The 52,222-nt window shown below is 58.2% G+C and carries 50 protein-coding genes (1 of these 50 only partly in view); 31 read left to right on the top strand and 19 right to left on the bottom strand.

Translation table 11 applies throughout. The features are described from left to right. From dacA to lipA, 5 genes are all read left to right on the top strand, one after another. Positions 1-318 carry the 3' end of a D-alanyl-D-alanine carboxypeptidase DacA gene (gene dacA, locus ABLU87_RS13660; RefSeq protein WP_014228398.1) on the top strand. Its footprint begins 882 nt before the window's first position, so the window shows 318 of its 1,200 coding nt (coding positions 883-1,200); its start codon lies off the left edge, out of view; the stop codon is at positions 316-318. Between the two features lie 106 nt (positions 319-424). Continuing rightward, on the top strand, positions 425-688 hold the full coding sequence (gene ybeD, locus ABLU87_RS13665; protein ID WP_004100153.1) for a DUF493 family protein YbeD: 264 nt from the start codon (positions 425-427) through the stop codon (positions 686-688). Between the two features lie 100 nt (positions 689-788). Next, positions 789-1,433 carry a lipoyl(octanoyl) transferase LipB gene (lipB, locus tag ABLU87_RS13670; protein WP_014228397.1) on the top strand — a complete coding sequence of 215 codons (645 nt, stop codon included), beginning with the start codon at positions 789-791 and terminating at the stop codon, positions 1,431-1,433. 137 nt (positions 1,434-1,570) lie between these two features. Continuing rightward, positions 1,571-2,524 (top strand): YbeF family transcriptional regulator, encoded by a 954-nt coding sequence (locus ABLU87_RS13675; protein ID WP_046876568.1) that lies wholly within the window; start codon positions 1,571-1,573, stop codon positions 2,522-2,524. A 187-nt stretch (positions 2,525-2,711) separates the two neighbouring features. Further along, positions 2,712-3,677, top strand: a complete 966-nt coding sequence (lipA, locus tag ABLU87_RS13680; RefSeq protein WP_004848774.1) for a lipoyl synthase — start codon at positions 2,712-2,714, stop codon at positions 3,675-3,677. Positions 3,678-3,903: 226 nt separating this feature from the next. Here the strand turns inward: lipA and tatE are convergent, their stop codons facing one another. Further along, positions 3,904-4,107 carry a twin-arginine translocase subunit TatE gene (gene tatE, locus ABLU87_RS13685; protein ID WP_004130411.1) on the bottom strand — a complete coding sequence of 68 codons (204 nt, stop codon included), beginning with the start codon at positions 4,105-4,107 and terminating at the stop codon, positions 3,904-3,906. 127 nt (positions 4,108-4,234) lie between these two features. Next, positions 4,235-5,023: a deaminated glutathione amidase gene (locus ABLU87_RS13690; RefSeq protein WP_046876569.1), complete on the bottom strand. Its 789-nt coding sequence runs from the start codon at positions 5,021-5,023 to the stop codon at positions 4,235-4,237. 91 nt (positions 5,024-5,114) lie between these two features. Here ABLU87_RS13690 and crcB point away from each other — a divergent pair, with 91 nt between their 5' ends. After that, the gene (gene crcB / locus ABLU87_RS13695; RefSeq protein ID WP_024358815.1) at positions 5,115-5,498 is read left to right on the top strand and encodes a fluoride efflux transporter CrcB; all 384 of its coding nucleotides are present in this window, start codon (positions 5,115-5,117) and stop codon (positions 5,496-5,498) included. 64 nt (positions 5,499-5,562) lie between these two features. On the opposite strand, the gene cspE is transcribed toward crcB, so the two are convergent. Both cspE and pagP read right to left on the bottom strand, forming a co-directional pair. Further along, a complete protein-coding gene (gene cspE, locus ABLU87_RS13700; protein WP_004100146.1) occupies positions 5,563-5,772 on the bottom strand; it encodes a transcription antiterminator/RNA stability regulator CspE in 210 nt (69 codons plus the stop codon). Positions 5,773-5,967: 195 nt separating this feature from the next. Further along, the gene (gene pagP / locus ABLU87_RS13705; protein WP_014228393.1) at positions 5,968-6,537 is read right to left on the bottom strand and encodes a lipid IV(A) palmitoyltransferase PagP; all 570 of its coding nucleotides are present in this window, start codon (positions 6,535-6,537) and stop codon (positions 5,968-5,970) included. Between the two features lie 296 nt (positions 6,538-6,833). On the opposite strand from pagP, the gene dcuC reads away from it, so the two are divergent. The 4 genes from dcuC (at position 6,834) to uspG (ending at position 10,288) form a co-directional block, all read left to right on the top strand. After that, entirely contained in the window at positions 6,834-8,207 is a 1,374-nt protein-coding gene (gene dcuC, locus ABLU87_RS13710; protein ID WP_014228392.1) for an anaerobic C4-dicarboxylate transporter DcuC, read from the top strand. Between the two features lie 92 nt (positions 8,208-8,299). Continuing rightward, positions 8,300-9,094 (top strand): ribonuclease I, encoded by a 795-nt coding sequence (rna, locus tag ABLU87_RS13715; protein WP_049084005.1) that lies wholly within the window; start codon positions 8,300-8,302, stop codon positions 9,092-9,094. Between the two features lie 155 nt (positions 9,095-9,249). After that, positions 9,250-9,660, top strand: coding sequence for a nucleoside diphosphate kinase regulator (rnk, locus tag ABLU87_RS13720; RefSeq protein WP_032748687.1), 411 nt, complete (start codon positions 9,250-9,252; stop codon positions 9,658-9,660). 199 nt (positions 9,661-9,859) lie between these two features. Then, the gene (gene uspG / locus ABLU87_RS13725) at positions 9,860-10,288 is read left to right on the top strand and encodes a universal stress protein UspG (RefSeq protein ID WP_004100140.1); all 429 of its coding nucleotides are present in this window, start codon (positions 9,860-9,862) and stop codon (positions 10,286-10,288) included. A gap of 76 nt (positions 10,289-10,364) precedes the next feature. Here uspG and ahpF read toward each other — a convergent pair whose 3' ends face one another. Continuing rightward, positions 10,365-11,930 (bottom strand): alkyl hydroperoxide reductase subunit F, encoded by a 1,566-nt coding sequence (gene ahpF, locus ABLU87_RS13730; protein ID WP_004848755.1) that lies wholly within the window; start codon positions 11,928-11,930, stop codon positions 10,365-10,367. 169 nt (positions 11,931-12,099) lie between these two features. Then, on the bottom strand, positions 12,100-12,663 hold the full coding sequence (ahpC, locus tag ABLU87_RS13735) for an alkyl hydroperoxide reductase subunit C (RefSeq protein ID WP_002894394.1): 564 nt from the start codon (positions 12,661-12,663) through the stop codon (positions 12,100-12,102). 869 nt (positions 12,664-13,532) lie between these two features. Between ahpC and ABLU87_RS13740 the strand changes: the two genes are divergently transcribed. From ABLU87_RS13740 to ABLU87_RS13750, 3 genes are all read left to right on the top strand, one after another. Continuing rightward, entirely contained in the window at positions 13,533-14,444 is a 912-nt protein-coding gene (locus ABLU87_RS13740) for a LysR family transcriptional regulator (protein ID WP_046876570.1), read from the top strand. 104 nt (positions 14,445-14,548) lie between these two features. Next, a complete protein-coding gene (locus tag ABLU87_RS13745; protein ID WP_122117885.1) occupies positions 14,549-15,772 on the top strand; it encodes a DUF3440 domain-containing protein in 1,224 nt (407 codons plus the stop codon). Continuing rightward, positions 15,757-16,386, top strand: coding sequence for a ParB/RepB/Spo0J family partition protein (locus tag ABLU87_RS13750; protein ID WP_032748682.1), 630 nt, complete (start codon positions 15,757-15,759; stop codon positions 16,384-16,386). The genes ABLU87_RS13745 and ABLU87_RS13750 overlap by 16 nt, the downstream gene beginning before the upstream one ends. Here the strand turns inward: ABLU87_RS13750 and ABLU87_RS13755 are convergent, their stop codons facing one another. Further along, on the bottom strand, positions 16,387-17,532 hold the full coding sequence (locus tag ABLU87_RS13755; RefSeq protein ID WP_162934460.1) for a pyridoxal phosphate-dependent aminotransferase: 1,146 nt from the start codon (positions 17,530-17,532) through the stop codon (positions 16,387-16,389). It lies immediately after the preceding gene. Positions 17,533-17,726: 194 nt separating this feature from the next. On the opposite strand from ABLU87_RS13755, the gene mtnC reads away from it, so the two are divergent. Both mtnC and ABLU87_RS13765 read left to right on the top strand, forming a co-directional pair. After that, positions 17,727-18,416, top strand: a complete 690-nt coding sequence (gene mtnC / locus ABLU87_RS13760; protein ID WP_014837800.1) for an acireductone synthase — start codon at positions 17,727-17,729, stop codon at positions 18,414-18,416. Beyond that, complete coding sequence (locus tag ABLU87_RS13765) at positions 18,413-18,955, top strand: acireductone dioxygenase (RefSeq protein ID WP_004848741.1); 543 nt, start codon at positions 18,413-18,415, stop codon at positions 18,953-18,955. Before mtnC ends, ABLU87_RS13765 begins: the two co-directional genes overlap by 4 nt. 156 nt (positions 18,956-19,111) lie before the next feature. Here the strand turns inward: ABLU87_RS13765 and ABLU87_RS13770 are convergent, their stop codons facing one another. Beyond that, the gene (locus ABLU87_RS13770) at positions 19,112-21,421 is read right to left on the bottom strand and encodes a molybdopterin-dependent oxidoreductase (RefSeq protein WP_122117884.1); all 2,310 of its coding nucleotides are present in this window, start codon (positions 21,419-21,421) and stop codon (positions 19,112-19,114) included. 538 nt (positions 21,422-21,959) lie between these two features. Here ABLU87_RS13770 and ABLU87_RS13775 point away from each other — a divergent pair. Genes ABLU87_RS13775 through ABLU87_RS13795 form a run of 5 tightly spaced genes read left to right on the top strand, consistent with a single transcriptional unit; the run spans position 21,960 to position 27,430 of the window. Beyond that, positions 21,960-22,940: a sugar ABC transporter substrate-binding protein gene (locus tag ABLU87_RS13775; RefSeq protein ID WP_004848735.1), complete on the top strand. Its 981-nt coding sequence runs from the start codon at positions 21,960-21,962 to the stop codon at positions 22,938-22,940. A 44-nt stretch (positions 22,941-22,984) separates the two neighbouring features. Beyond that, on the top strand, positions 22,985-24,490 hold the full coding sequence (locus tag ABLU87_RS13780; RefSeq protein WP_122117264.1) for a sugar ABC transporter ATP-binding protein: 1,506 nt from the start codon (positions 22,985-22,987) through the stop codon (positions 24,488-24,490). Next, positions 24,487-25,473 carry an ABC transporter permease gene (locus ABLU87_RS13785; protein ID WP_047724256.1) on the top strand — a complete coding sequence of 329 codons (987 nt, stop codon included), beginning with the start codon at positions 24,487-24,489 and terminating at the stop codon, positions 25,471-25,473. Before ABLU87_RS13780 ends, ABLU87_RS13785 begins: the two co-directional genes overlap by 4 nt. Next, the gene (locus tag ABLU87_RS13790) at positions 25,473-26,474 is read left to right on the top strand and encodes an ABC transporter permease (protein ID WP_122117258.1); all 1,002 of its coding nucleotides are present in this window, start codon (positions 25,473-25,475) and stop codon (positions 26,472-26,474) included. Before ABLU87_RS13785 ends, ABLU87_RS13790 begins: the two co-directional genes overlap by 1 nt. An 11-nt stretch (positions 26,475-26,485) precedes the next feature. After that, positions 26,486-27,430, top strand: a complete 945-nt coding sequence (locus tag ABLU87_RS13795; protein WP_122117259.1) for a sugar kinase — start codon at positions 26,486-26,488, stop codon at positions 27,428-27,430. A gap of 38 nt (positions 27,431-27,468) precedes the next feature. Here ABLU87_RS13795 and ABLU87_RS13800 read toward each other — a convergent pair whose 3' ends face one another. The 3 genes from ABLU87_RS13800 to ABLU87_RS13810 are packed head-to-tail and all read right to left on the bottom strand — an operon-like array spanning position 27,469 to position 30,626. Next, the gene (locus ABLU87_RS13800; protein WP_004848726.1) at positions 27,469-28,497 is read right to left on the bottom strand and encodes a 2-hydroxyacid dehydrogenase; all 1,029 of its coding nucleotides are present in this window, start codon (positions 28,495-28,497) and stop codon (positions 27,469-27,471) included. After that, on the bottom strand, positions 28,494-29,990 hold the full coding sequence (locus ABLU87_RS13805; RefSeq protein ID WP_032748674.1) for an FGGY-family carbohydrate kinase: 1,497 nt from the start codon (positions 29,988-29,990) through the stop codon (positions 28,494-28,496). Before ABLU87_RS13805 ends, ABLU87_RS13800 begins: the two co-directional genes overlap by 4 nt. Before the next feature lie 24 nt (positions 29,991-30,014). Continuing rightward, the gene (locus ABLU87_RS13810) at positions 30,015-30,626 is read right to left on the bottom strand and encodes a methylthioribulose 1-phosphate dehydratase (RefSeq protein WP_014837792.1); all 612 of its coding nucleotides are present in this window, start codon (positions 30,624-30,626) and stop codon (positions 30,015-30,017) included. Positions 30,627-31,132: 506 nt separating this feature from the next. Here ABLU87_RS13810 and codB point away from each other — a divergent pair. From codB to ABLU87_RS13845, 7 genes are all read left to right on the top strand, one after another. Next, entirely contained in the window at positions 31,133-32,395 is a 1,263-nt protein-coding gene (codB, locus tag ABLU87_RS13815; protein WP_014228377.1) for a cytosine permease, read from the top strand. Positions 32,396-32,397: 2 nt separating this feature from the next. Then, entirely contained in the window at positions 32,398-33,633 is a 1,236-nt protein-coding gene (locus ABLU87_RS13820) for a PucR family transcriptional regulator ligand-binding domain-containing protein (RefSeq protein ID WP_009653171.1), read from the top strand. Beyond that, positions 33,630-34,868: a cytosine deaminase gene (codA, locus tag ABLU87_RS13825; protein ID WP_122117260.1), complete on the top strand. Its 1,239-nt coding sequence runs from the start codon at positions 33,630-33,632 to the stop codon at positions 34,866-34,868. The genes ABLU87_RS13820 and codA overlap by 4 nt, the downstream gene beginning before the upstream one ends. A gap of 145 nt (positions 34,869-35,013) precedes the next feature. Beyond that, positions 35,014-36,003 carry a LacI family DNA-binding transcriptional regulator gene (locus ABLU87_RS13830; RefSeq protein WP_122117261.1) on the top strand — a complete coding sequence of 330 codons (990 nt, stop codon included), beginning with the start codon at positions 35,014-35,016 and terminating at the stop codon, positions 36,001-36,003. Positions 36,004-36,124: 121 nt separating this feature from the next. Next, on the top strand, positions 36,125-36,934 hold the full coding sequence (locus tag ABLU87_RS13835; protein WP_025106421.1) for an inositol monophosphatase: 810 nt from the start codon (positions 36,125-36,127) through the stop codon (positions 36,932-36,934). A gap of 300 nt (positions 36,935-37,234) precedes the next feature. Next, on the top strand, positions 37,235-38,596 hold the full coding sequence (locus ABLU87_RS13840; RefSeq protein ID WP_004848711.1) for an MFS transporter: 1,362 nt from the start codon (positions 37,235-37,237) through the stop codon (positions 38,594-38,596). 25 nt (positions 38,597-38,621) lie between these two features. Next, positions 38,622-39,890, top strand: coding sequence for a histidine-type phosphatase (locus ABLU87_RS13845; RefSeq protein WP_064379146.1), 1,269 nt, complete (start codon positions 38,622-38,624; stop codon positions 39,888-39,890). A gap of 46 nt (positions 39,891-39,936) precedes the next feature. Here the strand turns inward: ABLU87_RS13845 and mtnA are convergent, their stop codons facing one another. Further along, entirely contained in the window at positions 39,937-40,965 is a 1,029-nt protein-coding gene (mtnA, locus tag ABLU87_RS13850) for an S-methyl-5-thioribose-1-phosphate isomerase (RefSeq protein ID WP_122117262.1), read from the bottom strand. A 102-nt stretch (positions 40,966-41,067) separates the two neighbouring features. Between mtnA and mtnK the strand changes: the two genes are divergently transcribed. Continuing rightward, a complete protein-coding gene (mtnK, locus tag ABLU87_RS13855) occupies positions 41,068-42,267 on the top strand; it encodes an S-methyl-5-thioribose kinase (protein ID WP_048261252.1) in 1,200 nt (399 codons plus the stop codon). A 236-nt stretch (positions 42,268-42,503) separates the two neighbouring features. On the opposite strand, the gene ABLU87_RS13860 is transcribed toward mtnK, so the two are convergent. The 4 genes from ABLU87_RS13860 to ABLU87_RS13875 form a co-directional block, all read right to left on the bottom strand. Next, complete coding sequence (locus ABLU87_RS13860) at positions 42,504-43,745, bottom strand: LVIVD repeat-containing protein (RefSeq protein WP_064375577.1); 1,242 nt, start codon at positions 43,743-43,745, stop codon at positions 42,504-42,506. Next, complete coding sequence (locus tag ABLU87_RS13865) at positions 43,742-44,806, bottom strand: sugar ABC transporter substrate-binding protein (RefSeq protein ID WP_014228368.1); 1,065 nt, start codon at positions 44,804-44,806, stop codon at positions 43,742-43,744. The genes ABLU87_RS13860 and ABLU87_RS13865 overlap by 4 nt, the downstream gene beginning before the upstream one ends. A gap of 144 nt (positions 44,807-44,950) precedes the next feature. Continuing rightward, the gene (locus tag ABLU87_RS13870; protein WP_049071013.1) at positions 44,951-45,949 is read right to left on the bottom strand and encodes an ABC transporter permease; all 999 of its coding nucleotides are present in this window, start codon (positions 45,947-45,949) and stop codon (positions 44,951-44,953) included. After that, complete coding sequence (locus ABLU87_RS13875; protein ID WP_122117263.1) at positions 45,946-47,448, bottom strand: sugar ABC transporter ATP-binding protein; 1,503 nt, start codon at positions 47,446-47,448, stop codon at positions 45,946-45,948. The genes ABLU87_RS13870 and ABLU87_RS13875 overlap by 4 nt, the downstream gene beginning before the upstream one ends. Before the next feature lie 160 nt (positions 47,449-47,608). Here ABLU87_RS13875 and ABLU87_RS13880 point away from each other — a divergent pair, with 160 nt between their 5' ends. From ABLU87_RS13880 to ABLU87_RS13890, 3 genes are all read left to right on the top strand, one after another. Then, positions 47,609-48,697 carry an oxidoreductase gene (locus ABLU87_RS13880; protein WP_014228365.1) on the top strand — a complete coding sequence of 363 codons (1,089 nt, stop codon included), beginning with the start codon at positions 47,609-47,611 and terminating at the stop codon, positions 48,695-48,697. A 186-nt stretch (positions 48,698-48,883) separates the two neighbouring features. Beyond that, positions 48,884-49,177, top strand: a complete 294-nt coding sequence (locus tag ABLU87_RS13885; protein ID WP_072351809.1) for a type II toxin-antitoxin system RelE/ParE family toxin — start codon at positions 48,884-48,886, stop codon at positions 49,175-49,177. After that, positions 49,158-49,562, top strand: coding sequence for a helix-turn-helix domain-containing protein (locus ABLU87_RS13890; protein ID WP_004100084.1), 405 nt, complete (start codon positions 49,158-49,160; stop codon positions 49,560-49,562). Before ABLU87_RS13885 ends, ABLU87_RS13890 begins: the two co-directional genes overlap by 20 nt. Here ABLU87_RS13890 and ABLU87_RS13895 read toward each other — a convergent pair. The 3 genes from ABLU87_RS13895 to ABLU87_RS13905 all read right to left on the bottom strand — a co-directional run. Then, positions 49,559-49,756, bottom strand: a complete 198-nt coding sequence (locus tag ABLU87_RS13895; protein ID WP_004100083.1) for a YbdD/YjiX family protein — start codon at positions 49,754-49,756, stop codon at positions 49,559-49,561. The two genes, ABLU87_RS13890 and ABLU87_RS13895, sit on opposite strands and share 4 nt — an antisense overlap. A 55-nt stretch (positions 49,757-49,811) precedes the next feature. Then, on the bottom strand, positions 49,812-51,917 hold the full coding sequence (cstA, locus tag ABLU87_RS13900; RefSeq protein WP_014228363.1) for a pyruvate/proton symporter CstA: 2,106 nt from the start codon (positions 51,915-51,917) through the stop codon (positions 49,812-49,814). Between the two features lie 113 nt (positions 51,918-52,030). Next, a partial coding sequence (locus ABLU87_RS13905; RefSeq protein ID WP_348868968.1) for a hypothetical protein occupies positions 52,031-52,222 on the bottom strand: 192 nt, incomplete at its 5' end.

Consider the following 52,222-nt stretch of genomic DNA (forward strand, 5'->3'; position numbering starts at 1 on the left):
AAAGCCGGTAAAGAGTTCGCTTCTGAGCCCGCCTGGTTTGGCGATACCGATCGCGCCTCGCTCGGCGTGGATAAAGATGTTTATCTGACGATCCCGCGCGGTCGCATGAAAGATCTGAAAGCCAGCTACGTGCTGAATAACGCTGAGCTGCACGCGCCGCTGCAGAAAAATCAGGTGGTAGGCACCATTAACTTCCAGCTGGATGGCAAAACGATCGATCAGCGCCCGCTGGTCGTACTGCAGGAAATCCCGGAAGGCAATTTCTTCGGTAAAATCATTGATTACATTAAATTAATGTTCCATCACTGGTTTGGTTAAAAATCGACCACTTGAAAGTGTGATTTACATCCCCATATACTAGGTATCCTGATAACTCCCACACGTCGTGGGAGTTATTATTTTTTGTTGTAACACCGGAGCTGACATGAAAACCAAACTTAACGAACTGCTTGAATTCCCTACACCATTTACTTACAAAGTAATGGGACAGGCGTTGCCGGAGCTGGTTGACCAGGTGGTTGAAGTGGTACAGCGCCATGCACCAGGTGATTACTCTCCGACGGTAAAACCCAGCAGCAAAGGCAACTACCACTCTGTCTCTATTACCATCAATGCAACCCATATTGAGCAGGTAGAAACCCTCTACGAAGAGCTGGGCAATATTGAAATCGTTCGGATGGTGCTGTAAATCTCTTCCCCTGACCCGGCATCCACGCCGGGTCATTCTCGCTTTCTCGCTGTGATATACTGCCCCACTCAAATCATTCTCTCTCTGCGGAGACGTTGTTTTGCAGCACAATAAAATCCTCATCCGCCAACTCGGCCTGCAACCTTACGAACCTGTCTCGCAGGCAATGCATGAATTTACCGACACCCGCGACGATGCCACGCTGGATGAAATCTGGCTGGTAGAGCATTACCCGGTGTTCACACAGGGTCAGGCCGGAAAGGCCGAACATGTTCTGGTTCCCGGCGAGATCCCCGTTATTCAGAGCGATCGCGGCGGACAGGTCACCTATCATGGTCCCGGACAGCAGGTGATGTACGTTCTGCTGAACCTGAAACGGCGCAAGCTGGGCGTACGTGAGCTGGTTACGCTGTTAGAGCAAACCGTTGTGAATACCCTGGCGGAGTACGGTATTGAATCGCACCCGCGAGCCGACGCCCCCGGCGTCTACGTGGGCGATCGAAAAATCTGCTCCCTGGGCTTGCGCATTCGCAAAGGCTGCTCATTCCACGGCCTGGCGCTGAATATCAACATGGATCTGTCACCGTTCCTGAGGATTAACCCCTGCGGTTATGCCGGAATGGAGATGACCCAGATGCGCCAGTGGCTGCCCGATGCCCGTACGGAGACCGTGTCTCCACGCCTGGCCGCCAATCTGCTGGCGTTGCTCAACGATCCACCCGCGGAATATCTTCAAGGCCGCTAGCCATCACGTCCCGCGACCGCGGGACGTCACATTTATCCCTCAGGCGCGATTAAGCCTTTATTTTTGCAATCAATTATCACTAATAAAATAATTGTGGCCGCTATAATGGTGCTAATCATCACTAGCGGAAATACAGAGTGGAAGAAAATAACGCTCAGAGCGTACCAACCGAACGAGTTGACGATCGCTACGATCGGCAGATGTTTCGCATTTTGCGCAACATAGACCTCAATTTACTCACTATTTTTGAAGCGGTTTACGTCCATAACGGTATCGTCAACGCGGCAAAAATACTGAATATCACGCCGTCGGCGATTAGTCAGTCCCTGAACAAACTGCGCGCCCTCTTCCCTGACCCGCTCTTTATTCGCAAGGGCCAGGGCGTGACGCCAACGGCCTACGCCACGCATCTGCATAAGCATATCAGCCAGGGGATGGAGGCGTTTCTCAACGCCCTGGATTTAACCGGCAATACGCAGCGGGAACGGGTAATAACCGTTGCCACCTCCCCGGCTATCGGCGCGTTGATCATGCCGGTTATCACCAAAAAGCTGCGGAGCGTCTTTCCCCAGATTTTGCTGCACAACGTCGCCATTACCGACGCGGCCAGCCAGTTAAACCAGCGTCAGGTTGACCTGCTGGTCGATAGCTTCCCCCACAGCGGGCAGGCGATTACGCACCATGTGCTATTTCAGGATAGCGTACATATCTTCTGCCGGGCAGGGCATCCGGTCCTCGCGCTCCCCGCAAACTCAGCAAACCTGAGCCAATATGAATTCGCTCTCCTGCAGCCCGAAGGCCAGCGCTATACGACAATCCTGCGTCACCTGGAGGAGCATCTCGGCGAACGCCGCTATGGTTTCAGCAGCTACAATCTGTTAACTCAAGCAGCCCTGGTCAACGACAGCGATATGCTGGGGCTAATCACTTCCGGAATGTTTTCCCTGGTCGAGAAGATTTGGCCCTTAAAGATGCTCGATTTCCCGCCGCTGCGGGAAGAAAAAATTGATATTGCGCTGCACTATAACAAGCTCAGCGCGCAGGAGCCCTTGCTGAAAGAGATCGTAGAGACGATTCGTCAGGCTTTTTAGCCGATAAGGCACGAGAGGGAAAAGCATAAAACAACAACTATTTTACAATTTGCCCGGCCAGCAGGCTGCTTTATGCCCCGTATCAATGATATACTGCCTGCGTTTAATTCAAAAATAGTTGATAAATGCAACATTTACTTGAATTGATTCGCTTTCCTTCGTCACTCGCAACTGGAACACGCACGCTATGAGTAAACCCATTGTGATGGAACGCGGTGTAAAATACCGCGATGCCGATAAAATGGCCCTTATCCCGGTGAAAAACGTGGCAACTGAGCGTGAAGCTCTGCTCAGAAAACCGGAATGGATGAAAATCAAACTTCCGGCTGACTCGTCCCGTATCCAGGGGATCAAGGCAGCGATGCGTAAGAACGGCCTGCACTCCGTGTGCGAAGAAGCCTCTTGCCCTAACCTCGCGGAATGTTTTAACCACGGAACGGCAACCTTTATGATCCTGGGCGCCATCTGTACCCGTCGTTGCCCGTTCTGCGATGTTGCCCACGGTCGCCCGGTGACGCCGGACGCCAACGAACCGCAAAAGCTGGCGCAAACCATCGCCGATATGGCGCTGCGCTATGTGGTGGTGACTTCCGTGGATCGCGACGATCTGCGCGATGGCGGCGCTCAGCACTTTGCCGACTGCATCAGCGCGATTCGCGAAAAAAGCCCGACGATTAAAATTGAAACCCTGGTGCCGGACTTCCGCGGCCGTATGGATCGTGCGCTGGAAATCCTTCAGGCGACGCCGCCGGACGTGTTTAACCATAACCTGGAAAACGTGCCGCGCCTGTATCGCCAGGTCCGCCCGGGGGCCGACTACAACTGGTCCCTGAAGCTGCTGGAACGTTTTAAAGAAGCACACCCGGAGATCCCGACGAAATCGGGCCTGATGGTGGGTTTAGGCGAAACCAATGCTGAAATCGTAGAAGTGATGCGCGATCTGCGCCGCCACGGCGTCACCATGCTGACGTTAGGCCAGTATTTACAGCCGAGCCGCCACCACCTGCCGGTACAGCGCTACGTCAGCCCGGATGAGTTCGAAGAGATGAAAGCCGAAGCGATGGCCATGGGCTTTACCCATGCTGCCTGCGGGCCGTTCGTTCGTTCCTCCTATCATGCCGATCTACAGGCCAAAGGCATGGAAGTGAAGTAATCTCTGCCTCGACCGCGGCGTGATATTTTTAGCGCAGCGGTCCGTTCTGCCGATGCGTTTCGTTACCCGCTAAAAATCCCACCCCGGTAACAGTTGGTTGCATCTTTTTCGTCAAAACCCAGTGCAAATAACAAAAGAGGCCGCAGCGCTATCGCTGCAGCCTCTTTGCCGACGCGGTTTATCCCCGCCGGTAGCGAGCCCCCTCGTTCAGGAAACTCGTCGCGAATTACTCTTTATGAGAGAGCTTCTGTGCCGGCGCTTCTTCAGCACTGGTCTTTTTCGCACTGTCATCGTCATCGTTCATGGCTTTTTTAAAGCCTTTGATAGCCGAGCCCAGGTCTCCACCCAGCGTGCGTAACTTTTTGGTACCAAACACCAGGATAATCAGCGCTGCGACTACCAGCAGTTTGGTAATACTAATCTCACCCATAGCTAACCTTCTTCTCTAATACAAGCTGCGAATACGCCATCATACACGCATACAATTAACGGCTATTTGACGCGCGGACACAATAGCAATCTGTAACAAGGTGAATCAAGCCTTGTTTAAAAAAACGTCATAATAATTGCGGTGGCGCAAAGCGGCGATTCTGCAACACCGGCAGACGCTCGCGTACCTGCTGAATATAATCAGCTGAAAGTTCGGCAAAAATCAACTGCGGCCGCTCTCCTGCCCCGGCAAGCGTTGTTCCTAAGGGATCGACAATACGACTCTGGCCGATATTACGCGTCCCGCACTCCCCGGCGGCGACAATATAACAGGTAGTATCCAGGGCCCGCGCCGCCAATAGCGTCGCCCAGTGGTGCTCCTTCAGCGGCCCTTTTACCCACGCGGCGGGCAACACGATGAGCTGCGCACCGCTGAGCGCTAACGACAGCGCCAGCTCAGGGAAACGTAAATCGTAGCAGGTCATCAGCCCGACGCGCATCCCATCCACCTCGATAAGCAGCGGAATCTGCCGCCCGGCATCGACCAGCCGGGACTCCTGAATATTGAAAGCATCATACAGATGCAGTTTCTGATATTGCGCAATAATCTTGCCCTGACGTAGCGCCACCAGCGTATTCGCTGCCCGTCCTTCGCCGGAAGGAATATGCAGGGTCAGCACCGTCGTCAACGCGCTGTTTTCGCTCTCTGCCAGCAAGAGCCGTAGAAAGCCGCCATCAAGGCGCTGGGCGGATTTAACCGATAAGTCCGCATCGCTATCGTCTCGCGCCAGCAGCGCTTCCGGGAGAACCAGAAGCGCAGCCCCCCGCTCCGCGGCCTGACGCATCATGCTCACGCAGGTCTGCGCGTTTTCCGTCCAGTCCGGCGTTACGGCAAATTGTCCGGCAGCAACAAGCATCTTTTCTCTCCCGTCAGGTTAGTCATAGCCAGTGAGGTCTTTCGCGCGCTACACTCGAAGTTTAGTCTCGATCAATAAACAGGGAATGACCGTGTTGCAACTCCTTTTGGCTGTGTTTCTTGGCGGCGGCACCGGCAGCGTTTTGCGCTGGTGGCTGGGTATGAAGTTTAACCCCATGCATCATGCTATCCCCATTGGTACGCTCACCGCTAACCTGCTGGGCGCTTTTATTATCGGCGCAGGGCTGGCATGGTTTAACCGCCTGACGGATATCGATCCGATGTGGAAGCTGCTTATCACCACCGGCTTTTGCGGCGGGCTGACCACCTTCTCCACGTTTTCCGCCGAAGTGGTGTTTCTACTCCAGCAGGGGCGCTTTAGCTGGGCGTTACTCAACGTACTGGTCAACTTGTTAGGCTCATTTGCCATGACGGCCGCCGCGTTCTGGCTGTTTTCACATGCGGCCAGCCGCTAGCCCCTGACCGCAGGCAAAAAAAAACCCGCCATGAGCGGGTTTTTATATTCTACTGACGCGTTGCTTAGATAGGCATTACGTTTGCAGCAGAAGGGCCTTTGGCACCGTTAGTGATTTCGAACTCTACGCGCTGACCTTCAGCCAGAGTTTTGAAACCGTTGGACTGGATTGCAGAGAAATGTACGAATACATCTTTGCTGCCATCTTCCGGAGTAATGAAACCGAATCCTTTGGACTCATTAAACCACTTAACGTTACCTTTAATCTTAGACATCAAAATTACCTTTATATGAAAAAATCGACACTAATACTGTGTCGGGTATCAGTACACCAATTGTGGTACCTTTTGTCCAGCGCAACTTTGCTAAAAAGTGATAAAAGTCTCTATCTTTTTGCACCGGGCTCACGTTAGTCATTGTTTTTCAACAAGACAGTCCGCTTATCTCTTTTATTGCTATAAAAAATCGCATCAAAACTGAATGCGCGCCCAGGCAAAGTAAACGTTTCCGTTGTTATAGGTGCCCGGGATATAGGTCATCTGGAACGTGGCCGGGCCGTAACCGATAGAAGCCAGAGGCAGCACGACCGGAATCGGGATGTAGTTCCAGTTATCGCGCGCCGTCACGCCAAGCGTATAGCCTAAACCCAGATGGAAATTATCGTCTGCTAAGGGACGCCAGGTTTTCTCCCAGCCATAGCCGCCGATAGGCTCCCACTTATTATAAGAGTCTTTAAAGGCCATCAAATAGATGCCATGCCAGTTCCCTTTATCATCCCAGCGGGAGACGCCGAAGCCGGCGCCCCAGGGACGTTCGTTGTAGCGGTCCGTTTTCTCTTTGTCATAGGCGAAACGGGCGTGCCAGGTCACCGCGGGGATATAAAGATCATAGTGCTCAGGCTCATTCCAGGTCTGCGCGACGTTATCGCTCAGCGTATTGTAGCCGTCGCGAAGCGTCGAACTAAACGAAGCATTAGCGGAGGTGGATGATAGCAGCAGGCCCAGGCATCCCAGAAACAACCCTATAAATCGACGTCGCATTACACTTTTCTCTTACCAGTATCATTTTTAAAGCGGAGTAAGATAACAAAGATAATCTTAATACTACCTTAACGGTATTAGGCAAACTCTTGATTTATCCGGTGCAAAAAATCTGAAAATCTCTCGCGTCCAGGCTTTGACCGGGCGGGCATGTTACTGCCTGACAGGGATTCTCATCGATTTATTGATTTGCGTCAGCGAGTTTTGCCCGTTTTTTAGGCACATTCCCTCACTAAATTTTTTCTTCGCTTCATTTATTAGTAGATTCTTTGGGTTAATGGTTTAGGGGTAAAAGAATGCTTACGCTAGTAGAGATCCTGATTGGGATTGTGGTCATTGTGGGCGTCGCCCGCTATATCATTAAAGGCTATTCCGCCACCGGCGTGCTGTTCGTCGGTGGCTTAGTATTACTCATCGCCAGCGCGCTGATGGGGCATAAGGTTTTACCAGGCGACGCAAAGAGCACCGGTTACTCTGCAACCGATATCGTTGAATATATTAAGATACTGCTGATGAGCCGCGGCGGCGACCTCGGCATGATGATCATGATGCTCTGCGGTTTCGCGACTTATATGACGCACATCGGCGCCAATGACATGGTGGTGAAGCTGGCGTCAAAACCGCTGCGCTTCATTAACTCCCCCTATCTACTGATGATCGCCGCTTATTTCGTTGCCTGCCTGATGTCGCTGGCCGTCTCCTCCGCTACCGGTCTGGGAGTACTGCTGATGGCGACACTGTTCCCGGTGATGGTCAATGTGGGCATCAGCCGCGGCGCTGCCGCCGCTATCTGCGCTTCTCCGGCAGCGATTATTCTCTCCCCCACTTCCGGGGATGTCGTGCTGGCCGCCAAAGCCGCCGAAATGCCGCTGATTGACTTTGCCTTTAAAACCACGCTGCCTATTTCTATTGTGGCCATTATCAGCATGGCGATCGCTCACTTTTTCTGGCAGCGCTACCTGGATAAAAAAGAAAACGTCGCCCATGAAATGCTCGATGTAAACGAGATAACCACGACCGCCCCCGCTTTCTACGCCATTCTGCCGTTTACGCCGATAATCGGCGTACTGATTTTCGACGGCAAATGGGGCCCGGAGCTGCACATCATCACCATTCTTGTGCTCTGCATGCTGCTGGCGGCGGTTCTGGAATTCTGCCGCGGCTTTAACACTAAAAATGTGTTCAATGGCCTGGAAGCGGCGTATCGCGGCATGGCTGACGCGTTTGCCGGTGTGGTGATGCTGCTGGTGGCCGCCGGCGTCTTTGCTCAGGGGCTGAGTACCATTGGCTTTATTAACGGTCTGATCTCTATCGCCACGTCGTTCGGCTCCGCCAGTATCATTCTGATGCTGGTGCTGGTCATTCTGACCATGCTGGCGGCGATGACCACCGGTTCCGGTAACGCCCCCTTCTATGCTTTCGTTGAGATGATCCCGAAGCTGGCGCACTCTTCCGGCATCAATCCGGCTTATCTCTCGATCCCGATGCTGCAGGCATCTAACCTTGGCCGAACCATTTCTCCGGTCTCCGGCGTGGTGGTCGCCGTGGCCGGGATGGCAAAAATTTCGCCGTTCGAAGTGGTGAAACGGACCTCTGTCCCGGTGCTGGTTGGTTTGTTAGTGGTGATTATCGCCACCGAAGTTCTGGTTCCCGGCAGCGCAATCCGCTAACGCTGAAACCGTGTGAAAAGGCGCCTGTTGGCGCCTTTTTTATGCTTTAATAACTCAATGTTATCAATGACCATTTGTCATCAGGAATAAAAATGTTCAGGAAGGATTTCGTTGCCATTGCCCTTTTGCTCAGCGCCGCCCAGGTCAGCGCAGATCCGCTGATCGCCACGCAATACGGTGATTTTGACCGCTACGTGCTGGCTCTCTCCTGGCAAACGGGGTTCTGCCAAAGTATGCAAGACCGAAACCGCAGCGAACCGGAAGAGTGCCGCCTGCAGCAGGAACTCAGCAATAAAGCCGATTTTCTCACCGTTCACGGCCTGTGGCCGAGCCTGCCAAAATCTATTGCCGTGCGCGGGGTGGACGAGCGCCGCTGGATGCGCTTTGGCTGTGCGACCCGCCCTGTTCCCAATATGCCGGAAGCAAAAGCCGGGCAAAAATGTCGGGCGGCTGAAACCGGGCTCTCGCTGGAAATGGCCAATAAGCTTAACGGCGTGATGCCGGGTTCGGGCGGTAACTCATGTCTCGAACGTTATGAATACGCCAAGCATGGCGTTTGCTTTGGTTTCGATCCTGACAACTATTTCGGCACCATGGTGCGCCTGAACGGCGAGATCAAACAGAGCCATCTGGGCGCTTTCCTGGCCAGGCACTATGGGCAAACCGTTAGCCGGGATGACTTCAACGCCGCGGTTGCTGAAGCCTATGGAAAACAGAACGTCAGGGCTTTCAAGTTAACCTGCAACGGCAACCCCGCCTATCTGACTGAGATGCAAATCTCCATCAAAGCCGCGGCCATTAATGCCCCTCTCTCCGCTGATTCATTCTTACCCCAACCCCATCCGGGGAACTGCGGTAAGCAATTTCTGCTGGATAAAGCCGGCTAGATTTCATACAACTTCGCTATGGTTCGTTGATGAATGTGCGTTTAATCACTTCAAACCACCAGCAAGTCTCAGTATGATGAGAGGACATTAACCCTTGCCATTTTCGGTGAGGGTTTTCTTTTACGGACAGGTTCCTGGATAACATGGAGTATGAGATGACCAGACCCGCAATTATCATTAATGAACTGGATGCAGAACGCATCGACAGGCTGCTGGAACAACCGGCTTTCGCCAACTCACCGGTAGCGGACGCGCTGAATGACGAGCTCGACCGCGCGCAGATGCTGGCCCCGGAAGCCATGCCGCATGATGTTGTCAGCATGAATAGCCAGGTCAGATTTCGCGATTTAACCACCGGTGAAGAGCGCATCCGCACGCTGGTTTTCCCGGCGCAGGTCACGGATAGCGCCACCCAGCTTTCGGTGATGGCGCCGGTTGGCGCAGCCCTGCTGGGCCTCAAAGTCGGCAGCACCATTCACTGGGAATTACCGGGCGGCACCTCAACGCACCTTGAAGTGCTGGAATTGCTGTATCAGCCGGAGGCCGCTGGCGATTTCCACCGTTAATCTCCCCGCTGCCTGAAGCGTTTCGCGCTTTATCCAGAGGATGTGACTGCATCCTCTTTCTGCATCTTTCGCTCTTCTCCTCTCTTTTGACAAACTTTTACGCCACCCTCGTACCGTTCTGACAATTTTGCGACCTGAATGGCACAATACTTTCCTATAATGTGTTGATATAAAAGCAGACGAACAAGGAGGAATGCATATGTATAAAACCATCATTATGCCCGTTGATGTCTTTGAAATGGAGTTAAGCGATAAAGCCGTTCGCCATGCGGAGTTTTTAGCCCAGCAGGACGGGGTTATCCATCTTCTCCACGTACTGCCCGGTTCATCAAGCTTCACGATGAGTCGTTTTACCGCCGATCTGCGCCGCTTTGAAGAGCATTTGCAGCATGAAGCAGAAACGCGCCTGAAAACGATGGCCGGCCATTTCAGCATTGACCCGTCGCGAATCAAAATGCACGTCCGCTTTGGCAACGTGCGCGATATGGTCAATGAACTGGCCAATGAAATTAAAGCCGATGTGGTGGTGATAGGCTCCCGCAACCCTTCGATCAGCACCCATCTGCTGGGTTCCAACGCCTCAAGCGTGATTCGCCATGCGCATATTCCGGTGATGGTGGTCAGGTAGCGGCAGTAAGGTAAAAAAAGAGGCTACCCCAGGGTAGCCTCTTTGCTGTGCAGGTTTGGTCTTACTTTATTATGAATTATGCAGTCTTAGTGCGAATCAGGTAATCGAACGAGCTCAAGGACGCCTTCGCACCTTCGCCGGTGGCGATAATAATCTGTTTGTACGGAACGGTCGTGCAGTCGCCGGCAGCGAAAACGCCCTTCACGTTGGTTTCACATTTCGCATCAATGATGATTTCACCCATGCGGTTGCGCTCAATCGCGCCTTCCAGCCAGTTGGTATTCGGCAGCAGACCGATCTGCACGAAGATCCCCGACAGCGCCACGTGATGCTCATCGCCGCTCACGCGGTCGCGGTACTGCAGGCCAGTGACTTTGCTACCGTCGCCCACCACTTCCGTGGTCTGCGCGTTGAGAATGATATCGACGTTTTTCAGGCTGCGGACTTTATCCTGCAGAACCTGGTCGGCCTTCATTTCCGGCGCGAACTCCAGCAGAGTAACATGTTCAACAACGCCAGCCAGATCGATTGCCGCTTCCACACCGGAGTTACCGCCGCCGATAACCGCCACGCGCTTACCTTTAAACAGCGGGCCGTCGCAGTGCGGGCAGTAGGTCACGCCCTTGGTACGATACTGATCCTCACCCGGCACGTTCATGTTACGCCATTTCGCGCCAGTGGCAATGATAACGCTACGCGCTTTCAGCACCGCGCCGGAGGCGGTCTCAACCTGATGCAGGCCGCCTTCAACCGTCGCCGGGATCAGTCTGGAGGCGCTCTGAGAATCGATCACATCAACATCGTATTCGCTGACGTGCGCTTTTAATGCGCCAGCCAGTTTCTGGCCTTCCGTTTTGGGTACGGAAATATAGTTTTCAATATCAACGGTATCCAGCACCTGGCCGCCAAAGCGTTCACCCATCAGGCCGGTACGAATGCCTTTACGCGCGGAGTAAACGGCTGCCGCTGCGCCGGACGGGCCGGAGCCGACGATTAACACATCATAGGCTTCACGTTTATTCAGCTCTTCCGCCGCGCGTTTTTCCGCGCCGGTATCCACTTTGGCAACGATTTCCGTCAGCGTCATGCGACCCTGACCAAATTCCTTACCGTTCATAAATACCGCCGGTACGCCCATCACGTTGCGTTCGGTGATTTCATTCTGATACGTTCCGCCGTCAATCGCCGTGTGCTTGATGCGCGGGTTCAGTACCGCCATCAGGTTCAGCGCCTGAACCACATCCGGGCAGTTATGGCATGAAAGCGAATAGTAGGTTTCGAACTCAAAATCACCGTCGATATTGCGGATCTGCTCCAGCAGGGTCTGCGCTTCTTTTGACGGATGACCGCCGGTCCACAGCAGAGCCAGAACTAAAGAGGTGAATTCATGTCCCAGCGGAGAGCCGGCAAAGCGCGGCCCCTGGCTGGAGCCGGGATTGGTAATCAGGAATGACGGCTTACGCACCGCCAGGCCGTTATCTTCTTTGAAGGTAACTTTATCTGACAGTTCAGCAATTTCAGCCAGCAGTTCCCTGATTTCTGCCGATTTAGCGCCGTCATCCAGCGTGGCAATCAGCTCAACAGGTTTGGTCAGCTTCTCAAGATAAGCCTTGAGCTGGGTTTTCATGTTGGTGTCGAGCATTTTTATCTCCTGGGCTTAAAACATCATCATGCAAGCGGCCTCGTCCGGGCAGCCTGAATACGCTTGCATCATGGTGTTGGAATGAAATGGGCGCCGGTGCGCCCATGACTGAAATAATTTCCCAAGTATTTCACGCCATAGCTGCGTTGGCGTGAAAGACGATGGAAATTTAGATTTTGCCGACCAGGTCCAGAGACGGAGCCAGAGTCGCTTCACCTTCTTTCCATTTAGCCGGGCACACTTCGCCTGGGTGAGAAGCTACGTACTGAGCTGCTTTGATTTTACGCAGCAGGTCAGACGCGTCGCGGCCGATACCTTCAGCGGTAACTTCGATAGCCTGGATGATACCCTGCGGGTCAACAACGAAGGTGGCACGATCTGCCAGGCCTTCATCTTCACGCATGTTGTCGAAGTTACGGGTCAGGGCGCCAGTCGGGTCGCCGATCATCGCGTATTTGATTTTCGCGATGGTTTCAGAGCTGCTGTGCCACGCTTTGTGGGTGAAGTGAGTGTCGGTAGAGACGGAGTAAACGTCTACGCCCAGCTTCTGCAGTTCTTCGTAGTGGTCTGCCACATCGCCCAGTTCGGTCGGGCAAACGAAGGTGAAGTCAGCCGGGTAGAAGAAGAAGACGCTCCAGCGGCCTTCAGTATCTTTCTCGGTAACTTCGATGAATTCACCGTTTTTGAACGCCTGGTTTTTGAAAGGTTTGATTTTGGTATTAATTAAGGACATCTATACTTCCTCCGTGTTTTCGTTGAGGTCTAAGTTAACGAATTTTTCCTGACTCGACCAATGCGTTTGCATTATCGAATCAATAAGCGTTATCTAACAACCGGAACAAGACAACTTTGTGAACCTGTCAACGCGATGGCAATCTTCTACCGCGTTTCGCATTATATGCGCTGAAAAGTAAAAAGGCCGCCCTCGCAGGCGGCCCCGTTACCTGAAACACCCGCAGGTAGGTTCAGCGCCAGTAGCTGGCAATGTGTTGCGCTCTACACCTTAATGTAACAGCTAAGGGATTACATCACCCGTTGAACGAAAGGGCAATCCACGCGGCGGCAGGTCTTACCTATGGCTGTAATAGGTTTTACCGCTCCCCATACCTATTCCGGTGATTTCCCCGGGCATCACCATGTCGAAACGCCCGTTCTTTCTGACATGTTTCCCGCGTTAGCGCGATGCAGACGGTCACCACTGCCGCTCTTCCAATTGCCATACTTGCCCGCAGGACCAGCGAAAGCCGGAGAATAAAAATATTTAATTACCGCCCACGGTTGATGAACACCCTCAGTGCCACACGCGGATCAGTAATTTATAATATGAATAACCCAATAGACTTCAACAAGCGTTCGGGCTTCCCCTTAAAGAAAAACTACAGATGATAAGCGGGGCAAGGTAAGTATTTATAAATGACCTCCTCCCCTGCCTTCAGCGGTACACAAAAGGATCTGGTAGAATGCGCAACGCTGGTATATATTTAGATAAACTTAATAACGGCGCCTGCATTAAATAATAAGAAACAAATATTCACACAATGAATATAATACAGACATATAGTCACCTATTTTCCATACCGCCAGCTTAACAGGACGTTGATAATGGCTAATCTTTACGATCTCAAGAAATTTGATCTGAACCTACTCGTTATTTTCGAATGCATTTACCAGCATTTAAGCATCAGTAAAGCGGCGGAAACGCTATTCATTACGCCTTCTGCCGTCAGTCAGTCGCTACAGCGGCTACGCACCCAGCTGAATGACCCGCTATTCGTTCGTTCAGGTAAAGGAATTACGCCTACCACCGTAGGGGTTAATCTCCACCATCATCTTGAAAAAAATCTTAATCAATTAGAACAAACTATTTATCTCACCAATCGTTCTGAATTAAAGAAACGTCTGGTTGTTTATGCGCCGCAGCTTTTTATTACCCCTAAAACAACCAGCCTGATCCATATGTTATTAGATGATTCAAACCTTCACGTTGAACATCATGACCTGCTGGCGTCAGGAGAGTCGGTAGAAAGCCTGCTGGCCTACCGTAAAGCCGACCTGATATTCAGCACCACCCCCCTGTCATCGCGAGCCACGGTGTGTAAACGTATCCAGGAGCTGGACATTTCACTGGTTTGTAGCGAAAATCATCCACGGCTGGCATTGCTAACAACGACGAAAGCCATACTGCAGGAGCGCTTTACTTATTATATTTGTAACGATCAGGGAACGAAGTCTTTTCAAAGCCAGGCTGCCGGCATACTTTCTGATAGAAAAATTTCTTTCAGTAGCGACTCATACACTGCTATCCTTAATGTTATTCAGCAAACTGATATTATTGGTTTTGTGCCTACCTGTATTTTAGAGCACATCAGTTTCCATAATAAATTTAAAATTATAGAGGCGCCATTTAAGATCCCCTCCATCGCTATTTATATGATTTACAATCGGGTAAACCTTGACGACCCGAACTTTGCAAACTTTATCGACGAGTGCGAAAAGAATAATATTATTGAATAATTTAAGCCATTTGATTTAATTGATGAATGATAACTAATCGCTTGATTAAGAAATAAATATGATATAAGTACACAGTATCTTTAAGAATTAAAGGAATAATGGCTGTGTCTTTTATAAAACTTCCATTACCCGAGTCCGTTCTGCAGGCCAGTCAGCAGCGAATAGAATGGGTAATGGAAAACTTCTCCCGTATTTGCGTCTCTTTTTCTGGCGGTAAAGATTCTACAACCATGCTGCATCTCACGGCGCAGCAGGCCCGCCGTACAGGCAAAAAGATTTGCGTCCTGTTTGTCGACTGGGAAGCGCAGTTCTCCTGCACCATTGCGCATTGTGAAAAGATGCGCGCAGAGTATCGCGACGTTATTGAGCAATTTTTCTGGGTCGCGTTGCCTCTCACCACCCAGAACTCTCTGACCCAATATCATCCCGAATGGCAGTGCTGGGAACCCGGCGCGCGCTGGGTGCGCCAACCGCCAGAGGACGCGATTACCGATCCCGGCTTTTTCCCGTTTTATCAATCGGGCATGAGTTTTGAAACGTTCGTTCGCGAATTTGCCGATTGGTTTTCGCGAAATCGTCCCGCGGCGATAATGATTGGCATCCGCGCCGATGAATCGTTAAATCGGTTTATCACCATCTCCTCGCAGCGCAAGCTTCGCTTCGCCGACGATAAACCCTGGACCACCTCCGCGCCGGGCGGACACGCGTGGTACATCTACCCTATCTACGACTGGAAAACCGCCGATATCTGGACCTGGTTCGGTAAAAGCGGCCTTTCCTACAACCCGCTCTATAACCTGATGTATCAGGCAGGCGTACCGCTGCGCTATATGCGTATCTGCGAACCCTTTGGCCCGGAGCAGCGCCAGGGGCTGTGGCTCTACCATGTGCTGGAGCCTGAACGCTGGGCCGCCATGTGCCAGCGCGTCAGCGGCGTCCACTGCGGCGGGGTCTACGCCGGTCACGATAATCAGTTCTACGGCCATCGTAAGCTGGATAAACCCGCGCATCATACCTGGAAAAGCTTCGCCCTGTTTTTACTCGACAGCATGCCGGAGAAAACGGCGGAACATTACCGCAATAAAATCGCCGTCTATCTTCACTGGTACCAAAAAAAGGGAATGATGGATATTCCGGACACGCAACCGGCGGATATTGGCTCGAAAGACGTCCCGTCCTGGCGGCGCATCTGTAAGGTTCTGTTGAACAATGATTACTGGTGCCGCCAGCTCTCTTTCAGCCCGACCAAAGCAACGCAATATAAACGCTATCGCGAACGGATGAATAAGAAGCGCCAGCAATGGGGAATACTATGCAACGACAATTAATCCAGGATCTCGAACGCTATCTACAATCGCTGGAAGATGAAGAGGAAAAGATTACTGCGCTTAACGCCTTTCGCCAGATTCTGCATGAATATAGCCCCTTCAAATCACAACCGGTTGACTGCGTATTGTGGGTAAAACAGGACGCCGTTTTGCCTAATGATTACAACCCAAATAACCTTGCTCCACCGGAAAAACGCCTGCTGTTCACCTCGCTGGAAACGGACGGCTTCACGCAGCCCATTGTGGTAGTGAAACAGGATCAGGAGCGCTATTCCATTATCGACGGTTTTCACCGTCATGAGCTGGCGAGCGGCAGAGCGGCGCTGAAAAAACGGTTGAAAGGCTACCTTCCCGTCACCTGCCTGGAAAAGAGCAGCCCCGGGCGTGATTCTCTGATGGCCGCCACCATCCGCCACAACCGGGCGCGCGGACGTCATCAGATTCATGCGATGTCGGAAATCGTCCAGGAGCTGGCGCATCTCGGCTGGTGTGACGAGAAAATCGGCAAAGAGTTAGGGATGGACTCAGACGAAGTATTGCGCCTGAAGCAAATCAACGGCCTGGTGGAGATGTTCAGCGACCGTCAATTTTCTCAGGCGTGGACCGTTAAATAACTACAGACGACACAGTCGTTCCGCCGCAGCCAGCAGCGTGGCTGGCTGTTTGGCGAAGCACAGGCGTATCAGCTTATGCGGGAACGGATCGGCGCAGAACACCGACAGCGGAATCGCCGCGACGCCGATCTCGGTGGTGAGCCAGCGGCAGAAGTTGACATCATCCAGATCGGAGACCGCGCTGTAGTCCGCCAGCAGGAAGTAGGTCCCTTCGCAGGGCAAAATTTCCAGACGGCTGGCGCGCAGCGCATCAATAAACAGGTCCCGCCGCTCGCGGTAAAACGTCGGCAGCTGGCGATAATGCTCCGGCTCGCTGCGCAGCATATCGGCGATCGCCAGCTGAGCGGGGGTGTTGACGGCGAAGGTCAGATACTGATGCACTTTACGCAGCTCGGCGCTGATAGCGGCAGGCGCCACGCAGTAGCCCACCTTCCAGCCGGTCATATGAAACGTTTTACCGAATGAAGAGACCGCCACCGCCCGCTCGCGCAGCTGCGGATGCGCCAGCACGCTGGCATGCCCTTCGGCGGCAAAGCAGATATGTTCGTAAACCTCATCGCTCAGCACATAGATTTCACGATCGGCAATCGCCTGCCACAGCGCGGCAAAATCTTCCCGCTGCCATACCGTCGCTGACGGGTTGTGCGGCGTATTGAGGATAACCAGCCGGGTTTTGTCGCTGAGGCTCGCGGCGAACTGCTGCCAGTCAACGCGAAAATGCGGCGGCTGGAGAGCAATGCGCTTCAGCACGCCGCCCGACAGCTCAATCGCCGGGGCGTAGCTATCATAGCTAGGGTCAAAGCAAATGACTTCGTCGCCGGAACGTACCAGCGCGGTAATCGCCGCATACAGCGCTTCCGTCGCGCCGGCGGTAACGGTCACGTCGCTGTTGGCATCGGGACGGTAGCCGTACAGCTCTTCCGTTTTATCGACGATGGCGTCGCGTAGCGCGGCCACGCCGGTCATCGGCGCGTACTGATTCGCCCCCTGCGCCACGTGATGCGCCAGACGCTCCTGCAGATAGCGCGGACCATCGAAATCCGGGAACCCCTGCGACAGGTTAATCGCCTGATGCTGCTGGGCCAGAGCGCTCATTTGGGTAAAGATCGTGGTGCCCAGTGAAGGAAGTTTACTCTCAGGAATCAGTGGCTTATTGCTCATTCTTTTTGTACCGTCTGTGATGCTGTTGTTGAAGCCACTATAACACGATGTTAATATTTGGCAATCAAGACGCTTAGACGTCTAAATGATAATGTTATTTCGCTTATGCTTATGAGTGGAAAACAGCGAGCAGCACAACGCCACCGTCAGCACGACCTACCGCTCACTCTGGAGAACTCATGATCCGCGCTATCGTGACCGATATTGAAGGCACCACCAGCGACATTCGCTTCGTCCACAACGTCCTGTTCCCGTACGCTCGCGAACGCCTGGCCGGCTTCGTGACCGCCCAGCAGTTTGTCGATCCGGTAAAGACCATTCTCGATAACCTGCGCGAAGAGATCGCCCAACCGGCGGCCAGCGTCGAGCAGCTTATTGCTACCCTGTTCGCCTTTATGGATGAAGACCGCAAATCCACCGCCCTCAAGGCGCTCCAGGGGATTATCTGGCGCGAAGGCTACGTCAATGGCGACTTCACCGGCCACCTGTATCCTGACGTCCTGCCGTCGCTGGAAAAATGGAAGTCACAGGGTATTGATTTATATGTATATTCCTCAGGCTCTGTCGCCGCGCAGAAATTGTTATTTGGCTACAGCGACGAAGGTGATATTACTCATCTGTTTAACGGCTATTTCGATACCCTGGTAGGCGCCAAGCGCGAAGCGCAGTCCTACCGCAATATTGCTGAGCAGCTGGGACAGCCTCCTGCCGCCATCCTGTTCCTGTCCGATATCCATCAGGAGCTGGATGCCGCCGAAGAGGCCGGCTTCCGCACCCTACAGCTGGTGCGCGGCGACCGTGACCCGGCCAGCCACCATCCGCAGGTTCAGCGTTTTGACGATATTCATCCGGAGCAGATCCCAGCATGAGCGCATTAACCATTTTTTCCGTGAAAGACCCGCAAAACTCTCTCTGGCACAGCACGAACGCCGAAGAGATCCAGCAGCAGCTCAACGCCAAAGGCGTCCGCTTCGAGCGCTGGCAGGCCGACCGCGATTTAGGCGCGGCGCCAGCCTCAGAAACGGTTATTGCCGCCTATCAGCATGCGATTGATAAGCTGGTGGCTGAGAAGGGTTACCAGAGCTGGGACGTGATCAGCCTGCGTGCGGATAATCCGCAGAAAGAGGCGCTGCGGGAAAAATTCCTCAACGAGCATACCCACGGGGAAGACGAAGTGCGCTTCTTCGTCGAGGGGGCCGGCCTGTTTTGCCTGCATATTGGCGACGAGGTATTCCAGGTGCTCTGTGAAAAGAACGACCTGATTTCCGTTCCGGCGCACACGCCGCACTGGTTTGATATGGGCTCGGAGCCCAACTTCACCGCCATCCGCATCTTCGACAACCCGGAAGGCTGGATTGCCCAGTTTACCGGCGACGATATCGCCAGCGCCTACCCGCGGCTGGCGTAACGCCGCGATTCAACGGGTGAACAGGCTTATCATCACTCTCAAGGCGCTTTCCCGGAGGCGGCGCGTAACGCGCCTGTCCGGGCTACCCGACCCGCAAACGGCGATAATCCTGTAAGCCGGGCAAGGCGCCAGCTGCCGCCTGGCGATTCTCTGCGCCTAAGCGCCAATAAACCTCGGCGGGTCGAAAGCGGTCACCGGCGGTAGCGCGTCCCGCCACGGCGCGATCTCCACCCAGCAGCTTTGGGCGCTGCAACCCTGCCCCAGCCGCGAGCTGCCGCGATCCTCGGTTAACACGTTGGGATTGCCGTGCTTATCCAGCGAGCCTTTTTCATTCGGGTCCAGAGGATCGTACCAGGCGCCGGTCGACATCTGCACCACTCCCGGCAAAATCTGCTCGCTGAGGTGCACGCCGGCGAGAATCGCTCCCCGGGCGTTAAAGACCTTGACCACGCTGCCTTCGCTGATGCCCCGCGCCTGCGCATCCTGCGGATGCATCCACAGCGGCTCGCGCCCCTGAATTTTCGTCGCCCGGCTCACGCTGCCGTGATCGTACTGGCTGTGCAGGCGGGTGCGCGGCTGGCTGGAGAGCAGATGCAGCGGCCAGCGCGCCGCCTCCTGCCGCTGCCAGGCCGCCTCCTGCTCATCCCAGCACGGGTGGCCGGGACACTCGCGATAGCCAAACCCGGCGATGGTTTCGGAAAAAAGTTCGATCTTGCCGGAAGGCGTAGAGAGCGGATAGCGCTGCGGGTCGGCGCGAAAATCCGCCAGGAAAACCTGCGGTTTCTCCGGCGCGCTGTATTCCAGCACCCCCTGCCGCCAGAATTCATCAAACGACGGCAGCGCGATCCCCTCTTCCCGCGCGCGCGGCCGCGACGCTTCGTAGATCTCCCGCAGCCACTGCCCGGCGTCGCGCCCCTCGCTAAAGTGCTCGCCGCAGCCCAGCCGCTCGGCAAGGTCGCAGAAGATGGCGTAATCATCGCGCGCTTCGCCCACCGGCGGGATCTGCGCGCTCATGGCGATCATAAAACCGTCGTGACCGCCGCTGCCGATATCTTCCCGCTCCAGCGACGTGGTGACCGGCAGAACGATATCGGAAAATTTGGCCTGCGCGGTCCAGAACTGTTCATGAACGACCACCGTTTCCGGCCGCCGCCAGGCTTCACACAGGCGGTTAATATCCTGATGATGATGAAACGCGTTGCCGCCGGCCCAGTAGACGAGGCGAATGTCGGGATAGCGCAGATGCTGGCCGTCAAACTCGTATGCCTCGCCCGGATGCAGCAGCATATCGGAAAGGCGCGCCACCGGAATCACCTGGTTTACCGCGTTCTCTCCGGCGGGAAGGCGCGGCCCGGAAAAGGCCTTACGCGCCGCCCCCGCCAGATTGGTGCAGGCGTAGCCAAACCCCAGGCCGCCGCCCGGCGTACCGATTTGCCCCAGCAGCGCGGTGAGCGCCACCGTCGCCCAGTAGGCCTGCTCGCCCTGGCGCGCCCGCTGAATCGACCAGGAGATATTGACCATCGTGCGCTGGCTGGCCATCTCGCGCGCCAGCGCGGCAATCCGCTGCGCCTCAATACCGGTTATCGCCGCCGCCCACTCCGGCGTTTTTGCGACGCCATCGCTCTCCCCCATCAGGTAGGCGCGATAGGGCGCGAAACCCACGGTATGGCTGGCGATAAAACCGCTGTCGTAGAGGGATTCATTAATCAGCACATAACAGAGCGCCAGCAGCAGCGCGGTATCGGTTCCCGGACGAACCGCAAGCCACTCGGCGCTCTCCACGGCGCTCAGGTCATTGCGCACCGGGCTGATATTGATAAAGCGCGTCCCCTGCGCCTGCATCTTTTCCAGCCAGTATTTCAGCATATGGTCGTTGGCGCCGCCGCCGTTGACCTGCGCATTACGCAGCGGCAGGCCGCCGAATGCGACAAACAGCTGGCATTCGCGCGCCAGCTCGGAAAAGTGGGTGTGCTGGCGGTGCAGCGGGCTCAGCGGCCCGAGAATATGCGGCAGGATGCGCTCGCCCGCCGCGCTGCTGTAGGTGTTGGTGCTGGCGGTATAGCCGCCGAAGCACTTGAGGAAACGGTGCAGCTGGCTTTGCGCATGGTGAAAACGGCCGGCGCTGGCCCAGCCGTAGGAGCCGCCGAAAATCGCCTCATTGCCGCAGCGCGCTTTGACCGAATTCAGTTCGCGGGCCAGTAAATCGAGCGCCACCTCCCAGCTCACCTCAACAAACGGCTCTTTGCCGCGCCCCTCGCGCGAAGCCGGGCCATTTTGCAGGTAGCCCGCGCGCACCGCCGGACGGCGAATGCGCGTCTTGCTGGTGACCGCATCGGGGAGCGACTGACCAATACGTGAGGGATTTTTATCCCAGGGCACCGGCGTCACCGCCTCAATGTTGCCGTCACGGGCCTGGACCTGCCAGGTTCCCCAGTGCATTACGGTCAGATTATGTTGTTTTTTCATCTTGCCTGTTTTCTTCTCACCCGATAAAGGCCGCCATAATAAAGCGTGCGAATCCTGGGAATAAAATACGTATCACCATACAATCTGCTACAGAGAAAGGATTTTCCACGCAGAATAGCTCTACGCCATTCCAGGATGCGATATATTACAGCGACAGAATAATTTTAATTAAGCAGCAATCTTTATTTGAATAAATAAGAGTTGCAAGCAAATTAAGCCCACAAAATAAAAAGGGATTAAGCTGCATCATGAAATATTTTCAGGTTACAGATAACAAATTTACGTTTTCCTCAGGCAAATCTGCGATATAACATCGTTAATATACCCTAAATAATTCAAGTTTCAGGAAGGCGGCAAGTAAGAGAGTCCCGATGAGCTTACTCAAGTAAGTGATTCGGGTGAACGCACGTAGCCAACGCACATGCAACTTGAAGTATAACGGGTATAACTTAGACATATTTTGTATTTGAGATTGTGTGGCTGTTGTTGTCATGCTACTGCTCCGCACAGCCACCTCCATCACAGGACCATAATAAGAATGTCGCAGAAAATGAAATTATTGCCCATCGCGCTGGGCCTGCTCTCGCTCGCCTCCGTCAACGCTCTGGCGGCGGATGCCTTATCACTTCAGGGGAAAACTATCGGCGTCGCCGTGGTCGGGACGCAGCACTTCTGGGATCGTGAAGCCTATAAGGGTGCGACCGAAGAGGTAGAGAAACTGGGGGGTAAAGTGATCGGCGTCGATGGCGGCCGCGATAACCAGGTTCATGCGAATAACCACGATATTTTACTGTCGCGCAAGGTCGATGCGGTAATTAGCATTCTGGGCGACAGCGCCGTTGAGCCTAAATTCAAAGCGCTACGCGATGCCGGCATTCCGGTATTTACCGTAGACCACGTTTCAAAATATTCGGTCAATAACACCACCTCCGATAACTACACCCTGGGATCGACCATTGGTCGCTATATGGCCGATGAACTGGGCGGCAAAGGGAACGTTGCGGTATTTAACGCATTCTCCAGCTCCCTGCGTATTTGCGGCATTCGTTATGACCAGTGGAAATATGTCCTCAAGGATTATCCGGATATTCACATTATTCAACCGGAGCTGGCCGAGCAGTTTGCCAACTCGCCGGAAGATGCGCGTAAGAAAACCCTCGAACTGCTGAGCCAGTATCCAAAAGGCAAACTCGACGCCATCCATGTCGCCTGCTGGGATCAGCCGGCTATCGGTATTGTCCAGGCGCTGGAAGAGACCGGCCGCGATAAAGACGTCAAGGTCACCGCGATCGACGCCGGCCCGGAAACCCTGGAGATCATGGCCGAGCCGGGCAGCCCGTTCGTCGCCAACGTCGCCCAGCAGCCGCACCTGATTGGCCAGACCTCCGCCGATAACGTCGCGCGCTACTTCGACAAACAGAAGCTGCCCCTGCAGACCTTTATTCCGGTGGTGCCGGTGAAAGGCCCGCAGGAGGCAAAAGCGGTCTACAAACAGCTGGGATATGGCGAACTGCAGTGATCACTCCATCCTCCGGCGGGGTTAACCCCGCCGCTGGTCTGGCGATGAACCAGATCGGCAAAAGCTTTGCCAACGTGACTGCATTAAATGCGGTCACGCTGCTTCTGAATCCCGGTGAAATTCACGGCCTGATCGGCGAGAACGGCGCGGGAAAATCGACGCTAATAAAAATCCTCGCGGGCGTCTATCGGGCCGACAGCGGCAGCGCCACCCTTGACGGCGCGCCGCTGCCGCTCGGCAATCCCGCGGCGATTGAAGCGCTGGGTATCCGCGTTATTCACCAGGAACTTAACCTGATCCCGCACTTTACGGTGGCGGAATCGGTGTTTCTCGGCCAGGAGTACCGCACCCGCTGGGGCGCGCTGGACCGGCGGCGAATGAACGCGGCCACCCGGGCGTTTTTCCGCGACAGCTGGCAGCTGGATATTCATCCCCGCAGCCTGATCCGCGACCTCAGCCTCGCCGAACGCAAGCTGGTGCAAATCGCCAGAGCGCTGATCGACGGCGCGGCAAAGCTGGTGGTATTCGATGAACCCACCGCGCCGCTGGAAGCGCAGGAAGCCGGCCTGGTCACCTCCGCGATTCTGCGCCTGCGGGAACAGGGGATCGCGATTCTCTACATTTCCCACTATCTCAACGAAATCGCCGCCCTTTGCGATCGCGGCACGGTGCTACGTAACGGCGAGGTGGTCGGCTACCCCGACCGGGCGCTTCTGCAGAATACCGACGCGCTGATCAAAATGATGGTCGGCCGCGATATCGAACAGCTCTATACCCCGCGCCAGAGCAGCGCGCATCCGGTCGATGCCGCTGCCCCGGTACTGTCGGTTCGCCATCTCAGCGACGGGCAGCAGTTACGCGATATTACCTTTGATATTCAGCCGGGCGAGATCGTCGGCGTCGCCGGACTGCTGGGCGCCGGGCGCGACGTGCTGATCGATCTGCTTTACGGGCTACGCCGCGCCCGCAGCGGCACGATAAGCGTTGACGGCCAGCCGAAGCGGCTGCGGACGCCGTATCAGGCTACCCGGGCCGGACTGGCCCTGGTGCCGCGCGACCGCCGCCATCAGGGGCTGATTCTCCCCTTCACCACCGCCGACAATATCAATCTGGCCTCGCTACCGGAGACCGCCACTTTCGGCTGGGAGCACCGCGGCCGGGCGCTGGAAAAAGCGCGCAGCTGGATCGACCAGCTCTCTATCCGCCCCGGCCGTCCGGAGCTTCCGGTGCGCTTTATGAGCGGCGGCAACCAGCAAAAGGCGATTCTCGCCCGCTGGCTGGGCACCGATGCGCGGCTTTTTATTCTTGATGAACCCACTCTCGGGGTGGATATCGGCGCGCGCCGCGATATTTATCAGCGCACCCGCGAGCTGGCGGATCGCGGTCGCGGCGTACTGGTCTCATCCAGCGACGCGCCGGAGCTGCTGGGCCTTTGCGACCGCATCCTGGTGATGTGGCGCGGCGAGCTGGTGGCCAATCTCCCGACCCGGGGGCTGACGCTGGACGCGCTGCTGGTGACGATTAACGGTGGACAGGAACAACAGGTATGAGTGCAGGTATCCAGCGCCGCCCCCTTCCGGGCATCACGACGCTTATCGAAAAATTTCCCCTGATTCTCTTTTTTGCGCTGCTGGTCTGGCTCAGCCTGCAGTCGCCTTTCTTTTTAAGCTGGCAAAATATCAGCATGATGCTGGTGCAAAGCGTGCCGCTGGCGATCCTCTGCTTCGGCCTGGTCTGCGTGATTGCCGTCGGCGGCGATGATGTGGTCTCCGGCGGCATCGACCTGTCGCTGCCCGCCATCGCGGTGCTCGGCGTCGCGCTGCTCAGCCTCGGCATGGCGGAGTGGAACACCCCTTACCTGGCGCTGTTGTTACTGCTGATCGCCGTTAGCCTGGCCTGCGGCGCCGTCAACGCCACGCTGGTGCTGGCGGCGGGCCTGCCGCCGCTGCTGGCGACCCTGTCAACTTCGGTGGCCTTCACCGGCCTGACCGACCTGCTGACCGGCCAGCGGCGCATCGCGGTGAGCGACCCGCTGATGGTGGCCTTTCGCGATAACGATCTGTTCGGCATTCCCTGGCCGCTGATCTATCTGCTGGCGGTCTTCGCGCTGTTTCAGTTTTTGCTCCACCACTCCCGCTTCGGCCAGCATTTACAGGCGGTGGGCGGTAACCGCGATATGGCGCAGATGAGCGGACTCAACGTTCGCCGTTTGACCATTATCGTCTGGCTGCTGGCGGGCATCGCCGCCGGCCTGGCGATTTTGCCGCTGCTCAGCCAGGGCTCAGGCAGCTCCAGCGGCACGGCGACGCCGCTGCTGCTGGAAACCGTCCTCGCGACCTTTATCGGCGCGGCGTTCTCGCGGCGGCGCGTGGTCACCATCTGGGGGGCGCTGCTCGGCGCGGTGCTGGTCAACGCGCTCTCTAACGGGCTCGGCCTGCTGGGAGTGAATATTTTCTGGATGGGCGCGATCAAAGGCGGCCTGATCCTCGTGGTGCTGGCGGCTTCGGCGGTCAGACATAAAGGAGGCCATTAATGAGCCAACTGACGCTCAAGACCCCCTCTACGGGGCAAACCGGCAGCGGTCCGCTGGCGTGGCTATCGCGGGCAGGATTCGGCGTCATTACCCTGCTGGCGATTGCCCTGTTCGGCTGGGCGAACCCGGTATTTCTGACCGTCGATAACTGGGCCAATTTGCTGCAGGGCAGCGCGATTCTGCTGATCGTGGCGATGGCGATGACCCTTATCGTTAGCGCCGGGGCGATTGACCTCTCCGTCGGCGTGGCGCTGGATTTCGGCGCCGCTTTTGCGCTGGTGGCGCTGAAGACCTGGCACCTGCCGTGGCAGGCGGCGGTGGGCTGCGCGCTGCTCGGCGGGGTGATTATCGGCCTGCTGAACGCCTTTCTGATCCTTGTCTGCCAGATTCGTCCGTTCCTCGCCACCCTCGGCACCTGGTTTATCGCCAGCAGCGCCGAGCGTATCTATACCGACGGCGGCGGCTCTATCTCCTACCGCCGGATGGCGCCGGAGTATCACGATCTGGCGGTCGGCAATATCGCCGGTATTCCGACGCCGGTGGTGATTGTGCTGGCGCTGTGGCTGGTAGCCTGGCTGCTGACCGAACGCACGCTGTTTGGCAAGTACGTGCGCGCTATCGGCCAGAACGGCGAAGCGGCGCGTATCGCCGGGATCCGCGACCGCCGGACCATGCTGTGGGTGCTGGTGGCGGCCTCCGCGCTGTGCGCCGTCGGCGGCGTCATTCTCTCCGCCAACCTGCGCCAGTTTACGCCGCTGGCCGGCCAGGCCTACCTGATGGACGCCATCGCCGCGGTCTTTATCGGCACCGCCTTTAACCGGCTCGGCCGGGTCAGCATCGCCGGCACCCTCGGCGGGGTGCTGTTTCTCGCGATTATTGATAACGGCCTGAACCTGATGGGGCTGAACTACCTGGTGAAGGATGCGCTGGTGGGCGTGATTCTGGTGGTCGCGCTGGCCCTCTCCTTCTGGCAGGCGCGTCTGCGCCAGACTCATCGTTAAGCGGAGCACCTATGGCAGCTTTTGACGCCGTCTTTGTCGGCCTGACTATTCTTGATATCGCCGGTCGCCCGGTGATCGACATCCCGCCGCGCGGCGGGGTAGCCTTTATCGAACAAATTCGTCTTAACCCCGCCGGAACCGCCGCCGGGGCCAATATTAACGCCGCGAAGCTGGGCATTCGCACCGCCGCGGTGGCCTGCCTCGGTGAAGATGAAAAAGCCGATTTTATCCTCGCCAGCTACGCGCGGCTGGGGATCGACTGCTCGCTGGTCCAGCGTACGGCGCAGCAGGAAACGTCGGCGACGATCCTGCCCATCCGCCCCAACGGCGAGCGCCCGGCGCTGCACTGTCGGGGCGCTTCCGATGCGCTTTTTATCCGCGAAGAAGAGTTTGACGCGATCCTCGACTGCCGGTTCCTGCACCACGGCGGCACCGGCCTGCTGGCGGCGATGGATAGCGGGCAAAGCGCGCTGCTGCTGCGGGCGGCGAAAGCCCGCGGCGTCACCACCAGCTTTGATTTAATCGCCCCCGATGCGGGCACCCTGGATCTGCTGCGCCCGCTGCTGCCGTCGGTGGACTACTTTATGCCTTCCCTTGAAGAAGCGGCGTATCTCTCCGGGGAGACCCAGCCGGAAGCGATTGCCCGCGTCTTCTTTGCGCTTGGCGTCGGAACCTGCATTCTGAAGGACGGCGAAAACGGCTCCTGGCTGCTGACCCGCGACGGCGCCGTCGAGCATATCGCGCCGTTCCAGGTCGATGCCGTAGATACTACCGGCTGCGGCGACAGCTACTGCGGCGGCTTTATTGCCGCGCTGGCCCGGGGGTTAAGCGTCAAAGCGGCGTGCGAGGTGGCTTCCGCCGTCGCCGCGCTGGTGGCGACCGGCATGGGATCGGATGCCGGCGTGGTGGACTGGCAGCATACGCAGGAGTTTATGGCGACCCACCGTCGCGGATAACAAGCTTCGCCGCCGCATTGCGCGGCGGCAAGCGCGGCTTAACGCCACTGATAAAGCAGCGGCTCTCCGGCGACATAGCGCTGGAGGTCGGCGGCAATCATCGCCGTATGTTTAGCAATGCTCTCCCGCGTCGCCCCGGCGATATGCGGCGTAATAATCACGTTATCAAACTCGGTGACAAACGGATGGTCGCGCCACAGCGGCTCGCGATGGTAAACATCCAGCGCCGCGCCGCCCAGCGGGCCGTGGCGCAGCGCGTGAATCAGCGCTTCTTCGTCCACGACCGCCGCGCGCGAGGTATTGATCAGCAGCGCGCCCGGCTTCATGCTGTTCAACAATGGCGCGTTCACCAGCCCATCGCTGTGCGGGCCGCTGCTCAGATGCAGGCTCACGATATCCGCCTCGCGGAACAGCCCCTCAAGGGTCGTCTTTTGCAACCCCGGTTCGTTGATATCCTCAGCGGCGACAAACGGGTCCACCACCAGTACCGCCATGCCAAAGGCGCGGGCGATACGCGCCACCCGGCGGCCAATATTACCGTAGCCAATCAGCCCCAGGGTTTTGTTGCGCAGCTCGCTGCCTTTAAAGACTTCATAAGGGCTTTGCGGACTAACGTCCCACACTACATCGCGGCGCAGCCCGCTCTGGGTGGCCTGCGCGGCGTTTTCGGCGTGGGTGAATTCGCCGCGCTTCAGCGCCGCGTGGGATTGCGGAATATGCCGCGCCAGGCTCAGCATCAGCCCCAGCGTCAGCTCGGCGGCGGCGTCCGCGTTGCGCCCCGGCGTATAGAGCACGCGGATACCGCGCGCCTGGGCGGCTTTGGTATCGATGTTCACCGGATTGGCGCGGGTGCAGGCGATCACCTGTAAACGCGGGCAGGCGGCGATCACCGCTTCCGTCACCTCATCGTAGCTGGTCACCAGCACCTCGGCGTCGTGGGCCAGTTCGATCAGCTGGCCTGCGCTCAGCTTCGGCTTGCCCAGCGCCCAGCCTTCTACCCGCAGTTCGCCCAGTTGCTGAAAAGCGCTGAGGTCGCCGGCGTGTTCGGCGGTAAAAACAATTTTCATATGCGTTGTTCCTGAGAAATACGTTGAAGCGCCTCGCGGCGGGCCTGCCACACCGGGAGCATCTGCTCGCGCAGCAGGCGATACACCGGATAGAGCGCGGCGTAGCGGCTGTGCGCCTGCGGATGGGGTCGATAGCGGGTCTGCTCCAGCGCCGGATAGCGGCTCAGGGCATCGACGCTGCGCGCCGCCAGAATCGCCGCGCCGCGCGCGCTAAGCTCGTTGAAAGGACTGGAAACCACCGTTCTGCCGGTGCAGTCGGCAATGATTTGCAGCCAGGTTGCCGAAGCCGCGCCGCCGCCGGTCAGGTACAGTTCGCCGCCCTGCGGGTAGCCCTGAAGCGAGTCGACGATAGCGTAAGCCAGCCCTTCAAACACCGCCCGCAGCAGCTCCGCACGGGTGGTGTGCTGGCTAATGCCGAAATAACCGGCCCGCGCCTCGGGGCTAAAGAACGGGGCGCGTTCGCCGTTGAGGTAGGGCTGCCAGAAGACGCCGCCGCTGCCGGGCTCAACGCTGGCGATATGCTGTTCCAGCTGCTGTAAATCCGGCTCCAGCGCAATCTGCTGCTGGAGCCAGTCGATGTTCGGCGTCCCGGCCTGCATCGGAAAAAGGTTAATAAAGCTGCCCGCTTCGGTATGGGTGACGTAGCGCGTCCCCTCGTTGACCGTCTGGCGACCGTGGCAGACGATACCGGTGCAGCAGGTGGTGCCAAGAATGGTATAAATATCGCCATCGTTGACCGCGCCGCAGCCCAGCGCCGCGCTGCACACATCCAGCGCCCCCGCCGCGACCGGCGTGGCGGCGGGAAGCCCGGTCAGCGCCGCGACCTCTTCACGTAGCGCGCCCGCCTGCACGTCCGGCGCCAGCAGCGGTGGGAACAGAGATTGTAAATCTGCCAGGCCCATCTCATTGAGCACCACCGTGGATAGCTTTCCGCTCTGCTGATTCAGCAAAGAGGTGCTGGCATCGGTAAGATCCAGCGCCGCGACGCCGGTGAGGCGAAAGCGGATCCAGTCCTTGGCGAAAAACAGATAGCGGGCCGCCGCCAGCCGCTCCGGCTGGTGATGCTTGAGCCAGTACAGCTGCATACTGGTGTTGCAGGGCTGCAGATGGGTACCGGTATCGTCAAAGAAGCGACGGTCAAAACCGGGGCGACTGAGCAGTTCGCTCATCAGGTCGCGGCTGCGGGTGTCGCTCCACAGGATACCCGGCCCGACCGGTTCGCCTTCGGCGTCGCTGAGCCAGACCCCTTCGCCCTGCCCGGCAAGGCCGATGGCGCGTAAACGCCCGCTTTGCAGCGCCGGATACCGGGCAATATCGCGTAAAATCGCCACCACCGACTGCCACAGCTGGGCCATATCCTGCTCGGCGTGGCCGTTGGCCGACAGCCGCGGGCCGGTGTTCTGCGCCGCGCTGGCGCACGCCTGAAAGCGTTCATCAAACAGCACCGCTTTCACGCGCGAGGTGCCGATATCGATTCCGAGATAAAAATCCATGCCTGACCCGTTGGTGAAGAGAAATTAGTCGCGCTCGTAGCGGCGGCGCATCAGTTCACATTCGAACAAAAATTCCAGTCCTTCGAGCTGGCGACGGGCTTCGTGAATGTCTTTGCCCCAGCAGGTCAGGCCGTGGCCGCGCAGCAGGAAGCCGTAGCGCAGCGGGTGGGTCTGCGCATAATCTTCAATGCGCGCCGCCAGGGCATCGATATTCTGGTCGTTATCAAAAATGGCGACCGGCACGGTATCAAGATGGCTGTGCTGGCCGGTCAGGGTTTTCTGCATCTCATAGCCCTGCAGCGCCAGGGTGGCGCTTTTTTCAATCCGCGACAGCACGGTCGCGTTGACGGTATGCACGTGCAGCACGACATTCGCTTCCGGGAACAGGCGATACACCAGGGTATGCAGGCCGGTTTCAGCAGAGGGTTTACGTCCGGAAGGCGCTTTATTGCTGGCGATCTCCACCTGCAGGAAATCCTCCGTCGTCAGGCTGCCTTTATCGCGCCCCGACTCGCTCAACCAGCACCAGGTCTCATCCTGACGCACCGACATATTGCCGCCGGTGGCCGGTGCCCAGCCTTTCGCGCCGATCCAATGACAGGTGGTGACCAGTTGCGCGAGTCTTTCTTGCCACATAGCAGTTCCTTAGTTTAGCGATGTTGTATTTAGCCGTCTAAATGGCTATTTACCCGATACTAACACCGCCAGCGTAAGCGAACAATATTTCAGGAAAGACTTACATTGATAATGGTTATATCAGAAAAGCATATGAAATTACTCTTTTTAACAACAATACAACTGAGCATTTTCATGACGCCAAAATTACCGCCTGCGGGCGGTTAAAAAGATGGGGGATCGTGCCGCCGGGAAACGGCGTAAAATTGGCATCATTTGTCGATTCTGACCTGCCCCCCAGGTCGGGTAAGACGCCAGCCGTCGTCCGACAAGGAGTCACATCCCACTGCCCCACGGCGGTGCAAAACATGGCACTATGCACACATTTGTGGCAAACAACGGCCGTTTAACGCCGTTTTATGTGCATACTGCCCACCCCATTATGTTACCCCTGCCCCGCTTTTTCTGGCACACCTCTTGCTACCCCTCTGCCATCGCTATTTGGATAGCCACTCAGAGGTTCCACCATGTCAAACAGCAATGATTTTCCGCTCGTCGAAGCGCCCGCCGCCGGGCGCAAGGGCGTTTTTTCCATCTCGATGGTTCTGTTCAGCTTTACTTTTTTCACCGGCACCATGTTCGCGGGGGGCAAGCTTGGCGTCTCTTTCTCCATCGTTAACCTGCTGTGGATTGCGGTTATCGGTAACTTTCTGCTGGCCCTGTACGCCGCCTCGCTCGGCTGGATTGCCGCGCGCAGCGGGCTAAATACCGTACTGATGGGCCGTTTTTGCTTCGGTGAAATCGGCAGCAAGCTCGCCGATTTTATTCTCGGTTTCGCCGAGCTGGGCTGGTACGCCTGGGGAACCGCGACGGTCGCCATCTCGCTGGTCAAAATCCTCGCCCTGCCTGCGGCGATGACGATTCCGCTGATGATCCTGTTCGGCATCCTGTTCTGCGTCACCGCGCTGGTGGGCTATAAGGGGCTGGATGCGCTGTCGCGCGTATCGGTACCGCTGATGTTTATTCTGCTGGTGGTGTCGATGTACCTTGCCGCCCATCACGCCGGCGGCTGGCAGGCGATGACCCAAATCGAACCGGGTGAAACCATGACCTGGTCGGCGGCCATTACCATGGTATTCGGCACCTTTGCCAGCGGCGCGACCCAGGCGACGAACTGGACACGGCTGGCCAACTCCAGCCGCACCGCCATCGTCGCCAGCATGAGCAGCTTCCTGATCGGCAACGGGCTGATGATTATCGCCGGCGCCTGGTGCGCCATCGTCTACCAGCAGGCCGATATCGTGGAAGTGCTGATTTTGCAGGGGCTATCGGTCGCCGCGGTGGTAATGCTGTGCCTCAACCTGCTGACGATTCAGGGGCCAACGATCTACAACGTCTCGGCCGCCGCCTGCCATCTGCTGCGCAGCGAGCGTCGCCGCACCCTGACCGTGGTTGCCGCCGGGGTCGGCATTCTGCTGGCCATTGGCGGTATGTATGAAATGCTGATCCCTTTCCTCGTGCTGCTGGGCAGCATCATTCCGCCCATCGGCGGCGTGATCCTCGCCGACTACTGGTTTTATCGCGGCGGCCGCTATCCGCTGCTGCACACCGCCCGTTTGCCGCGCTTTAACTGGCTGGGTCTTAGCGCCTACGCGGTGGGCGCGGCAGTGGCTTACCTGTCACCGTGGATCGCCCCGCTGGTTGGCATTACCGTTTCCGCGCTGGTCTATATCGCGCTGACGCGTCTGAGCAAACGTCAGCCCGCCGCTGATTCGGTCGCGGAGCAGTAGCCGTGAGCCTGACGGTCAGCGAAATCCTCGCCCTGGAGGGGCTCTCCGCCATGCGCCTGCGCGCCGGTAAGCAGGGGCTGCAGCTGGCGGTTCGCTGGTACTACGTGGCGGAAAATGAAAATATCGCCGAATGGATCATGGGCGGGGAGCTGGTGTTTATCACCGGGATCAACCATCCCCGCGATGAAGAAAACCTGATCCATTTGCTGATGGAGGGCAAGCAGCGCGGGATCGCCGGGATGGTGATCCTCACCGGCGACGCGTACATTCAGGCGATCCCGCCGCGCCTGATTGCGCTGGCCGACGAGCTGGGCATTCCGCTGATCGAACAGCCCTATCTGCTGAAAATGGTGATCGTGACCGAACGCATCGGTACCGCGCTGGTGCGCAGCGAAAACGCCCTGCAATCGCAGCGCGATATTCTGCTGCAGCTGTTAACCGGCGACTATCCCGACCTGCAAATCCTGCATCAGCGGGCGCTCCACCAGCAGCTGGATTTTACCCGCCCGCTGCGGGTGGCGGCGCTGCGCCTTGAGGGGATACCGCGCCTGTTTCGCCAGTTTCCGCCGGAGCAGGCCGAAGCCTGGCTGCAGCAGGCCCGCCGCACCGTACGCCAGCGCCTGCAGCAGCAGCTCAATCAGCAGGGTAATCCCTTTCCGCTGGTCGAGCGCAGCAATATGTTTCTCTTTCTGCTTCCGGATGAGGAAGGCGAATTTTATCAGCAAAAAACGTGGCTCCAGGCGTGGCTGATCGCGCTGGCGGAGGGCGACGACGGGCTATCGCTGCTGTGCGGCCTTTCGGCGCCGGTGCAGCAGCTGCAGGGATATCAGCGCGCGCTGTCGCAGGCGCGTCAGGCGCTGGACCTCAGCGATAACCTGCGTCCGGCCCAGCGCATCAGCGACTACCAGCAGCTGGGGTTTATCAAGCTGCTCTCCGCCGTTAGCGACCCCGCCCTGCTGAGCGACTTTATGCACGACACCCTCGGCTGTCTGATTGAGCCGGATCGCAAAAGCCCCTGGCTGCTGATGGAGACCCTGGAAACGCTGCTTCAGGAGAGCGGCAACGTGGTAAGAGCCGCCGAGCGGCTGGGCATTCACCGCAACACGTTGCATCAACGCATTCAGCGTATTGAAAAGCTGACCGGCTATCCGGTCAGCCACCCGCAGTTTCATCTCAACGCCTCGGTCGCCTTAGCGATCTGGCGTATGTCGCAAAATCATTTACGGGAACAACCATGAAAATTATCAACGCGCGCCTGCGCCAGCAAGAAGCGCTCTATACCCTCGACTTACAGGACGGCCTGATTAAAAGCATCACCGCGCAGGCCGCGGCGCAGGCGGCTGACGCCGACGATATCGACGCTGAACAAAAGCTGGTCATCCCGCCGTTCGTCGAACCGCATATCCATCTTGACGCCACCCTGACGACGGGCGAGCCGGAGTGGAATATGAGCGGTACCCTGTTTGAGGGCATCGCCCGCTGGAGCCAGCGCAAAGCGAGCGTCACCGTCGAAGATACATGCCAGCGGGCGCTGAAAACCATCGGCATGCTGCGCGACAACGGCGTGCAGCACGTGCGCACCCACATTGATGTCACCGACCCTTCCCTGACGGCGCTTGAGGCGATGCTGAGAGTGAAAAAAGAGGCGGCCCATCTTATCGATCTGCAGATCGTCGCCTTCCCGCAGGAGGGCATTGAGTCCTTCCCCGGCGGACGCGAACTGATGACCCGCGCCATCGAAATGGGCGCCGACGTGGTGGGCGGCATTCCGCACTACGAAAACACCCGCGATAAGGGCGTCAGCTCGCTGGTTTTTCTGATGGACCTGGCCCAGCGCCACGGCTGCCTGGTGGACGTGCACTGCGATGAAACCGACGACCCGCAATCGCGCTTTCTGGAGGTGCTGGCGGAAGAGGCCCGGGTGCGCGGCATGGGCGCGCAGGTCACCGCCAGCCATACCTGCGCCATGGGCTCCTACGACAATGCCTACTGCTCGAAGCTGTTCCGTCTGCTCAAAGCGTCTGGCATCAATTTTATCTCCTGCCCGACCGAAAGCATTCACCTGCAGGGGCGCTTCGACAGCTGGCCGAAACGCCGCGGCGTGACGCGGGTGGCGGAGCTGGACCGCGCCGGGATCAACGTCTGCTTTGCCCAGGACTCCATTCAGGATCCGTGGTACCCGCTGGGCAACGGCAACATCATGCGCATCCTCGACGCCGGGCTGCATATCTGCCATATGCTGGGATACGAAGATTTGCAGCGCTGCCTCGATCTGATTACCGATAACAGCGCCCGCACCCTGTGCCTCGGCGACAACTACGGCATTGCCGAAGGACGCCCGGCGAACCTGCTGATCCTCGATGCGGAAAACGACTACGACGCGCTGCGCCGCCAGGCCAAAGTGCTGACCTCCATTCGTCACGGCAAAGTTATTTTGCAGCGCCAGGCGGAGCAGATTCGCTATCCGGCATAAGCCTGACGTTGACGCGGCCGCGATGCCGCGTCAACCCACTGCTCGCCCGGGGATTTATGTGGTACCTTTTAACGACTTTTTCCGTGCCGGCCATGGGTTCCAGCGTCGGCGCGGGCTCACTGAGGATAACCCGTACCCTGATACTATGAGCGAAAAAAAATGGATTAAGGCAGAGGACGTTGCCCGACTCGCTGGCGTCTCCCGTTCCGCGGTTTCCCGCACCTTTACGCCCGGCGCATCGGTGGCGGAAAAAACCCGCCAGAAGGTCCTCGCCGCGGCGGAAACGCTGGGCTATCAGGTCAACATTATTGCCCGCACGATGAACACCGGCAGCAGCAATTTTATCGGCATCGTCACCGCCGGTTTTGATAATCCCTTCCGCAGCAAGCTGCTGTCGCCGCTGGTCCACCAGCTGGCGCTCAACGGTTTTATGCCGCTGCTGATGAACGCCGACGATCCGCAGCAGCTCGCCCCGTCGCTCAGGCAACTGCTGAGCTATCACGTCGCGGGGGTCATTATCACCTCCGGGGCGCCGCCGCTGTCGCTGGCGGAGGAGTATCTGGAGCGAAAAATCCCGGTGACCCTTATCAACCGCCACGCCGAGCTGGCCGGCTGCGATCGCGTGTGCAGCGACAACGCGCAGGGCACGAAGCTGGTGGCCGACCTGTTTGCCCAGCGCCAGTGGCGCCAGGCCGGGTTTATCGGCGAAAGCCTGGATAACTTCAGTACCCGCCAGCGCTACGAAGCGTTTGTTGCCCATACCCAGGGTATGGAGGTCGCCGCGCACTTCTGCGACAGCAGCGGCTATCAGGCAGGTTTTGCCGCCGCCAGGCAGCTGCTTGCCGCGCATCCGCAGCTGCAGGCGCTGTTCTGCGCTACCGATATGCTGGCGCTCGGCGCGCTGGACGGCCTGCGGGCGGACAACCCCGCCGCTTCGCTACCGGCGATTATCGGCTTCGATGATATTCCCCAGGCGGACTGGCAGCCCTATCAGCTGACTACCGTGCAGCAGAATACCGCCCTGCTCGCCCACCACGCGGTGGATCTGCTGGTCACGCGGATCGCCAAATTCAGCCTGCCGTCACGCCATCGCGAAGTGCCGGTGAAACTGATCGTTCGTCAAAGCGCGAAATGAAAAATTCATTTTATGCCGGAGCGATCACAGAATAATATTTTTAATCCATCCACACTCATTTTGCCCTTCGGGGCCGTTTTTTTCAGGCAATTTGCACACGTGTGCAAAATAGGGAGTTATGATGAAATCACTGGAATCAAATGAACTGCAGGCCCGCTACCGTTTAGCCTGCGAGCTGGCGAAGGCCGGCGCTGAACTGGCGTTCGAATACTATCAACAGCGCGACCGGCTGACGGTGGATCATAAAGGCGAGGATCTGCAGGACGTGGTCAGCGTCGCCGATAAGCGGGTCGAAGCGTTTGTTAAGCAGCGCATTACCGACGCCTTCCCGCAGGACGGTTTTCTCGGCGAGGAGAGCGGGACGCAGATGCCGGACGCGCGCGTGCTGTGGGTTGTCGATCCCATCGACGGCACCAGCTGTTTTCTTAACGGCCTGCACACCTGGTGCCTGTCGCTGGCCATCATAGCCGACGGCGAACCGGTTATCGGCGTGGTGTACGACCCCAACCATCGCGAGCTGTTCCACGCCCTGAAAGGCCAGGGCGCATGGCTTAACGATGCGCCTATCGCGCCGCATCCGGCAGCGACGGTCAAAGAGGGCGTGATGGGCGTCGGCACCTCGCACCGCGTGACGCCTGCGGTCTTTCTGCCCTTCCTCGATGCGCTGCTGAGCGACGGCGGGATGTTTATCCGCAACGGCTCCGGGGCGCTGATGAGCGCCTGGGCGGCGGCGGGCAGGCTTATCGGCTACTACGAACCGCATATGAACCCGTGGGACGGGCTGCCGGGGCTGGTGCTGATGCGCGAAGCGGGCGGCCTCAGCAACGACTATCTGGCAAACGACGGGATTCGTCACGGTAATCCGCTGCTGCTGGCCAGCAAGACGCTCTATCCACAATTAAAAAACATGCTTTGTCACCCATTACCTTAACCGCATCGGGTCAGGCTTTATCTGATTATGTACTCTACACAACGACAATCAACCCTAAATAATTCGAGTTGCAGAAAGGCGGCAAGTGAGCGACAAATTCGTCGGGAACGAATTTGACCAGCCGAAGGCTGGCCTCCGGTGAGAGGCAGGAGCCTCTCATTAATCCCCAGGAGCTTACTCTGGTAAGTGACTGGGGTGAACGAACGCAGCCAACGCATATGCAACTTGAAGTATGACGGGTTAAACCTCATGGACGAACCACACTAATCAGTCAGGCCTCCGACCTTCGGAGATACCATTATGTCTGGAAGAATTATCGCATTTTTTCGCGCTTCGCCGCCCAAAGCGGGCGGAGAGTTCGATGAGCGGCGCTTTCGCAGCGTGCGCTGGCAAACCTTTATTACCATGACCCTGGCGTACGTCACGTTCTACGTTTGCCGGCTGTCGTTCACCGTCGCCAAAAGCGCGCTGGTGGAGCTCGGCATTACCCCGACGGAGCTGGGCATGATCGGCTCAACGCTATTTTTCAGCTACGCTATCGGCAAGCTGGTCAACGGCTTTATCGCCGATCATGCCAACGTGGTGCGCTATATGAGCCTTGGGCTGCTGCTGAGCGCCGGGATGAACCTGATGATGGGGATGACCAGCAACGCCATGCTGCTGGCTATCTTCTGGGGGATTAACGGCTGGGCGCAGTCGATGGGCGTCGGTCCGTGCGTGGTATCGCTGGCGCGCTGGTACGGCTGTAAAGAGCGAGGCACTTTTTACGCCATCTGGTCGACGGCGCATAACATCGGCGAAGCGATGACCTATATGGTGATCGCGGCGGTGATTGCCGGATTCGGCTGGCAGATGGGCTATCTGTCGACCGCCGCGCTCGGCGCCGCCGGGGTGGTGCTGATGCTGTTGTTTATGCGCGACTCGCCGCAAAGCTGCGGCTTCCCGTCAATCAACGTGATTCGCGACGAACCGCTGGAGGAGACGGAAGCCCGCGGCTCGGTGTTTAAAAACCAGCTGCTGGCGCTGCGCAACCCGGCCCTGTGGGCGCTGGCGCTGGCCTCGGCGTTTATGTATATCGACCGCTACGCGGTGAACTCATGGGGGATCTTCTTCCTGGAGCAGGATAAAGCCTACTCTACCCTCGAAGCGTCCGGGATTATCGGGGTCAACGCTATCGCGGGTATTGCCGGAACGATTATCGCCGGGATGCTCTCCGACCGCTTCTTCCCGCGCAACCGCAGCGTGATGGCCGGTTTTATCAGCCTGCTCAATACCGCCGGCTTCGCGCTGATGCTCTGGTCACCGCACGGCTACTACACCGATATTCTGGCGATGATTATCTTCGGCGCCACCATTGGGGCGTTGACCTGCTTCCTTGGCGGACTGATCGCCGTCGATATTTCGTCCCGTAAAGCCGCGGGCGCCGCGCTCGGCACCATCGGTATTGCCAGCTACGCGGGGGCGGGACTCGGAGAGTTTCTGACCGGCATCATCATCGATAAAACATCGATAATCGAAAATGGCAAAACGCTGTATGACTTCAGTACGCTATCGCTGTTTTGGGTAGGCACCGGCCTGATGTCCGCGCTATTCTGTTTTACCACCGCCGCGATTGTCGCCAGGCGACACGCGATAGAGCGTCAGACCTCATTCTCGTCATAACCTTTTAACTTATAAGGAATATTTTATGATGCCTGTACGACATCAGGTTTTGCTACGCCTGCTGCTCGCCTGCGCCCTGCCGCTGCTGGCCGCGCCGGGCCACGCCGCCGCGCAGTTTACGCTGGAAAAAGTGGTTGAGCTCAGCCGCCACGGCATTCGTCCGCCGACGGAGGGCAACCGGGAGGCCATCGAAGCCGCGACCCAGCGTCCGTGGACGCAGTGGACCACTCACGACGGCGAGCTGACCGGCCACGGCTATGCCGCCGTCGTCAATAAAGGTCGTGATGAAGGCGCACGCTATCGTCAGCTCGGACTACTGGCGGCGGGCTGTCCGGCGAGTGGAGAGATTTACGTGCGCGCCAGCCCCCTGCAGCGCACGCGGGCCACCGCCCAGGCGCTGGTGGACGGCGCCTTTCCCGGCTGCGGCGTGATGATTCATCACGTCAGCGGCGACGCCGACCCGCTGTTTCAGACCGATAAATTTGCCGCCACGCAAACCGATCCCGCCCGCCAGCTGACGGAAGTGAAGAAGACGGCCGGCGATCTGGCGCAGCGTCGGCAGGCGCTGGCTCCGGTGATTCAGTTGCTGAAAAACGCCGTCTGCGCGCCCGATAAGCCCTGCCCGGTATTTGACCTGCCGTGGCAGGTGGAGCAGAGCAAAAGCGGCAAAACGTCGATTAGCGGGCTGAGCGTGATGGCCAATATGGTTGAGACGCTGCGTCTGGGCTGGAGCGAGAACCTGCCTCTCAGCCAGCTGGCGTGGGGCAATATTACCCGCGCCAGCCAGGTCACCGCCCTGCTGCCGCTGCTGACGGAGAACTACGATCTGAGCAACGATGTGTTTTATACCGCGCAAAAACGCGGCTCGATTCTGCTCAACGCCATGCTCGAAGGGGTAAAAGAGGGCGCCGCGCCGAACGTGCGCTGGCTGCTGCTGGTGGCGCACGATACCAATATCGCCATGGTGCGGACGTTAATGGACTTTAGCTGGCAGCTGCCGGGGTACAGCCGCGGCAATATCCCGCCGGGCAGCAGCCTGGTACTGGAACGCTGGCGCGACACCCATAGCGGAAAACGCTACCTGCGCGTCTACTTCCAGGCGCAAAGTCTGGACGATTTACGCCGCCTGCAAACGCCGGATAGCCAGCATCCGCTGCTGCGCCAGGAGTGGCATCAGGCGGGCTGCCGGACCACCGCCGTCGGGACGCTGTGCCCGTACCAGGCGGCGCTGACGGCGCTTGGCCGCAATATCGACCCGCAGTCCGCTCCGGCGGTAGAGATGGTGCTGCCATAAGTTGAAGGCGAAGCGAGGGAGGTCGCTTCGCCTTTTTCGCTCAGGTTCAGGCCTTTTCTGGCGCAAACGCCCCGGCGGCGACCTGCTCCGGGGTCACCACGCCGCTGTCCAGCACCCAGCCGCTCACTAACGCCGCGGGCGTGACGTCAAACGCCGGATTATAAACGGCGGCCTCTTTCGGCGCCCACTGCACCGCGCCAAAGCTGCCGGCGACGCCGGTGACTTCGGCGGCCGCCCTCTGCTCAATCGGGATTGCCGCGCCGTTCGGGCAATGGCGGTCCAGGGTAGTCTGCGGCGCGGCCACGTAAAAGGGAATCTGATGATACTTCGCCAGCACCGCCAGCGAATAGGTGCCGATTTTATTTGCCACATCGCCGTTGGCGGCGATACGGTCAGCGCCCACCCAAACCGCGTCGACCTGGCCCTGCGCCATCAGGCTGGCGGCCATCGAGTCGGTAATCAGCCGATACGGCACGCCCAGTTCACCCAGCTCCCAGGCGGTCAAACGTCCGCCCTGTAACAGCGGGCGCGTTTCATCCACCCAGACGTGCGCCACCTTTCCCTGCTGATGCGCCAGCGCAATCACCCCCAGCGCGGTGCCGACGCCCGCCGTCGCCAGGCCGCCGGTATTGCAGTGGGTCAACAGGCGGCTGCCCGGCGTCACCAGCGCGCTGCCCGCCTCGGCGATGCTGGCGCAAAGCTGTTTATCCTCTTCGATCAGGCGCAGCGCTTCCGCTTCCAGAGCCTGTGGAAAGCGCTCCTCCGCCAGCGCCAGCTTCATGCGATCCAGATTATTCATCAGGTTTACCGCCGTCGGACGCGCGGCTCGCAGCGTCTCCAGCGCCTCAGATAGCGCCTCGCGGGTCAGGCCGCGCTGCGCCAGCAGCGCCAGCAGCAGGCTGGCCGACAGGCCAATCAGCGGCGCGCCGCGTACCCGCAGGGCGTGAATATGGTCCACCAGCAGCGCCACGTTATCCGCCGCCAGCCAGCGTTTTTCCTGCGGTAAAGCCTGCTGGTCAAGAATAAAGAGCTGATTTTCGCTTACCCGCAGGCTGGTGGTCTGTAGTGTCTGCATTTAGTTAAATCCCTGTTGCGTTGTTGTATCACATTGTGTCAGGATGAAATCCAGAAGTATAGACGTCTGAACGGCTTAATCAGAATTTTGAGGATCGAGGCAATGTCGCAATACCATACTTTCACGGCCAGCGATGCGGTGGCTTACGCCCAACAATTTGGCGGTATCGACAATCCGTCAGAACTGGTGTCCGCACAGGAAGTGGGCGACGGCAACCTCAACCTGGTGTTTAAAATTTTCGATATCAGGGGCGTGAGCCGGATTATCGTTAAGCAGGCGCTGCCCTACGTGCGCTGCGTGGGAGAATCCTGGCCGCTGACCCTTGACCGCGCGCGCCTTGAAGCACAAACCCTGGTGGCTCACTATCAGCACTGCCCGCAGCACACGGTGCGGATTGTGCATTTCGATCCCGAGTTGGCGGTGATGGTGATGGAAGATCTCTCCGATCACCGCATCTGGCGCGGGGAGCTGATCAACAACGTTTACTACCCCCAGGCCGCCAGCCAGCTGGGGGAATACCTGGCCCAGACGCTGTTTCACACCAGCGACTTTTATCTGCATCCTCATGAGAAAAAGGCCCAGGTGGCGCAATTTATTAATCCCGAGATGTGCGAAATCACCGAGGATCTGTTCTTTAACGACCCGTATCAGGTTCACGAGCGCAACAGCTATCCAGCCGCGCTGGAAGCCGATGTCGCCGCCCTGCGCGACGATGCCCAGCTGAAGCTGGCGGTGGCCGCGCTCAAGCATCGCTTCTTCTCCCATGCCGAAGCGCTGCTGCACGGCGATATCCACAGCGGCTCGATTTTCGTCGCCGAAGGCAGCTTTAAGGCCATCGACGCCGAGTTCGGCTTTTTCGGCCCGATTGGCTTCGATATCGGCACCGCCATCGGCAACCTGCTGCTCAACTATTGCGGTCTGCCGGGGCATCTGGGCATTCGCGATGCCGCCGCCGCTCGCGAACAGCGCCTCAGCGATATCCAGCAGTTCTGGACCACCTTTGCCGAGCGTTTTCAGGCGCTGGCGGCGGAGAGATCCCGCGACGCCGCGCTGGCCTGGCCCGGCTATGCCTCCGCGTTCCTGAAGAAAGTGTGGGCCGACGCGGTGGGCTTCTGCGGCACCGAACTGATTCGCCGCAGCGTCGGGCTGTCGCACGTGGCGGATATCGACGCTATCCCGGACGACGCCATGCGCCATGAATGCCTGCGCCACGCCATCACGCTGGGTAAAGCGCTGATTGTGATTGCCGGGCGTATCGACAGCGTGGATGAGCTGATTGCGCGAATTCGCCAGTACGGTTGAATCTCCGTCCAGCCTTTCCCGGCTCGCGCTGCGCTTAGCCGGGCTACGGGTTCACCACCGTCTGCGATCAGGTAGCCCGGACAGGCGCGTCAAGCGCCGCATCCGGGTATTTGCCTCTTTTCCCCGGAGGCGATGCTTCGCATCTGTCCGGGCTACGGGTTCGCCACCGTCTGCGATCCGGTAGCCCGGGTAAGGCGTTTACGCCGCAACCCGGGAAGGCAACAACCCACAATCCCCTACCCCAGATACTCAATCACCGACAGCCCGCCGTTATAGTCGGTGCTGTAAATAATTCCCTGCGCGTCGACGAACACGTCGCAGGACTGGATCACCCGCGGGCGACCGGGGCGGGTATCCATCATTTTCGCCGGCGCGGCGGGCACCAGCGCCCCGGTTTCCACCGGCCGATAAGGGTTGGAAATATCGTAAGCGCGAACGCCCGCGTTCTGATAAGTGGCGAAAATCAGCGTTGAGCTGACAAAGCTGCCGGGACGATTCTCATGCAGGTTATGCGGGCCAAAGTGCGCCCCTTTCGCCACGTAGTCAGCTTCGTCCGGCTGCGGGAAAGTGGCGATACTCACCGGATTCGTCGGGTCGCGAATGTCGAACAGCCAGATCAGCTTCTCGCCATCCTGCTGGTTATCCAGCACCGCCTCATCAAGCACCACCAGCAGATCCCGATCCGGGAGCGGCAGCGCGGTGTGGGTGCCGCCGCCAAACGGCGGGCTCCAGTTACGGTGGCTAATCAGCTTCGGCTGGGTGCGGTCCTGCACATCGAGCAGGGTCAGGCCGCCGTCGCGCCAGCTGCCGTAGGCGGTGTCGCCGGCGATAATCGCGTGATGCAGGGCATAGCGCTTACCTTCCGGCCACTGCGCGGTCTCCCCCGCCGCCTGGTTCATCCCCGGCAGCCACCAGCGCCCGGCGACCTCCGGCTTGCGCGGGTCGGCCAGGTCGATAGTCAGGAAAATGTAGTCGCTAAAGCCGTCAATCAGCGCGGAAACGTAGGCCCAGCGTCCGCCGACGTACCAGATTCGGTGGATACCGATGCCGTTAAGCGACAGAAAAGCGATCTCTCGCGGTTTATCCGGAGTGGAAATATCAAAAATCCGCAGCCCGGCTCTCCAGCCCCTATCCCGTACGTCGCTGACCGTCTCACCCACCGAACGGGTGTAGTACACCTTCTCGTCGGCGAAGCGGGCATCGGCGAACAGATCCCGGGCGTTGATCACCAGCAGCAGATCATCGTGCGCCTGTAAATGGACGTTCCAGGTACCGGGCGGCGCGGCGATGTAGTTGACCGTTTGCGGATGTTTAGGGTCGCGCACATCCACCACGGAAAAGCCCTGCGAGACCATATGGCCGATATAGGCAAAACCACGATGGACCATCAGCTGAACGCCGTCCGGGCGTCCCCCCTGATCGCTATGCCCGATCAGCCGCATATTGCGGCTGTATTCTGGTGTTGGCAAAACACTCATTTGTTTTTCGCTTCCAGGGTAGCGAACCACGGGGCGATAAAGTCTTCTGTCTGGCCCCAGCCCGGGATAATTTTACCCAGCGAGGCGACGTTAACCGCCCCCGGCTGCGCCGCCAGCAGCGCCTGCGGGATCGCCGCCGCCTTAAAGTCGTAGGTCGCAGGCGTCGGTTCCCCGGCAATCTTATTGGCGATCAGGCGCACGTTGGTGGCGCCGATAAGCTTCGGATCCACCGCTACGCTCACCTTCCACGGGCTGCCGGATTCGCGCATCAGCTGCAGATCCTGGTTGGAAATGTCGATGCTGTAGAGTTTGATCTCGGTGCGGCCGTTCTCTTTCAGCGCTTTATAGGCGCCCTGGCTGAACGCGTCCCAGGTTCCCCAGATAGCATCAATTTTACCTTTCGGGTATTTCGCCAGGATCGCGCCGACCTTGTTGGCGGTATCGCCCTGCACGTCGGAAGAGACCGCGCCGATGGATTCCAGCTCTTTGATGCCGGGGTTTTGTTTAAGCAGCGTCTGGTAGGCCGCCTGGCGGCGCTCCATCGGCGGGAAACCCGCGACCCACAGTTTGACGATATTGGCTTTGCCGTTGAAATCTTTCACCAGCTGGCCAAAGGAGAGCTCGGTCAGCGAAGCATCATCCTGCTGGGTGACGGTGACGCCCGGGATCTGGCCGTTTACCGCGGTATCGAAAACCGAGACTTTGATCCCGGCGTCCACCGCTTTTTTCACCAGCGCGGTGGCGTAGGGATCGCGCCCCTGAGAAAGGATAATGCCGTCGTATTTCTGGCTAATCGCCTGGTTAACGAAGTCCTGGAATTTGGCGTCATCACCGTTGCTGAGGAAGGTACTGATTTTAAAGCCGAGCTTTTTCCCCTCCTGGATCGCTCCGGAGACAAACTGAGTGGTGTTATCGTCGGAGCCCAGGTTGCGGATCACCGCAATGCGAATCGGCCCGCTGTGTTCAGCAATGGCAGCCGGAAGCGGCGTCGGGGTTTCAGCAAAGGCCGCTGCAGCGTTGAACAACCCCAGCGCGATGAGTGAAAATGTTATCTTTTTCATAGTGTTTCCTTTTTGTTACCCTAAATAATTCGAATTGCAGGACGGCGGCAAGTAAACGAATCCCGATGAGCTTACATAAGTAAGTGATTCGGGTGAGTGAACGCAGCCAACACACCTGCAATTTGAAGAATGACGGGTAAAATTTTAGATGCGGCGCTGAAAATAAGTCAGTGCGAGCGCGCCAGCCAGCACCAGCCCTTTAATAATGTCCATCGCGTAATAGGGCACCGAGAGCATCACCAGGCCGTTGGAAAGCACGCCTAAAATGACCGCCCCTACCAGCGTACCGAGCGCGTTCGGCTTACCGGAACCGGCCAGCGAGAAGCCAATCCACGCCGCCGCCACCGCATCCATCAGGTAGCCGCCGCCGGCGTTCACCTGCGATGAGCCGATGCGCGACGCCAACAGAATGCCGCCGAGCCCCGCCAGCAGAGAGGCGATGACGTACGCCGCCACTTTGTAACGGGTGATGCGCAGGCCGGAGAGGCGCGCCGCTTCCGGGTTGCCGCCGATGGCGTACATCCGCCGTCCGTGGGTGGTAAAAGAGAGCGCCAGCTGAGCGATAACGGTCACCACCAGCATAATGATCACTATCGTTGGCACCTGCCCCAGCGAACCGAACGCCGCCGGAATCGCGCCTTCCGCCATATCGCCGCTCGGCAGCACCATGTTTTCGGTGATCGACCCGCCGTAGCTGTAGGTCATCGCCACGCCCTGAATCACGAACAGGCTGGCAAGCGTCGCCAGCATGTCGGGAATACGCAGGATCACGATCAGAAACGCGTTAAACAGCCCCACTAAGGTACAGAGCGCCAGGGTGATAAGGATCGCCTCGGTGGTGCCGAAGCCGTGCCAGACAAACAGCGAAATCACCAGCGCATTGGCCAGCGAGGCGGTGGAGCCCACGGACAAATCGAAACCGCCGATGGTCAGCGATATCGATACGCCGATGGCGATCACCGTCACGATGGCGATGGAACGCAGGATGTTGATGATGTTAAACGGGTCGAGGAAGTTGTCCGACGCCAGGCCAAAAACGGCGATCAGCAGGACGACGGTCAGCAACATGCCCCATTTGTAGAGAAAATCGAAAAATCGCTGACGGCCCGATACCGTCGCGTTAACTGCCAGGGCCTTACTCACGCTGCTGCTCCTCCGGTGGAGTAATAAAGAATGTTCTCTTCCCGGGCCTCTGCGCCCGGAATTTCCGCCACGATGCGCCCGTCCCACAGCACGCAGATGCGATCGCACAGGCCGACCAGTTCGGCGAACTCGCCCGAGGCGTAAATCACCCCTTTGCCTTCCCGCGCCAGGCCGTCGATCGCGTTGAAGAGGTCCGTTTTGGCTTTGACGTCGACCCCTTTGGTCGGCTCATCGAAAATCAGGACGTTGGCGTTGCCGCGCAGCCATTTGCCTATCGCCACTTTTTGCTGATTGCCGCCGGAGAGACGGCGCAGGGTTTGCGCCGGACCCGATGTCCGAATGCCCACCCGGGCGATCACCTCTTCCGCCCAGCGCCAGGCCTGACGATGGCCAAACAGGCTCCAGCGGGAGAAGCTGCTATCGGCGCTGACCGCCAGGTTCATCGCCACCGGTTCTTCGATAAAAATGCCCTCTTTGCGCCGCTCTTCCGGCACCAGCGCCAGACCGCGCGCCACCGAGTCCGCCGGGTCGCGCGGTCGCCACGGCTGGCTGTTCAGTTCGCCGCGGGTCAAACGGCTTTTGCTGGCGCCAAACAGCGCCTTACACAGCTCGGTTTTCCCGGCGCCCGCCAGCCCGGCGATCCCCAGAATCTCCCCCTTGCGCAGACGCAACGAGATTTCCTGCAGCAGCCCTTCGTCGTGCAGCCCTTCAACCTGTAGCAGCACCTCATCGCTATGCGGCGGCCGCTTCGGCGGAAAGATATCGCTCAGCTCATGCCCGAGCATCTTCTCGACGATCTGCTCGCCGCTCAGGTCGGCCATCGGCCCGCTCTCAATCAGCCGGCCGTCGCGCAGCACCGTCAGGGTGTCGCAGACCGCTTTTAATTCATGAATGCGGTGCGAGATAAACACGATACCAATGCCCTGCCGCTGCAGGCGGCGAACCACCGCAAACAGGCGTTCGCTTTCGTTTTGGTCCAGCGGCGCGGTCGGTTCATCGAGGATAAGAAAGCGGCAGTGATGCGACAGCGCGCGGGCCAGCAGGATTTGCTGTTTTTCCGCCAGCGTACAGCTGTCGATGGAGCGGCGTACGTCGAGGCTGACGTCAAGCTGAGCCAGCGCCTCGCGCGCCAGCTGGCGCAGCCGCCCCCAGCGGAAGGCGATCCCCGGCTCCGCCAGCCTGTCGAGCATGATGTTTTCCGCGATGCTCAGGCCCGGGACCAGCGCCACGTCAACCTCCTGCTGCACCAGATGGATCCCCAGCAGTTTGGCATCGCGCGGCGAGCGAATGCTTACCGACTGGTTGTTAATCACCACCTCGCCTTCGTAATGGGCGTGCGTGCCGCACAGCACCGCCATGAGCGTGGACTTACCCGCGCCGTTGGCGCCGGTCAGCGCATGCACCGATCCCCCCGTCAGGGTGAAAGCCACGTTGCTGAGCGCCAGAAAGCCGGAAAAGGCCAGGCTAATATTTTGCATCTCAAGGCGATTGCCGGTCATCCCCTGCACCCTGTCGATTAATGTTCTGATTTAACGAATTTTTCATAGCTCTCCTTGACTGACAAATGCATAAAAGGCATAAGATAAAGCGAAATAATATTAGCCATCCGGATGTCCAGACATAACATCGGGTTAGCGAAACAGCACAAGGACAACATTGATGAGTCACAGCGATATCCGCGTGGTCCCCGGCCCCGCCAACTACTATTCCCATCCCGGCAGCCTTGCCCGGCTGCAGGATTTTTACAGCGAAGAACAGCTTTCACGCGCGGTGTGGGTTTACGGCGAGCGGGCTATCGCGGGCGCGCAGGCTTTCCTGCCGGCAGCGTTTAACGCGCCTGGCGCCAAAAAAATATTATTTAAAGGCCACTGCAGCGAAAGCGACGTCAGCGAGCTGGCCCGCGCATCCGGCGACGATCGGTCGGTGGTGATTGGCGTGGGCGGCGGCGCGCTGCTCGATACCGCGAAGGCGCTGGCCCGTCGCCTCGGCCTGCCGGTGGTGGCCATCCCCACCATCGCCGCTACCTGCGCGGCGTGGACGCCGCTGTCGGTGTGGTATAACGATGCCGGTCAGGCGCTGCAGTTTGAAATCTTCGACGACGCCAACTTCCTGGTCCTGGTGGAGCCGCACATTATTCTTAACGCGCCGGCGGAATATCTGCTGGCGGGCATCGGCGATACGCTCGCGAAATGGTATGAAGCGGTGGTGCTGGCTCCGCAGCCTGAGACGCTGCCGCTCACCGTACGCCTGGGTATCAACGGCGCGCTGGCGATCCGCGATGTGCTGCTGGAAAGCAGCGAAACCGCGCTGGCCGACCAGCAGCGCGGCGAGCTGACCCAGGCGTTTCGCGACGTGGTGGACGCGGTTATCGCCGGCGGCGGTATGGTCGGCGGGCTGGGCGAGCGCTATACCCGCGTTGCCGCCGCCCACGCGGTGCACAACGGGCTGACGGTACTGCCGCAGACCGAGAAGTATCTTCACGGGACCAAAGTCGCCTACGGCATTCTGGTCCAGAGCGCCCTGCTCGGCCAGGACGACGTGCTGGCGCAGCTGGTGCAGGCGTATCGGCGCTTTAATCTGCCGACTACGCTGGCGGCGCTGGAGGTGGACATCAACAACCGCGAACAGCTGGATAAGGTGATTGCCCATACCCTGCGCCCGGTGGAGTCCATCCATTTTCTGCCGGTTGAACTGAACGCCGAAACCCTGCGCGCGGCGTTTGAGAAGGTCGAACGTTTCGCCGGTTAATCCCCCGTTTTATTCGCCTCTGCCGCCCGGCGGAGGCGCTTTCGAGCCGCCTCGCAAAGCCGATGTTTCTGCCTTCGCCAGAAGACGATTCTGCGTTAGGGTACCCTCATAAGAAAATAACAAACTTATCTTATAAACTTATTATTTTCTTATGTTCAACTGAGGTGTACAGTGGAGGTACATAGCATGCTCATCTGGTCAAAAGTGGCAAAAAAGGCACTGGCAAATACCGATTATCGCTATCAGCAGCGAATCAAAAGCAGGCTAGCTGATTTAGGTGACCGTACGGCTCCTCGGCCCGATGTCAGAAAGTTATCTAAACCAGAGAATCATTACCGTCTTCGGGTAGGGGATTATCGGGTCATTTTCACACGTCAGGGGCTGACGCTGAGCGACCTGTTTATCGTGTCCGTTAAGCGCAGAACCTCAACAACCTATTTGCATGAGGAGAATATGCCATATGGCTGTTCAGATAATTAAGGATGATGAAGGGAAAGCGCAGTACGCGGTGATCCCCTACGACGAATACTTCCAGATGTGTTTGCAGCTAGCCGAGCTGGATGATGAAACGGAAGCCGATCTTGAAGATATTCCGGTAGAACACGATATCTACGACAACGTGATGCTGCCGGGTGACGTCTGCGACATCATGGATAAAGAGAAAGTCAGCCTGCAGGCGGCCTGGCGCATTTTGCGCGGCCTGTCGCAGCAGGAGGTGGCCAATAAGCTCGGGATTAGCCAGTCGGCGGTATCCCAGCTAGAAGCTATCGACTCCCGCCCGCAAAAGCGCACCCGCGAAAAGCTGGCGGCAATATACGGCTGCACCCAGGAGCAGATCAGCCTGTATCTGCCGAAAGAGGGTTAACAGCACTTCGCGCCGCCTTTACCGCCGTAGCGCGCGTCCTGACGCTCGCGAAAAAACTCTTCATAGGTCATCGGCGTTTGTTCCGGATGGGTCACGCGGATGTGCTCCACGTAGTTGTCGTAATCCGGGACGCCGATCATCATTTTCGCCGCCTGGCCTAAATATTTTCCGGCTTTCGAAAGGGTATCAAACATTTTCAACTCCCATCATCGCCCCCCTTCTCGCAAAAGAGGGCGATAACGTCATGGCTTAGTGGGCGCGTTTCGCCTGGGTCACCAGGCTATCAGCATCAGCAGGCATCGCCTGGTAAGGGGTCTCTTTCGCCGTCGGTTTGTCCTCTTTCAGCGCCGCCAGCGCGGTCTTAATCGAGAACAGCGCCAGCACGACCACCACCACCATAAAGAAGATGGTCAGCCCGGCATCCAGACGGTTGTTAAACACCAGCTGCGCCAGCTGCGACTCGGTGTACTGCGGCGGAATATTGCCGCTGTCAATCATCGCCTGGAACTTGTTGGCAATCGCCAGGAAGCCCACTTTGGTATCGGTGCTGAACGACTTCTGCCAGCCCGCGGTCAGGGTACAGATCAGCAGCCAGGAGGTCGGCAGCAGCGCGACCCAGGCATAGCGCTGGCGCTTCATCTTAAACAGTACCACCGCGCAGAGCATCAGCGCCATCCCCGCCAGCATCTGGTTGGCAATACCAAACAGCGGCCAGAGGGTGTTGATGCCGCCAAGCGGGTCAACCACGCCCTGATGCAGGAAGTAGCCCCACGCCAGCACGCACAGCGCCGTGGCGAGAAGGTTCGCCGGCAGCGAGCTGGTTTGCTTCAGGCCCGGGCTAATCACCCCGAGCAGATCCTGCAGCATAAAGCGCGCCGCGCGCGTGCCGGCATCCACCGCGGTCAGGATAAACAGCGCCTCGAACAGAATCGCGAAGTGATACCAGAAGGAGACGTCCATCAGGCCGCCCAGCGAACCGTGCAGAATATAGGCCATGCCCACCGCCAGCGTCGGCGCGCCGCCCGCACGGGAGATAATCGACTGTTCCCCCACTTCGGTCGCAATCTGGTTAAGCGTATCCGGGGTTACGGTAAAGCCCCAACTGCTCACCACCTGCGCCGCCGACGCTACCACATCGGTCACGCCCGCCGGGGCCAGCACCGCCATCGGGCTGTTCATCGCGAAGTAGACGCCCGGGTCGATAATACAGGCCGCCACCAGCGCCATAATCGCCACGAAGGACTCCATCAGCATGCCGCCGTAGCCGATAAAGCAGGCCTGGCCTTCATTAGCCAGCATCTTCGGCGTCGTGCCGGAGGCAATCAGGGCATGGAAGCCGGAAACCGCGCCGCAGGCGATGGTGATAAACAGGAACGGGAACAGGCTGCCGCTCCATACCGGGCCGGTGCCATCGATAAATTTGGTCAGCGCCGGCATCGTCAGCGTCGGGCGCATAATCAGAATACCAATCGCCAGACCGACAATGGTGCCGATTTTCAGGAAGGTGGAGAGGTAGTCGCGAGGCGCCAGCAGCAGCCAGACCGGCAGCACCGCGGCGATAAACCCGTAGCCCACCAGAATCCAGGTGAGCTGTACGCCGGTGTAGTCAAACCACGGCGCCCAGGTCGGGCTTTCCGCCACCCAGCCGCCGGAAATGATGGCGAACACCAGCATCACCAGGCCAATCACCGACACCTCGCCAATGCGCCCGGGGCGCAGATAGCGAATATAGATCCCCATGAAAATCGCCAGCGGGATGGTAAAGGCCACGGTGTAAGTGCCCCACGGGCTGTGGGTCAGCGCTTTCACCACGATCATCGCCAGTACCGCGAGGATAATCACCATGATCATAAAGCAGGCCACCAGCGCCAGTACGCCGGCGGTCGGGCCCATCTCCTCTTTCACCAGCTCGCCGAGCGAACGTCCGTCGCGACGGGTGGAGACGAACAGCACCATAAAGTCCTGTACCGCTCCGGCCAGCACCACGCCCGCGAGGATCCAGATCATTCCCGGCAGATAGCCCATCTGCGCCGCCAGCACCGGACCAACCAGCGGCCCCGCGCCGGCAATGGCCGCAAAATGGTGACCGAACAGCACTTTCTTATCGGTTGGAACGTAGTCGAGGCCGTCGTTGTGACGCACCGCCGGAGTCATGCGCGTCGGGTCGACCGCCAGCACGTTTTTAGCGATATACAGGCCGTAAAAGCGATAGGCGATCAGATAGACGCAGACTGCCGCGACGACAATCCACAGCGCGTTAATCTGTTCACCCCGGTTTAGCGCGATATAGCCCAGGGCAAAGGCTCCGATAACGGAGAGCAGTGTCCAGATGAGGTATTTCCCTGAATTATTCATCATTGTGTTCCACAGGTAGGGTAATCAGGATGTTACAAGTTGTTTCTAGAACACAATGGAAGTTTTAACAACTTTGAAACGTTGCAGATGTCGCCTGACGGCAAGGATTTATCTCACATTGCAAGCGAGATCACTTCTGGCAGGAAAATGGATGAAAACGGGGAGGGATAATCTGTCACTGCATCGCATCCTGCTTCTCCGGAGGCGGCGCTTGACGCGCCTGTCCGGGCTACCGGCCCGCAGACGATGGTGAACCCGTAGCCCGGGTAAGCGCAGCGCGACCCGGGAAGAAGCCGCACCGATGC

Source organism: Klebsiella sp. CB_Kp196 (genome assembly GCF_040061575.1).
Classification (GTDB): Bacteria; Pseudomonadota; Gammaproteobacteria; order Enterobacterales; family Enterobacteriaceae; genus Klebsiella; species Klebsiella michiganensis.

What these genes read in the sequence shown, in the direction of transcription:
- ABLU87_RS13740 (WP_046876570.1), top strand. Translation starts at nt 13,533, where the DNA reads ATGGCTAATCTTTACGATCTCAAGAAATTTGATCTGAACCTACTCGTT.
- ABLU87_RS13795 (WP_122117259.1), top strand. Translation starts at nt 26,486, where the DNA reads ATGGCAGCTTTTGACGCCGTCTTTGTCGGCCTGACTATTCTTGATATC.
- ABLU87_RS13835 (WP_025106421.1), top strand. Translation starts at nt 36,125, where the DNA reads ATGAAATCACTGGAATCAAATGAACTGCAGGCCCGCTACCGTTTAGCC.
- ABLU87_RS13830 (WP_122117261.1), top strand. Translation starts at nt 35,014, where the DNA reads ATGAGCGAAAAAAAATGGATTAAGGCAGAGGACGTTGCCCGACTCGCT.
- ABLU87_RS13780 (WP_122117264.1), top strand. Translation starts at nt 22,985, where the DNA reads ATGAACCAGATCGGCAAAAGCTTTGCCAACGTGACTGCATTAAATGCG.
- ABLU87_RS13800 (WP_004848726.1), bottom strand. Translation starts at nt 28,497, where the DNA reads ATGAAAATTGTTTTTACCGCCGAACACGCCGGCGACCTCAGCGCTTTT.
- ABLU87_RS13865 (WP_014228368.1), bottom strand. Translation starts at nt 44,806, where the DNA reads ATGAAAAAGATAACATTTTCACTCATCGCGCTGGGGTTGTTCAACGCT.
- codA (WP_122117260.1), top strand. Translation starts at nt 33,630, where the DNA reads ATGAAAATTATCAACGCGCGCCTGCGCCAGCAAGAAGCGCTCTATACC.
- rna (WP_049084005.1), top strand. Translation starts at nt 8,300, where the DNA reads ATGTTCAGGAAGGATTTCGTTGCCATTGCCCTTTTGCTCAGCGCCGCC.
- codB (WP_014228377.1), top strand. Translation starts at nt 31,133, where the DNA reads ATGTCAAACAGCAATGATTTTCCGCTCGTCGAAGCGCCCGCCGCCGGG.
- lipA (WP_004848774.1), top strand. Translation starts at nt 2,712, where the DNA reads ATGAGTAAACCCATTGTGATGGAACGCGGTGTAAAATACCGCGATGCC.
- ahpF (WP_004848755.1), bottom strand. Translation starts at nt 11,930, where the DNA reads ATGCTCGACACCAACATGAAAACCCAGCTCAAGGCTTATCTTGAGAAG.
- dcuC (WP_014228392.1), top strand. Translation starts at nt 6,834, where the DNA reads ATGCTTACGCTAGTAGAGATCCTGATTGGGATTGTGGTCATTGTGGGC.
- ABLU87_RS13885 (WP_072351809.1), top strand. Translation starts at nt 48,884, where the DNA reads ATGCTCATCTGGTCAAAAGTGGCAAAAAAGGCACTGGCAAATACCGAT.
- ABLU87_RS13845 (WP_064379146.1), top strand. Translation starts at nt 38,622, where the DNA reads ATGATGCCTGTACGACATCAGGTTTTGCTACGCCTGCTGCTCGCCTGC.
- ABLU87_RS13895 (WP_004100083.1), bottom strand. Translation starts at nt 49,756, where the DNA reads ATGTTTGATACCCTTTCGAAAGCCGGAAAATATTTAGGCCAGGCGGCG.
- ABLU87_RS13860 (WP_064375577.1), bottom strand. Translation starts at nt 43,745, where the DNA reads ATGAGTGTTTTGCCAACACCAGAATACAGCCGCAATATGCGGCTGATC.
- uspG (WP_004100140.1), top strand. Translation starts at nt 9,860, where the DNA reads ATGTATAAAACCATCATTATGCCCGTTGATGTCTTTGAAATGGAGTTA.
- ahpC (WP_002894394.1), bottom strand. Translation starts at nt 12,663, where the DNA reads ATGTCCTTAATTAATACCAAAATCAAACCTTTCAAAAACCAGGCGTTC.
- ABLU87_RS13750 (WP_032748682.1), top strand. Translation starts at nt 15,757, where the DNA reads ATGCAACGACAATTAATCCAGGATCTCGAACGCTATCTACAATCGCTG.
- mtnC (WP_014837800.1), top strand. Translation starts at nt 17,727, where the DNA reads ATGATCCGCGCTATCGTGACCGATATTGAAGGCACCACCAGCGACATT.
- ABLU87_RS13775 (WP_004848735.1), top strand. Translation starts at nt 21,960, where the DNA reads ATGTCGCAGAAAATGAAATTATTGCCCATCGCGCTGGGCCTGCTCTCG.
- tatE (WP_004130411.1), bottom strand. Translation starts at nt 4,107, where the DNA reads ATGGGTGAGATTAGTATTACCAAACTGCTGGTAGTCGCAGCGCTGATT.
- ABLU87_RS13805 (WP_032748674.1), bottom strand. Translation starts at nt 29,990, where the DNA reads ATGGATTTTTATCTCGGAATCGATATCGGCACCTCGCGCGTGAAAGCG.
- ABLU87_RS13770 (WP_122117884.1), bottom strand. Translation starts at nt 21,421, where the DNA reads ATGAAAAAACAACATAATCTGACCGTAATGCACTGGGGAACCTGGCAG.
- ybeD (WP_004100153.1), top strand. Translation starts at nt 425, where the DNA reads ATGAAAACCAAACTTAACGAACTGCTTGAATTCCCTACACCATTTACT.
- mtnA (WP_122117262.1), bottom strand. Translation starts at nt 40,965, where the DNA reads ATGCAGACACTACAGACCACCAGCCTGCGGGTAAGCGAAAATCAGCTC.
- ABLU87_RS13840 (WP_004848711.1), top strand. Translation starts at nt 37,235, where the DNA reads ATGTCTGGAAGAATTATCGCATTTTTTCGCGCTTCGCCGCCCAAAGCG.
- mtnK (WP_048261252.1), top strand. Translation starts at nt 41,068, where the DNA reads ATGTCGCAATACCATACTTTCACGGCCAGCGATGCGGTGGCTTACGCC.
- ABLU87_RS13785 (WP_047724256.1), top strand. Translation starts at nt 24,487, where the DNA reads ATGAGTGCAGGTATCCAGCGCCGCCCCCTTCCGGGCATCACGACGCTT.
- ABLU87_RS13765 (WP_004848741.1), top strand. Translation starts at nt 18,413, where the DNA reads ATGAGCGCATTAACCATTTTTTCCGTGAAAGACCCGCAAAACTCTCTC.
- ABLU87_RS13880 (WP_014228365.1), top strand. Translation starts at nt 47,609, where the DNA reads ATGAGTCACAGCGATATCCGCGTGGTCCCCGGCCCCGCCAACTACTAT.
- ABLU87_RS13890 (WP_004100084.1), top strand. Translation starts at nt 49,158, where the DNA reads ATGGCTGTTCAGATAATTAAGGATGATGAAGGGAAAGCGCAGTACGCG.
- ABLU87_RS13790 (WP_122117258.1), top strand. Translation starts at nt 25,473, where the DNA reads ATGAGCCAACTGACGCTCAAGACCCCCTCTACGGGGCAAACCGGCAGC.
- ABLU87_RS13810 (WP_014837792.1), bottom strand. Translation starts at nt 30,626, where the DNA reads ATGTGGCAAGAAAGACTCGCGCAACTGGTCACCACCTGTCATTGGATC.
- ABLU87_RS13875 (WP_122117263.1), bottom strand. Translation starts at nt 47,448, where the DNA reads ATGACCGGCAATCGCCTTGAGATGCAAAATATTAGCCTGGCCTTTTCC.
- cspE (WP_004100146.1), bottom strand. Translation starts at nt 5,772, where the DNA reads ATGTCTAAGATTAAAGGTAACGTTAAGTGGTTTAATGAGTCCAAAGGA.
- rnk (WP_032748687.1), top strand. Translation starts at nt 9,250, where the DNA reads ATGACCAGACCCGCAATTATCATTAATGAACTGGATGCAGAACGCATC.
- cstA (WP_014228363.1), bottom strand. Translation starts at nt 51,917, where the DNA reads ATGAATAATTCAGGGAAATACCTCATCTGGACACTGCTCTCCGTTATC.
- pagP (WP_014228393.1), bottom strand. Translation starts at nt 6,537, where the DNA reads ATGCGACGTCGATTTATAGGGTTGTTTCTGGGATGCCTGGGCCTGCTG.
- ABLU87_RS13690 (WP_046876569.1), bottom strand. Translation starts at nt 5,023, where the DNA reads ATGCTTGTTGCTGCCGGACAATTTGCCGTAACGCCGGACTGGACGGAA.